Here is a 57,511-nt window from a genome sequence, read left to right as displayed (position 1 = left end):
AGGCCTGGCGAACGAGGGCACCTGGGGCTTCGTGTCCAAAGGTCGCACGAGGGCGTAGTGTCGAATTAGGAGATTTCGGGATGGGTCGTTCGGGTCCGGGGATTGAATATCAGGGCTGTGCAGCGCGAGGGCGGGTACGGCTACAGGTCCGGGTTGGGGTTCTCCGGGCACCCTTGGAATCGAGGCCGCATGGCCAGCAACGACGCAGTACCCACTACGGAACAATTGCAGGACCTCCTGCTTGAAAGTCCGGGCTTCACCGAATTTCTCCTGGGCTTGGCCACCATCTCAGCGTCCTTGTTGGATGGCCGGGAATCTCTCTTGTGCGCCATCACCGTCGAGCGGGACGCCGGCCCCTCAACGGTGGCCAGCAGCACCGCTGCGGCGCAGCGCTTGGACGAGAAGCAATACGCGTTCGACGACGGCCCTTGCCTCACTGCCTTGCGTCACCAACAGCGCGTGCTGATCGACGATCTGCAGGCCGACGACCGCTGGGGGCATTACGCCCTCCAAGTGGCGGGCGAAGGTATTCGGTCGGTCCTGGCGGTACCGATCCAGGCGGACTCTTCGTCCCGCGCGGCTTTGAATTGCTACGCCTATGCGCCAGGTACTTTTACCCAGGCCATAGTCTCCCGCGTGCAGGAGCATGCCGACAATATTTCGAAGACGCTAAGGCTGGCCCTGAGGCTCCATGTCCCCGAGCCTTACCCGGAGCACCTGCGATCTGCACTGCAATCGCGATCAGTGGTGGACGCGGCGCTGTCCTTGATCATGCTCCAGAACCGTTGTGGACGGGACCGCGCCATGGAGCTGCTTCAGCTCGCTGCGCGGAACAGCAGTCGGCGTCTTCATGACATCGCCACCGACATCCTCAACGCATCAGTCCGGCGGGACTGGACTTCCCCCGGTGTACCCCGTGAATCATCGTGAGGGCCGGGCAGGGGACTTCCCGAGTGGGCGTCTGCGCAACGGAGAATCGCCGCCAAGTGGTATCTCGAAGGCGTTGGCAATGCAGGAATTGGACACCAACAAGATGGCAGACTCATGACCAACTCAGAGCCGCGGCCAACCCGCAATGCCTTGGATGGACTGGCCGCTCACCCGAACCAGGACCTTGGCATTACCCTCCAGGAACTTGTCTTGGAAAGCGTCGACCTTGACGATTTTCTTGAAAACTTGGCAACCTTGGCAGCGATTACCCTCTCTTCTTCCTCGAACGCCGTTTCATGCGGTGTCACCGTCATCACCAGGAAAAAGGGCATCACCAGCGCCAGCAGCGATGAAAGAGTGGGCGCCCTCGATGAACTGCAGATTGATTTCGGTGACGGGCCTTGCCTCACGGCCCTTCGGCACAATTCAGTAGTTCTGGTAGTCGATAGCCGCCACGAAAGCCGTTGGAGCGACTACATGGAGGCTGTTTGGCGGAACGGTATTGGATCCATCTTGGCAGTCCCCCTTGACCTGGCCGGTGAGGCAGACGCCGTCGTGAACCTCTACTCGACCACTCCGCACGGGTTTTCCGGACCGGACATCACGGCGGCAGATGAATTCGGCAGGAGGGCAGCAAAGTCCGTGCGCCTGGCTTTGAGGATCTCGCAGTTGCGTAGCACCCGGGACGACCTGACGGCGGCGATACAGTCCCGCTCGACGATCGACACCGCCGTCGGAATTGTCATGGCGCAGAACCGATGCGGTCGCGACGCGGCCTTCAAGGTCCTGACCCGGGCGTCGAACAGTCGAAACGTTAAACTCCGTGAAATAGCCGCGAACGTCATTGCCTCCGTTTCGGGTGAGGCGGATCCGGCACCCTACTTCGACGAATAGCCAAAGGGTGGGGAATGGTGCGGACTAAGCTAGGAACAGCGCACTAACTGCCGTTATGGATTCTCTTTCACAGGAGCGCTTGCGGCTCGATGCACTCGACCTAGATGAATGAGGACTATGGCGCGGAAACTACCGCTGGATGAACTGTCAACCGTTATCGCGCGAATCCAGGGCCTGCTGCTGACGGAAGAGAAGGTGGACCGCGCCGTGCGGTTGCTTGCCCGTGCCATCAAGGACTCCGTGTCCGGGGCAACTGGTGCAGGAGTTTCCATTCTGGATTCGAGGGGCAGGCGGACCAGCAGCGCGTCCACGGACGAAGTTGTCACCCGTGCGGATGCCCTCCAATATGACTTGGGCCAGGGTCCGTGCCTGACAGCCTGGGCCATGGAGGAAACGGTGATTGTCCGGGACGTCGTAACGGACCCGCGCTGGCCGGACTGGACTGACGTCGTGAGGGACATGCCCATCCGTTCCGTGGTCAGCACTCCTTTGATCGCCGAGCAAGAATGCATTGGCGCATTGAAGATCTACTCGGACCGCGCCGACGCTTTCGGCGACGAAGCCGCCCGGGTGCTGGAACTATTCGCCGCGCCGGCTGCCACGCTCCTCGCGAATATCCAGGCCAGCGAAGCACCACACCGCATCAGTGAAGCCTTGGCAGAGTCCCTCCATAGCCGCGACCTCGTCAACCGGGCCTGCGGCATCTTGATGCAGCGCCACTCTTTGACCGTTGACATGGCCCTTGCGGAACTGATGCGCCGGGCCCGGCGGCAGAACAGCACGCTGGGCCAGATCAGTGCCGATATCGTCGCCGGGATTCCGGCAGCCCTGGAATAAGGCCGGCCCCATGGGCTTCGATCCGCACGAACCACAACAGCAGCGCATGTTGGCCGCTGCCCTGAAGTCAGCCCGCGTCAACGTCGGCGAACTCTGGCTCAAGTACTTCAGCCTGGGCGGCGAAGTTGGCGAATACGAGGTGGAAGCCTACCTCCAAGGCCTCCTTTCCCTGCCCGTCCTCCAGCGCGACCTCCTGGCCATGGCCGCCAACGAACTCATCGACAAATTCCCCCAAGGCCACGCGCCCTACTCCGACGAGCTCGGTAGCCCGGATGGCGAGTCCCCCAGGAAGGAACCCGGATCCGGATCGCAGCAGCGGCCGGAGTCTGAGGACTAGGCGCGGCTTGCGTCGCTGGTTGAGGTGCACGACGGCGGCAGGCACCTGTGCGGTGACGTTCCGGTCATGCGTGGTTCAGTCGCGGAGCACGACGCCCGGGGAGCGCAAGGATTCGAGTGCAATACCGTTAGGTATGCTTCATGGTCGGAGCTCTCGCTGACGCTTGCAATAGTACTTTTGGGTATGGCCATCATTTCCATCAGCCATGTTCGCGAGTTGCTTGGCTCACTGTGGATCGGATACCCGGCAATAGTATTTGCATTTAGCTATCTTGGCGCCTCGACAATTCACCGTCACCGGTCGGGAAAAGCCAGTCAAAGCCGCTACCTTTGGGGCTGCCGTTAGCGCAACTCCTGAATCATTAGCTGCTTTCTCGTAATTAGAGATGGTTGAGTGGCTTTTCCCGCCCTCGTACGGCGCGGAATTCGGTGGCGAAGCGCGCACTCTGGCGTTGGAGACCAGCTGTTCGGGAGCCCAGTCACACTGAAGCACGCGGCCCCGGTGACCGGCAGCTACACGGAGGCTTCATTGGGAAGTTGAAAGGGACGACGGCGTGCTCCGCCACACGGTGAGGCCTGCACCGATGAACACGGAGATGGCCGCCTTCGAACACTGAGATTGGCCCTTTTCACACTGATTTTTGGCCAAATGACACTGAGATTCAGCACATCGCACACGGAGAGGCCCTCGCGCGGGCTTATTTTGCTGTTGATGAAATCTCTAACTCTCTCCGCGGCCACAATGCTCCTGATCGTTGCCATCATTTCATTCATCAACAATCAGGCCGCTTGGGTGCTATCTCTGGCGGCGGCGGGGGCGAGTCCTGCGACGCGGTTCGACTACAGGAAGCAAGCAAAGTGACCGCCGAGAACGAGAGTGTGATCCATTGCGAAGCCCATGGTTCGGCAACGACACATTTGTCGCTCGCTCCGGCCCACGTGACAACCTCGAATGCGTCATCACTTATCACCGATGATTATCCCCAGTCCTCGTCGGAAGAGGTGATGCCAAGGCTCGACATCAATTTCCAGTACGACCAATTACTGTAGCTTCTAAAGAAAGACAGTGAACGTGAAAGAAGTAAATTGTTCTATCATTCGAAGAAACCAGAGCAGCACGAGTCGGCGAAGGATTACTTTTGTTGCTTTGGCTATGGGACTTCTGCTTATCGGAATCACTCCGATGGCCGTCGCGGGTCCACTGGGCGATACAGTGGAAGGGTCAGGTAGCTCGAACAATCTCACTTCCACGGACGAAGCCAGAATCCGGGCATCTTTCAATGAATTCGACGTAAGCTCAGCTCAGCAGGAAAAGTTGATCAAGAAGTTACGGGCCGGGCAGCCTCTCGACGCGTTTACAGGTGTCGCACCTGTCCTTATCGAGGATCGGTCAACTCGCACCAAAGCGATGATTATCGAGCGGTTTGCTGATGGTTCGTTCAAGGCACAGAGCGTGGAAAGGCCCGTGGAAGCGGCCTCCGCATCTGTCACGCTTAGCGCCGTAATTACGAACTGCAACTACGCGGGCGGTAGCGGCCATGCCGTTTACAGCGGGTGCAGCATTGCGGCTAACTGGAGCGGAATAATCAACGTTGCGTTTGTTGCCACGTATCAACATGTCAACGGCGGGCCCAGCAGCATCCTCTCCGTCGGAAACTCCACTCAGAATTGCGCGGGCGTGAGTTGCTCGTCCCCAACAGTGTGGATTGGCCGAGGAACTTCCATCGGAACCACACCGGCATGGGCCCAAGCGCAATCCAGGGTCCAGGCAGCATGGGGATCATGGGAAGTATGGGTACAGCTTCAGGTGCGCCCATACACAGCAACAGTGTCACAATCATAGTCATGGCCCTATCCATGGTGCTGAACTCAACTGACCCGGTTAACCCAGAGGTCAACTCGTGGGCTACCCCTGTTTTTGGCATCGTCTATGTGGTGTTGGTTGTCGTCGCGCTTGCAGCGCTTATCGCCTCAAAGGGGATTCCCGCTCCAGTCAAAGTGGCCGTTGGCGTCGCGATCTTCGTATTGCCGTTTGTAGGCTCAGTTGCCTGGATTATCTACTCACAAGTGCGGCACAGAGGGCTCGGAAGGACGTACAAAGGATCGTAGATGCCTTGTTTGAGCGGTAAGTGCAAGTAAGACCTTGGACCTGCCGCTCGTTTTTCCTCAATCTTCAAGCGGGGCGTTCATAGCGTTCAAGGTTGTCATACGCTTTTTGGTCGACTCCGCTGGGTGGAATAACGAGAGGGATTCACCGCTCCAGGCCAGCTGGGTTCTATCGCTGGCGGGGTGGGGGCAGCACCCGCAACTTGGGTTGCCCCCAGGAAAGCAACCGAAGTGATTTCGCGCACGAGGAGCCGTGAAATGATCACTGCAGAACAAGCCCGTCGCGTGATGCTCCACGGTTGGAGCGGCTTGCTGACGCTCGCAATAATCCTGGGCGTGGCCATGATTTTCATTAGCCCCCTTCGCGAGTTGCTTGGACCGCTGTGGACCGGATACCCGGCGATAGCGTTTGGGTACATCTTCCTTGGTGTCCCGGCGATTCACCGTTACCGGTTAAGAAAAGCCGGTGAAGGCCGATCTCTCTAGGGCTATCGGTAGCGCAGAGCCAGAGTCATTGGCTGGCTATTCCCAACCCCATGCTGGCCAGGAGGATCGCGCCGATCTCGGTCGAATTCGTGGCATCGTCCAGGAATAGGGAAAGCCGATCGTGATGGTGAGCATTAAGACGGGTCGGCGAACCGCCGGTCCGATCCCAACGCTTCCCTTCGGCCGGCCAGGGCGGCACCGTCAGGACGCTTTTGGTACTTAGGAGTCGGACGTCGTCGGGGAGGACGGCGGCGTCCCGCGACCGCCAGACACATCCGGCGCTGTCCAACTGAACGGTCAGCTCGCCGGGACGCTTAGCGTATTGGCAACGCGGAGCTGCCCGCGTTCGATCAGCCAAGTGATGGATTCCAGCACAGCTTGTTCGGGCTCGTAGCGGGGAGCGTAGCCCAGGAGGGACGTGGCCTTCTCGATCGTGAAGCAGTGGCTGCGGTAGAGGTGGCCCCAGCTCGACTCTGCGTACTCCGGTGTGGTCGATTCGCGGAAGTGCTCCCACGTGACCGTCTCCAACGTCGCGGACTGGCCGAACCAAGCGGCAGCGATGTCGGCGTATCCGCGGACGGTGAGCGCAGTGGGGGCGACGATGTTGAAGTCCTCGCCGGCAGCCGCGTCGCGGTTCTGGATCGCTTTCTCGAACGCCTGCGCGACGTCGTCCGCGTGGACGTGGTGCATCAATTCGGCGCCGCTTCCGGGGACTTGCAGCGGCTGTCCGGCAGAGAGGGTGTACCAGACGGCGGGGTCGAGGTTTCCGAGCGGGCCGATCGGCTGCCAACCGGGCCCGACGATATGGCCAGGGTGCACGGACGTGGTGACCAGGCCGCCGTCGTCGGTCTCCTCTTTCAGCATCCGCGCGATCCGGTCCTTCTGGATTCCGTACTCCCCGAACGGGGCGGCCGCCGATCCGGAACCCTCGGCGATCGGCAGCTTGAGGCTCTGGCCATACCGCCACACCGAGCCGCAGTGCAGCAGGTGCCCGGCCTCCCCGCGGAGCCGGTTGACGAGCAAGCTCGCCGATTCGAACGTGAAACAGACCAGATCGACGACGACGTCGGCCTGCAGTGCCGCGACCCTGTCACCGAATGTGCCGTCCCGGTCCTCTTGCTGCCGGTCGGCGACGACCTGGCGCACCTGCTCCCACTCCGGCGCGTCGCCATAGCTTTTGTGGGTGCCACGGCTGATGTTGATGACTTCATGGCCGGCGCGCACCAGCCGGGGCACGAGGAAGGATCCGATGTGACCGCTGCCGCCGATGACGATAATCTTCATTGCTCTCCAGTGCTTCGTGATGATTTAGCTGTGAGTGTTTGGTTCTGGGCGGGTGTTTGGTTCCGGTTGGGGTGACCGGACGACGGCGGCGCTAGCCGTTGGGCGGCGACCTGGTCGTTGGTGGCGGCCCAGCTGGCGAGGAGTGCGAACTTCTCCGCAGATTCGCTACCCTCCTCGACGCTATAGATCCCGATCCACAACCCCTTCTCCCCCGGCATCTCAAACACGTCGTAGGTAACGTCAACGACCCCCACCACGGGGTGCCTGAACAGCTTCCGGCCGGTGCGGTGCTCGTGCACGTCCCGCTCAGCCCAGTTCGAACGGAACTCCGGGCTGCGGGTGGAGAGCTCCCCGATCAGGGCGGTCAGCTCGGCGTTCAGCGGATCGCGTCCTGCTTCCATGCGGAGCATTGCTGCTGTCATCTGCCTGGCCAGCGGCCAGTCCACGTAATAGTCCTTCGCCCGGGGGTCCAGGAAGATAAACCTCGCGAGGTTGGGACTGTCGGATTCGAACTGCGGCGAGTACAGCGCCCGCCCCATGAGGTTCGAGGCGACGAGGTCATGTTGGCGGTTCCACACCACGGCCGGAACACTCATGCTGTCCAAAATCCGCTGCACCGATTCGCGCACTACCGGCTTCTTCTGCGCGGTCCTGGCGGCGGTGGGCGCCGTGGCGGTGCGTGCGAGTCCAAAAAGATATTCCCGTTCGAGCTCGTTGAGCTGCAAGGCATTGGCGAGGGCATTCAGTACATGCTCTGACACCCCGCGGAGGTTCCCCCGCTCCAGGCGGGTGTAGTAATCGAGGCTAACCCCTGCAAGCATGGCCACCTCTGAGCGTCGGAGGCCGGGTACGCGGCGCTGCCCGCCGAAGTCCTGCAGATCGGTCTGGGCCGGCGTGATGTTGGCACGGCGGGACATCAGAAACGCCCGCACTTCATCTTTCGAACTCATACCTTCCACGGTAGGGCTTGGACCGGCGACAGTGGGAGGCCCTGCCAGGGCCCCTTTTGAGCCTGGGTGAGGGGTACCAAGGGGGCCTCTCAGTGTGCGCTTCGACTCCGATACCGTGAATTCGCCCCTCCCCCATCCCCGGCACGCCTCGGGCGTTGCCTTCTGTGTTCCCCTAGAAAGTGGTGCCTCAAAGCATGTCATCAACGGATCTCAAAGCGGCCGGGTTGAAAAGCGCCGTGCCTTCACGCGGCGGGCTGCCTCCGGTGGTGTTCGTGCTCACCGCCGGAACATTCCTGATGCAGACAACCGAGTTCTTCATCGCCGGCCTGCTGCCCGAACTCGCCAGCGACCTCCGGGTCAGTGTTCCCCACGCGGGCCTCCTCATCACCATCTTCGCCGTCGGGATGATCATCGGATCGCCGGCGATGATCATCCTGACCCTGCGCCTCCAGCGCCGGCTCACCCTGATGCTCTCGCTCCTGCTGTTCGCGGCCGGCCATGTCCTGGTCGCCGTCAGCCCGAGCTTCGAAGTCATCTTCGCGGCCCGATTTGTCACAGCCTGTGCCACGGGCGCGTTCTGGTCCGTCGCCGTCGTGGTGGCGACCCGAGCGGCAGGACCGGCGGCCGGATCGCGCGCGCTCGGCGTCGTCATGGGTGGAGGAAGCCTGGCGACGGTGGTTGGCGTCCCGCTCGGGGCGTTCGCTGGGCAGACCGCCGGCTGGCGGGCTCCGTTCTGGGCCTTGGCCATCCTCGCGGCGGCTGCCGCGGTATTTATCGTCCGCTTCGTCCCGCACGAAGAGCCCGCCGGGGCGACTCCGTCCCTGCGTTCGGAGTTCGCGGCGCTCCGGTCCGGACGTTTGTGGCTGGCCCTGGCCTCCTGTGCCTTGATCATGGGAGGCGTCCTGGCGACCTACAGCTATATCGCGCCCCTGCTGACGGACCGTGCCGGCGTCCCGGCTGCGATGCTACCGTGGGTGCTGTGCTGCTTCGGCGTAGGTGCGCTCCTCGGCAACTACACGGGAGGCAGGCTCGGCGACCACCGGCCGTACGCCACCACCATCACGGCTGCCGTCGCGGCCACGCTCTTCCTGCTCGCGTTGTGCGTGTTTTCAGAGCAGGCCCTGCCAGTCGTCATACTGATCACCCTGGCAGGCTTTGCGGGGTTCGTGGTGAATCCCGTGGCGTTCGCGCTTGCGGTCAGGTTCGCCGGGAAGGCCCCGACGCTTGCGTCCGCGCTGACCACAGCCTCGTTCAACTTCGGGATTGCGGCCGGCTCATGGGCGGCAGGCCTCGCCCTCAGCTCCGTGGCAGGCGAAACCGGGCCACCGGCAGTCGGAGCGGCGATCGCGTCATTGACCATCGTTTCGCTCGGGGTGCTGGCGGCCAGCCAGCGCCGAGCATCGCGGTCGACCGGGAACCCTGGCGAGGAGCCGACCGAGGAAACCCGCGAGTGCGTTGGCTCGTCGCTGTAAACCTGGAACCGTTCAGAAGGTGGACGTGTGGACCTCAATGAGGCCGCTCGCTGCAATTTCCCGGAGTTTGTAGATCCCACGGACTACGCCGTCCTTGTCGTGGAAGGTGCCAGACACCGCGAGCTCCGTGCCGAACTCGTCAACCAGCCTGACCCTGCAGCTGCCTCCGTTGTCAGTGAACACTTCAAAGTGTCCGGCCATCAGAACAATCCTCCCCGATGGTGTGCGGGAAGACGCTGGGCCAGTCCGCGAATTCCGGAACCGGGGCTGTGGCTGAGTACTGGATGTTTTCCCGGTTCGTTGCGCCGCTCCAGTTCGGCCGTCACGAGAGCCAGCAGCGCCTGGGCAGGTTCGGACAGGTGGTGGGTTGCGGCGGGATTGCCTAGTTCATCGCAGTGCAGAAGCACTCGGCGGATGCGTTCCAATTCGCGCGAGGGCACAAGCGGCCATCTCCGAAACAGTTGTTGGACCGCACTTTGCCTGGAGAGGGAACCACCCGGGCCATGAAGGTGGGTATGTGTGGGTCGGATCGGTACCATGGCTGACTCCTCGGACGACGTCGGGGAAGCCAGCTGCTTGACTAAATCCAGCATATAGAAAGTGAGATGCGTCATGCCAATGAATTCCGCTAGATGACGGATGGGGACTCCCCCTGGAAGGAACCCAGACGGGGACACAGGAACCTCTCGTTCCCCGCAAGAAGCGAGCAGGTTCGTCGGGCGGGTCAGTAAGTCCTGCACGGGGACCTCAGGCGCTCGACGAACCGACACGGGTTGTGGCGGACGACGGTGACCGCGACATCCACCTCCCTATGCTCGGCCGCCAGGCATCCGGCTTCACGGGCATTGGAAGAGGCCGACGACGGAGAGCTCACCTTCACCTACGACCTCCCCGAACGCCTGGCAACAGTCGAGCCCGGGTTCGGCCAGGGCATGAGGCGCGAGCTCGACGCCTGCATTGCCGCCGCCGCGATCGAAAGCCGCGAGCCCGCGCTCGTCGATGAAATGATCGAGTAGCTGCTACTCCTAAGGCGCCCGTCTTCGGAGCACAATGAGCCAAGTAATGGATCCGGCAACCACCAGGATGCTCCCCAGCCAGAGGGCGTCCTGCAGTGGTGGGGTGGCCTCTGTCAGATTGGCAGCGTCAATCTCAAATGTCCGCACTGTCCACATCACGGATACGACGGAAAAGACTACAAGACCAAGCGCACCAATGATGATGGGGGCTGTTCGGTTACTCATTTCGTCCTTACTTCCGTACTACCAATTGCATCGGTACCTGATGAAGTCGACCGGGTTGGTCACAACTCGGCGCCAACCCTCCAGATCCCAAGTATTAGCTTGCTGTAGCAATCACTTCATTCCAGCAATTGGGTGGCACAAGGGCCACCCAGTTCGCCGTAAAAAGGCTATGGCCGGATTCGCCATCTAAGTGGTGAGACAACGAATGCAGCTAGCATCGTCACCGCTCGAATGGCGCGTTTCTATCGCTGCCGGTCGAAAGCTCCGCCCGCACCCAGAAGGTACGCCACAGTCAGCATTTCCGGTCTCACGACCACCGGAAGCAACCAGCTGATACTTGCCTTCATCAGCTGCTCCGACGGTCCCAGCAGCGGAGGGATCGCATCCATACGATCAGTCAGCTGCGCCGGCCCGTCCTGGACGCTCCGCCAGCGCACCAATGCCCAGGCCGGCACAGACAAAATATGGCAGGCAGGCGCACCTGGCCCGCTCACCAACGCCACCATTACGGCAACTCAAAACTCGGGCTCGTGGCCATCAGCCATGACCCTGGTGGCGTTCAAAAATACCGACACAGCCCAAGGCGCCACAACTGGAGCCAGCGCCGCCACGGGAGCGCCGAGCGCCAGCCTCACCACCACCCGCGCTGGCTCATGGGTTTGCGAGTTGGAACTGACTGGAACGCTCCGCTGGCCCGAACCGTCGAGGCGGCCCAGACCCTGGTTGACCAATACTTTCCCCCCGGCCAGCGAAACCTATTGGCTGCAGCGCCAAACCGGCCCAACAACCACCAGCGGCACCGTAGTGACCATCAACGGCACCTCCCCCCACTGATCGCTGGGATCTGGCTCTCATCGAAATGCTGGCCGCCCCATAGACTCTCGAGATTTGCCAATGACGGCTTGAGTATTTCCGTTCGAGAAAGCTCGTCTCGGTGGGCAAACAAGGAGTTGACTGGCGTTCTCGAGGATCTCGCCTAAAATGTCCGACCCCGATCCTAACGTGAGCACAGCAGGCTGCCGAGAGTAAGAGCAGGGGTAATTTCAATGCTTTCGCACTCGCGGCCCTGCATTGTCTCCGAATCGCTTAACCCGAAGGACCGCGCCGCGGCGTCGGACAAGGACGCCCAGATCAGCACGTTGCAATCAGCAGCCGCCGGTGTGAGGAGCCTGCAGCAACAGTTGCCTGACGAGGAGAAGACCTTAGCTGGCAAAGAAGCGGACCTGGCCTCCCGTGAACAGAAACTCAGCGATGCGACGAAGCAGGTTGCGGCAAGCCAGATCAAGAGCGGCCTTCAGGTTGTTGGTGGGGACGTGCAGCCCGGCACCTACATAACATCGGGTCCTGACGGAACCAACTCGGTCGGCTGCTACTACGCCTGGAAAACAGGCACCGGCAGCGACGCCAGCATTAAAGACAACAACATCGTCAAGGGTACGGCCACGGTAACCCTCGCGAATGGCGAGGTATTCGAATCGACGAGTTGCACCGCTTGGACAAAGATCGGATAGAACGGCAGTGGAGTGCGGGTCCGTTCTTCGGGTTCCCCAGTCCTCGTCGTGGAGTGCCATCACCAAAAGATAGGGGCTGCAGAACCTCGTCAAGACATTTGCCGGGAGAAATACTTCACGTAGGTGAATGCCAATGCCATCAGGTCCTTCACCCTTCTTAGGCGCGTTTTTTGATCAGTCGGATGCCATTACATTCGCACGCGATCTGGCTTACGGAACCAGTTGCCTGCTCGTCAAGGAATCTTTCCTACTCGCCTCCGTTTCAGCAGATTCATTTGCCGAAGAATTGATGGCCACGACCTGATGCCTGCTCTCGCAGTGAACAGAAGGATGTGGCGGAGTTGGTGCCTTCCCGCCGTCATGTCAGGATTGCAAAATGACGTCTTATAACCGGCGCGGCCATTACCGCCGCGGTCCCAACGGGCAGCGAGTTTGGGTATCCAGCCATACCGTCTCACGGTCGAGTGGACAGGGGTATTCGCTCGGAATCACCAGCTCCATCTCACCTCCCGCTCAAAGGACCATTTATCCGGCAGGCTTTATCCCGACTACTCGCCTGCCCCGATCCATCGGCTTGGTAAGGCCAAATGCGGTGTGCGCGGTTTGCGGGGCCCACGTCTATTTTTATGCGAACGAATTTGGCAGTCGCGTCTATTTCGACGAAATGGGTCCGCCTTGGCCCAAACATCCATGCACGGATAGTGGTCAACCCCTGAGTGCAAACGGAACACGAAGAAACACATCTAAGGCTCCGGTCCTCTACCCGGACGACGTGGGTCGGCGCAAGCTAGCGGACTCGCCTTCGGGCACCGCGAGCAGAGCATTCACGGTGGAGGGTTCCTGGCTAAATGAACGTGGCACGCTGCTGCATCTTCAGCGGGTTTACCGGAAAGCAACGGCGGAGGCGTGGATAACGCCTAAGGGAATTTCGCTAGAGGTTGGCCAGCTCGTCTTCGTAGACGGTGGCTATTTGTCGTACCTGGATCCTCAAACGGTCGACGTCGTCCGGGTCGAAGTCTCCTTCCAGCCCCCAACGCGCAAGGAGTCATTTTTCAAGCGTCTCCGCGCAAGATTGGATCGCTAAATGAATAAGTCCATTGAATGAGTGGGACCCGCACGCTTGCACGTGCGGGACCCACTCATTTGCGGGCCGTGGCCAAGAGCACCAGCTCCGCGCGCAGCTCAAGTCGCTCAGTATTGACGCCGTACTGGAGCCCCTCATTCAACCGCGCGGTGACACCGGCGGTCAGACGCTTGCCTCCGAAGGTCCTAATGGTTTCCCGATGCAGCTCATCCACTGCAATGCCGCCGGAAACCCGCACAATCTCGACCATCGCGTTCCGGATCTCCACCACGCTGACATGCTCGGGCTTCCTAGCTACGGCAGAACCGTTCGGCCTGAAGTAGTCCCACGTGTCCCGGTCGATTGATGCGTCCCATATGAAACCGTCCGAATCGCGGGAGTGTTGCGATACGTCCAAGACATCCAGCACGGAATTCGCCCGCGGCCCGCTCACTTTATTAAGCTCGAATGCCGCGCAGACCAGTTTTGCGAGCCGCTCGTGATGGATCGGCCCTTCTGCCTCGACCACGGTACGGATGGCGTCACGCACGGCAGCGATCGAACGGCGGGAGTGCAGTGTGTCCAACACTTCCACACCTCCCAATCGCCGGACGGCCCAAGGCTCATAGCTGGGAGGGGAGGACACTGCCACGACGTTGGCCGGGCGAGAATCTGCTCGAACGGCTTCCAGCAGGGCTCCGTGGTCTTTCTCGGAATTGCCCTTGCCGGCAACCAGGATGTAGTCCTGTGCAGGACCGGAAGGCTCGGCAGCCCGGCGCCCAGGGCGCGCCTGCTCGGGAGTCTCGCGCTCGGGAGCAGCGAGAGACTCGGATTGGGACGTAGCGGAATCAGAGTCCGCCTGCTTGAAAGCCTGCTCAAGCTTGTCCAGCACGTCGTTCCGGTCCTTGATCCACGCCGGCAGCCAGACCCTCTGGACTGACGGCCAGCGCATCATGCGGGTGAGGACGTCCCCCGGTAGGCCGTCTCTGTCCCCCGCTGTGCGGCGGGCCGCCCAAGCGGGGCTGTCAAGAAGGATGGCCATTGCCGGGCGGTCCGGGGACTCCTGGGGCGCGACGCTGATGTCGACTTTGAAGTCGGACAATCCAATGTCCGTAGCGACAACAAACCCGCGCTCCCGCAGCGCGTCGGCAACTTCCTCGCGATGTAAATCCACCCCAATGGCGCGGCGACCATCATATGGGAGTGCACCGGTGCCTTGTTCGGCAAGGTCCAGGTATGAACGCAAATGCTTGATCCCGACAGAGCTCGTCTCTTCGGCCCGCAGCTCTGAAGGGCTGAAACTCGAGAACACGATCACCTGCTGTCGAGCACGGGTCACGGCCACGTTGAGGCGCCGCTCACCACCAGCTCGGTTCAGAGGGCCAAAGTTCAGAGGCAAGTACCCTTTATCGTTCTTGCTGAAGCCTGTGGAGAAGAGGATGACATCCCGCTCGTCGCCCTGAACGTTTTCAAGGTTCTTCACGAACAAACCTTCAGCGTCCTCGTCCAACGCCTTCATGATCCGGGGATCGTCTGTGTCGCGAAGCAAGCCTTCTATAAGCGCCCGCTGCTGCAAGTTAAACGTCACCACACCGACCGATGGTGCGCCGACGGAATCCACGTCGAAGCGCCGCCGAACCTCCGCCACTACGGCCCTGGCCTCGATGGGGTTGGTGCGAAGCACCTTGGACGGCCCAGACCTGTGGAACTGTCCGTCCACCCGGACGAAGTTGACGCCGTGGCCGCGTAGCCCCGGATCCGGCGCCCCGTGCGATGGCCCAGGAAAGGACGAGAGCTTGCTGTCGTAGTACTGCTGGTTGCTGAACGCGATGAGGGACTCGTCCTGGCTCCTGTAATGCCAGGACAGCCACTGTCGGGGTACCCGTGCCTCCACGCACTCGGAAAGGATGGATTCCATATCCTCCACGGCCGTGATGTCGTTCTCGACCTCATCCACGGAATCGCTAGAGGATTCGGCAAAGGAGGTCGGGGGCATCTGCTTGCTGTCCCCCACGACCACCACGGAGGCACCCCGGCCCATGGCACCAACAGCGTCCGCCACACGTATTTGCGAGGCTTCGTCGAACACCACAATGTCGAACAGATCTGCCTTTGCGGGAAAGAACCGTGCCACGGAGTCGGGGCTGACCAGGGTACACGGCATGATTTGTGTGACGAGATCGGCGTAGTTTTCCATGAGCTTGCGGACGGTCATCCCGCCGCGCTGCCGCGTCAGCTGACGTTGCAACTCCCCCATCCGGCCAGAGTTCGACGACGACGACACCCGCCTTCCGGTAACGACCATGGCAGCAAGGTTACGTTTCAGTAGCTCGCGAACGGCTGCCGCTCGCGAGGTGAACCGCTCGATGTTGCGTTCGTGGGCGTGGGAATCAAAGTCCTGCAGGCCGGTGGCGAGACTGCGTTCTTCGAGGGAGCTCTCGGCGAGCCCGCGTTCAAAGGCAGCTGCTGCGTCGTCTGCGTCCAGAAGACCGTCGAGAATCATAGTGCGTGCCCCGTGCAGTCCGACGGACCGGAGCGGTTCAATGTGCTCTAAGAGCTCAACCCAGCGCTGCAGCGGGGCCGAACCGTCGGCATCCAAGCGCCGGGTCGCGCGAGTGTCCGTCCAGACTTGCAGAAAGCCGACGTCTCCCACCCAGCTCTTGAGCTCCGACTCCGCGACGGCGGGGATCTTCGTGAAGGCCTCCCACGCCTGCCCTAGCTCATACAGCCAGCCGACAATGTTTTCGTGCACGGGCGGTCCGTCGTTGAGGAACGTGCGCAGTGCCCTCTTGAACAGGAGATCGCCCTTCCCGTTGTTCGGGACTACTGCCTCCGCCGCCCAGCGCAGCCAACCCAATCGGTGGTTCAACGCTGCCTGCCCGGCTTCTGTTAGCGGGTTCCACGAGTGGGGCACGGAGACGCCAGGCACGGTCTGCGCTTCGTTTTGGAGTCCCCGGATTTGCTGCTGCGCACGAACCAGGTTCTCCAGCAGCGGGACCAGCTCCTTGTGACGAATCCCTGCGCCTGGGTGCACAACGCTGTCCAGTTCAGCCGCGACCGCCAGTAGTCGCTTTTTCCGTCCGAAGAAGCCGGTCGCAGCGGCCTGCACCGCGCGTGCCAGGATGTCCTGCAGTGGGAGGTTCATAGCCTCCGGCGCTACCTGCTCGAGACCCGGGTGATTGACTGCGGCGAACGCGGCCACCAGCTGTTCCAGATGGCCGGCACCGCTAGACCAGTTCCCGGACCGAACGACGTCGAGCGTTTCCAGCGGAACGCTCCTGTCTTTCAAAAGCGCGGCGATGGTCGAGACGTCGGACGGCTGCCCAGCGGAGAAGACAACTAGCGGCAATCCCTCAACGGAGCGGACGGCGTCGAGCGCCGCGTCGAGACGCCTCCCGATGGTCAGCAGCTGGTCCGTCTGCTCCGGTCCGGCAACAGCCGCGACAAACCGCCACGGATGGTCCTTACCCGGGCGGGCTCGGTCGGTGTACTCAGGCAGCTCACGCAGAACACTCCGGACCGGCTCCAGAGTGGAATCGTTCGCTGAGGAAGTGAAGTCTGTACCAAGCGCAATCGCTGGATCGTCGGGCTGGTAAGTGAGCGCCTTGGTGCGGGCGCTGTAAAGGGAGAGATGCGCGCCGTTTTCCTCATGCAGGTTGCTGGCATAACGAATGAGGCCCCGGCGGGCGGCGGTCAGGTCCGTTGAGGCGGTTTCGAGTTGTTGGGCGTCCGAATCCAGTCGAAGTTCCAGGGCCTTTTTTATCTGAGCACGGACCACGGCAGGCTTGCTGCCTTTGTCGTGGAGGTCCAGAGAGAACGGCCCCATTCCTACCTCGTCAAGGCGCTTCTGCACGACCTCGAGTGCGGCTCTTTTTTCGGCAACGAACAACACTCGCTTTCCTTCGACGATCGCGCGCGTGAGCAGGTTCGTGATGGTCTGGGATTTCCCCGTCCCTGGAGGTCCTTCCAGGACGAAGGTCTGCCCGGACACCGCCGACGCGACTGCTTGAAGCTGTGATGAGTCAGCCGGAATCGGGCATTGCGCAGCAAGTGCGTCGAGATCGACGTCGTCACTCACGGTCACTGCGTCCTGGAACAGTTCCGTGGGGGTGCTGATGAGGTGGTGCACCAGCTGGTTCTTGGCGAACTGTTCCCAGTTTTCGTCAAGATCCTTCCAGAGCCGGAACTTGGCGAACTGGAGCATGGACAGGTCCACGGTATTCTCCACCCGGAAGGCGAGCCCCTTGGCCGAGACTGCCTCGCGGACCGCATTGAAAGCTGCGTCGAGATCCATTCCTGAGCCATCCTCAACCGGCTCGGACAACCCAGGAATCCGCAGCCCGTGCGTCAAAGCAAGCTTCTCAAGCAGGCAGTAGTTTGGAGTGGACTGGCCAGCTTCGTCCAAGGTCACGCGGTAGAGCCCCTGCTTCCCTGCAGAAGTCAGATTGACCGGTACAAGGACCAACGGCGAACGGAGGGTACGGCCGTCGAGTTCCCACATAAGGCTCCCGAGAGCCAGGTAAAGGTTGTTGGCGCCGGTTTCTTCGAGCTGCGTCTTAGCTTTGTAGGCCAGACCGCGCATCTTGGTGCTGTAAGCATCTTCGCTGACCTCTGCGAACACTGCCTTCTTGGAACTGAGCAATGCGATGAGCTCATCGTGGGGCAGATCACGGCCAAAGCGGATACCGCGCTCTTGGTGGACCGCGCTGATCTGAGTGGAAGGGAGCAGGCTGATCGGCGTGCCGTTGTTGATAAGGTCCTCAAACGAGCCGATCCACGAGCTCGGTACGGCAAGTGGGAAGCGTGCGGTGTCGGTGAAGTTGATCAGACGGTTCCGCAGGCTTAGGTCGAGCAGCGCATTTTTCCACTGAGTAACACGAGGCGGGATTTCGGTTCCATGGCTGGCGGTACGGACGACCTTGCCATGCTTCTCGGGGAGTGCTGGCGCCACCTTCGTTTCGGGAACGTAAGTGGTCACTACCGGAGTCCCGGTCTCAGACATAGTCCGGGCGGGCAGCGGATAGATACCGTCAAGCCGAGCGCGGCGGATGTCCGTTACAGCATGAATCTCGTCGTTGCCCGATTCGATGTATTTGGCTATGGGCGCGTTCCGCAACACGGCAAGAGTGATGGGCTGGCTGCCCGTGAGCAGTGTGGTCTCGATCAGGCCGATGTAACCACGCTGGACGAGGCTGACGAGTTGAGGAACGTCGTCGGAAGCGGCTGTGGGCAGCACACCTTCTTCCCGCCAATATCCCAAAAACGCGTGGCCTTCCACAATCCAAAGCAGTGGTCTGATGTTGCAGAATTCCAGTGCGGCGGCCATGACAATCGCAGTATCAAGACAGGTACCGAGCCGGTCCTCGAGTACCTGTGCGGGCGTACGAACCTGCTGGCCTTGAAGGCCCCAGCTAGCCGGGGGCATGCTATATCGAATGTTCCGGTTGCTAGCAGCTTGGGAGAGTGCGAAGACGATTTCGTCGACGCGATCGGCGCCTTCCGTATAGCCGCCAAGGCTGCTATTGCCAGTGGCAGCGGAGAGGAGGTCGGCTGCCTCGGAGACAAGCTTGCCGACTGCGGGGTGGTGCGGCTGAACGTAAGCCGCCAAGAATTCGTATGAGACCAGCCCGTTGCCTGCGATCCAGAGTTGTGCCGGAAGGAGGTCGATGCGGACCTCCGCCTTGCCGATCTCTGGGGCGTCGGCTCCCGCGCCGGATCTAACGGTCACGATGACTCTGCCGGATTGCTTGTCTGAGAGCTCGTACATGGTGTTGGCCGAAACCGGCACGTCCACGTCGTCCAGGATGACGCTCTGGCCAGCGGCAAGATCAACGTATTGTTGGAAGTCCTCAGAGATCCTCCCCGCAGTGGACAGCACCTCGATCTGGACCACCGCGCCCCGGACTTCGACGCCTGGATTGGTGATCTTGATCTGCCGGACGAACTTGAAACCGTTGTGGGCCATTGCGTAGCTCAGCGCGTCAGCGGCAGTTATTTCCACAAGGATCTGGTGCTGATTGAGAGGTGTTTCGGCAAGCTCACTGGGCGGTGATTCGTGGAGTTCGACCGCCTCGCCTCCAAGTGCGGTGGCTTCGGAGCCGTTTCCGACGGCACCCGTTTCCCTGGTCTTGTATTCCTCAAGTAGCGTGGCGACAGATTGCTCAGCATCGTCGAGTTTCAAGCACTTAGCCAACCGACCCGCTGTGTCCAAGGCACGGTAAGTGTCTGCGTTGCCGAAGGCCTCGTTGTGGGCCCAGAGGTTACGCGTTTGCCGAAGTTCGGACGTGTAGCTGCGGGCGTCGTGCCCCAGGTTGAAGGGGTAACCGAGCGAGCCGAGAGACTCGGTCATAACGCGCAGTTGAACACTCAGATCCGTGGGGGCGTAGGTTTTCGGGGCTTTACCGGCGCTGGCATCTTTGTACTCAAGAAGTTTGGTCCACGAGATTCCTGGTGCCAAGGTATTCAGATGGTCACTGATGTAGGAGCCAAGTCCGGCCGCCAAAGTGTCCAGAGCACGGCCGACGTACTCGCGGTTCGAAAGCCCCATTGTGTTCCCCAATCTTCGGCAACTCGGCCGACCGTTGACTCAGCTCAGAGTAGTGCCTTGCGCAGGAACTCCCCAAGACACGTTTCCACGCGCTCTCCATCGCGAAGCGAGGCCAGCTCTGCTGCTCATCTGTGAGGCGATGCTATACGGAGGCAATGATGATGCCGTCTGCCGCAGCGCAAGACGTGCACACGCAACACTATGGTGCGCGTCAGCCAATAATTTATGGGGAGAAAATGAGAGCGATTACCGAGTCGGGAGCCACTGTCTTTCTGAATAAGGATGGCACCTAGAGTCCGCTGGAAACAGGGGATAGATCATCCGCGGAAGGCTTTAGGAAGTCAGCATGGGGTTCTTCCCTCAGCCAAGTGAAGGCTTGTGAGGGCATTGAACCTAATCATGAGACGGACGATTATTTGGCATTCGGTGTACAGCTCGGACAGTTCACGTGCCTCGCAGTTTACATCTTCGTGGGGGACCGACTCGTCCGAGGAAAATATCGAATCCGGGACGAATACCAGAACCGAAATCACTATTTGACCTCATACGACGAACTAAAAGAATCCGTCACCAAAAAGTACGACTCCCCTGTGGACGACAAGACTTACTGGCTGAACGACATGTACCAGAACGACTTCTCGGGACGGGGTATGGCTGTCGCCTGTGGTCACCTCAGAAAATTCGCAAAGTGGGAAACCCAGGAATCCACGGTCACGGTTGCTGTTCACGGAGAGAATTTCGACGTGACCGTAGCAATGGAGTACTCAGGGAAGGCCTTTGCAGGCCTAGAAGACGCCATCACTGAGTCCGCACTCTTGGAAAACCTCTGGACCTAGACTTAGGCCCATCGTCATGACGGAGCCCCGGGCACTAGCTGGTTAAGGCTCCGCGACCGTACGTCGTGGCAGAATTGAAGCCACGCGCGTTCGAGGACGAAGCATTGTGAACGACAGCGCTTTGACACTTTTCCCAGCCCGCCAAAGCTTCAGATGGACTCGCAGCCCAGGTGCGTCAGATGCGAGATGCCTTCGCCGCAGCCGGTATCAACCCAATGGAAGACCGGACACCAACCATCTAAGACTGCACCGTCCGCCCGATCACGACGATAAAGGAACCTTTGGCAAAAGATGCACTCCTCGTGCTCCGGTGTACTTAGGAGAGAAGCCTCCCGTCTATGCCCGCCTCCGCGTCTACATGGAAGGACCCAGAAGAGGCCTGGACTCAGCCAGCCTGCCGGAACCGCTCAAACGCGCGTTCGAGAAGATCCGCTCTTGGCCTCTCAGCTTTCGCACTCGGTACTGAGACTCGTTTCCCGTGCATCTCCTGGAGTCCGTGCCGAAGCATCGGACCGTCTATTTCATGCATGAGTCCGGATTGTATCTGAACGACGAGGTCCGGCCGAATCCCCAGGATTCCGAAATCGAACGCCGCATGATGAATCTTGCAAAGAGCCATCCCGTTGACGACGCTCGCCACACCGTCCTCGTCGCTGTCGGGAATGATATGAGCCGCGTCCAGCAGCTGGCCATGCTGCAGGCTGCACACTGCGCATCGCCCCTCATAGGCGCGCATTACTGTTCCTCGAAAGACTGCTTGAAAGAGTCTGTGCCTCGTCTCCACCTTGAGGTAACGGCGGAGGAATTGTTCCGCGGCACTTTCGTCCACCGCTGCGTTAACTGACGGGTCTGCGTCCAGAATGAATTGCCTATTTGCTTCCTCTTCACCCACCACGAAAACCGGAAAGACTGGCTTGAAGACACCTTTTCCGACACCGAAAAACCAGATCAACGGAACGCCGAGCTGCATCGCCGATCTCAGCGCGCGATTTGTCGCCTCATCCCTTTCGATCCCGTTCCACTTATACCTCAGTAGCCCGTCACTCTCGTGAATTAAGTCGTCGTAGGGCCGAACAACACCAGGGGGACGGTACGTCGTTGTTATGGAAAGCGCCGATCTCAAACTCGCAGGTTTCCAAATTCCCTTCACCCTGTCTTTGAGCGGAATGCGCTGTCCCTCAAAACTAAAACTCTGGATTTCAGAGTAGGTAAGGTTTCCTGAGCCGTTGAACGTCCTGCTCGTAAGCCATGCAAAAGCGGCAGCGCGAAGTCTGTCGTCGAAGTCATCCAGGATCTCGGCCGCGTCAGTAATCATGAGCCCAGGGTATTTGCTCGCATCCTTCGGTGTAAACCACGGGCTGGTCCCCACGCATCAGACGATGCAAGCCTTCGGTCCGCATCTTATCTAGTTTCCATGCCGCTTACCCCGTGCCCACAGCGGCGCTAATCGCACCTGCCCAACACGTCTGTCCCCTCTGCTTTAATGTGTTCCACGAGCCAAAGGGGAATCATGACCGCACAGTTGCAGGACACAGATCAGAACGCTTTTCAGGCCGAAAAAGCATTGGAGCAGGACTATTTTGACGCGGCCAGGCAGGCCTACGACAAGAGCCTCGACGAAGCTGGGTCCTCGACCGTTAGCGGTAACGTCCATGAGCGCTCCAGCCAGCGCGCGGCGCTCCTGAATCGCAGAAGACTCGAGCCCTCTGAGGCAGTAGCGACGGCTCGTATGGATCTAGAGGATGGCGAGACTATCTACATCGGAAGCGTGGCCATTCGTGACGAAAACTACGACCTCCTAGTCGCTCCTTGGCAGTCGCAAATCGGAGAGATCTTCTATGAGGCCACTCACGAGGAGCCGCACGGGGTTGCACGCAAGAGAATCTTCAGCACAACGTTCAACCGAATCGACACGTTTAACGATGTGATTTTCCAAGAGCTCTCCGACGATTTTCTGGCGGAGACTTTTGTCGGCGAGCAGGATCCTTTGCTAGAGGACCTCGGGCGGGGCCGCGGCGAATACATGAGGGACATTGTACGGACCATCACAGCCGCTCAAAACAGCATCATCCGGGCTCCAAAAGACCAGCTTCTCGTCATTCAGGGCGGCCCGGGCACAGGGAAGACTGCGGTAGCGCTTCACCGCGTTTCGTGGATCCTTTACAACTTTCAGGACGAAGTGCAGCCGCGGGACGTATTGGTTATCGGGCCCAACCCAACTTTCACCAAGTACATCAGGCGTGTACTGCCGACGCTCGGAGACGTCGACGTTGTTCAGCAGTCGCTTGCACAGTTGCTCGCCGGCGACTTTGGACCGAGAGGCATCGACAATCCTGATGTGGCCCGGAAGAAGGGCTCTGCAAAGATGGAGTCCATCGTCAGAAGCGGGCTGAGCGGACGAGCGCGTGTTCCAGCAGATGGCCTTGAAGTGAGGCGCACCGATACCTCTCTGACAGTTGCTATTTCGAAAGAGGAGATTGAATACATCCTGGCAGGGATCACAACAGGCCAATATAACCGCCGTCGCGCTCAGTTCAGAGCTGCCTTGCAAACACTCGTGGCGGGCAAGATTGATTTCGGAAGAAGGGACTCTGCGCTCCTCATTGAACGAACGTCGCTGGATGAGCAATCCGAGAGAGTCTATCCGTCGCTCTCCCCCCAACAATTTGTGCGGGAGTTGTACGGCTCGAAGGAGAGGCTCGTTCGAGCAGGCGCCACAGAGACTGAAGTCGAGCTACTCTACCGGGCACCCGCCGCCAAAATCGGGGACGAGCCGTGGACGATGGCGGACTTGGGCGTCATCGATTGTGCGGCCGATGCACTTAGCGGCGCGGTCAACAGGTATCGCCACGTTGTCCTGGATGAAGCGCAGGACCTATCGTATATGCAGCTCCGAGCGGTCCGCAGACGTAGTCAGAACGGGTCCATGACTGTAGTTGGGGACATCGCACAGGCGACTTCGGCATATTCACGCAAAGACTGGAACCAAGTTCTCACGACCCTCGGCACCGAAAACCACTTCACCCAATCCGAGCTGACAATCGGGTATCGGGTGCCAGCACCCGTCCTTGCCGTCGCAGCCAGAGTCCTCGCCACGGCTGCGCCTGGGTTGACTGCGCCGGTGGCATTTCCTCGGCAGATCGAAGAAGATCCACGCTGGCATGTTGTAGACGCTGACGAGTTGATGGACGCGGTCGTGACGTCGGTGAAGGAATACAGTTCACGCGGCTTGTTTGTAGGTGTGGTTGTCGCTGAACCGCAGATGGAACCCGTTTGCGATGCCTTCCGCGCCCTGGGAATCAGATTCAGCGAGTCTGCCGACGGAGGACTGTCGCAAGGCATCAATCTTGTTTCCCCTGAGGAATCAAAAGGACTGGAATTTGATGCCGTCGTAGTCGTAGAGCCTGCTTCGATACTCCAGTTGGCGCAAGGCGACAAGCTTCTATACGTAGCTCTGACGCGCACTGTCCATCATCTCGATGTCGTGCTGCGAGCCGATCGAATTCCGGAGATGCTCGCGGACTTCGTTGTCCCTTGCGCTAATGAAGCCACTGATCGGAACGGCGCCGTCGACGACGAGAACCCTAACCTCGTAGCCGAGGAGTTCGAAACAACGGACGAGGGCTCGGGGAACGATCCTGATGCACCTGCGGTAGCGGTCACAACTCAATTCGACGACCTTCCGGGCTTACCGCTTGCCGTTCCTCGCACGAAGGGCGAGCTAGCGCCAATGCTTGAGCGCATGGCTCAAGGCATTGCTCAGGAGTTCTTCGAAGTCTTAAGAGAGGTGGGCCCCAATGTGCAGCAGCGGGTCGTCGATATCCTTTGGGACAAGATGGAGGCCGACGGTTCAGAGAGTTAGTTGGTCTGGGTGTTAGGAAGGTGTGGCCCGATGTATCCCACAATGATCTTTCCGGCAACCGCTGTTGCGTCCAAGTAGTGCAGGCGTGGGGACACGAGACCGTGTTTAGCGATTCGGAAATGGGCCCCCATGAAGGCCGTACCGGTGGGGTCAATCTTGGTGGGCACCACCAGCGTTCGCGGGGCTGCGAAACTCGGGTTGTTCTTGACGGACTCACTCTCATCGCGGGCATGACGCGCTGGCAGGTAGGTGTGGCCGCCTGGCGGAGGGCTTTCCAGATACGCCTGCACCCCTGGAATTTCCGCGCCTTCGGCTTTGAAGCGCGCGTAATCGTTCAATGCCACTAGGATGCTCCAGGTCATTCCGCACCAGCGGCCCACCGCATCATGATCATCAAGACCGGCAGTGATGTCCTTATCCCCCGTATAGATCACATATGGGAGTTCGGCGAAGGACTCGACTAGGCTGTTGAAGTTTTCCGGTACGGAAAGCTCGGCTTGTGTCAGGTCGTCCAGTTCGGCCCAATCGACGTCACCACCCGCCTTGGCCAGCATGCCCCGCAACTTCAACTCCGCATCCTGAGCGCTGCGAGTCCGCGCAGATTGCGCTTCGAGTTGCTCCCAGGTGTCCCACGCGTCGAGTTCCAGGTCGTCAATGAGATGACGGAGCCTGGCCTGTTCAACTGCCGCGGCGTCGAGGGCAGCAGATTTTTGGTCAATCTTGGCAAGAAGTCGTGTACTCAAGGCTTCTGCTGAAAGTCCGGCCTCCAGCAAACCTCGGATGGTCTCGACACCGGCAAGAGAGGACTCGCCACCTCCGTATTCTTCAACAAGCCCACGAAGAGCCAAGTACGTCTCGGCCTGTTCGCCCACTGCATCGCCCGACGCCTTAGTTCCGGCAAATTTCTCGCTCGGCGACGGCGCGGGAAAATCTATCATGGGCGTGTTAGCACGCGAATTGGGCACCCCTGGTTCCCCTTCGAGAAGCAGAGCAGTCCCTTCCACTTCCTCGGAAGGCTTCGCGGCGATGCCTTCAGAGGCACTGTTGTGGGTAGTCGGCACCATCCGCAGCTCGAGTTCATCGAACCGACGGTCTAGCTGGCGAACACTATCGTCCAATAGCGCCGTCTGGGCTACCTCGCGAGCTTTGTAGCTCATCGTCTTGCGGAGACGGCCCACGTTCTGCGAGGCGATTGACTCGGATGTCAGAAACCGGTGCCGGGCCGAATCTTGCGGGTCATTGATATCCAGATCCGGGAGGTAAGTCCTCAGCATGCCCGGCCTCACCCCGAACTCCATGCCAACTCGCTGGTTGAACATTGTTGTTGCGACTGGATCGAGTACGTACGCCGATGCTTGCCCCGTAGTCTGCTTGAGGATATTTCCGACGAACTCCGTCCATTGCTTCATGGGCAGGTCAGCGCTGCTTCCGGCAATGAAGGACAGAGTCCTCCGGCCGTTTCGGCCGAGGAGCTGAATGAGTTGATCCACCTGTTGTGCTCGAACTACTACTGGCCGATTTGTCAGCTTGACGCCGCGATCCGAACAGGCGTAATCCTCGATCAACGACCGGACCAGCCTGGGCGCCCCAGCCCATTCCTGTCCCTCAACGTCCATCCAAAACCAGGGACGTCCTTCAATTGGCTGCCTGACTGTGATGGTGGAGACCCATTCGCCCATGGGCGATTGTTCCGTGAGGATGAGGCGATGCGTGTCAGCAAAGTCTGCGGAGTCGGGGGCAATCCACTTCACCTTGGCATGATTTGCGACCTCGACTTCTTGGTTGGCTGCGACCGAATCGGAGTCCAGGCCCTTCTCTCGGAACCAATCGAAGGTCTTCTCCAGGACGCCTTGAAGGACATCGGCATCTGACCCTGGGTTGATGCTGAAAAGTGTCCTATAGCTCAGCATGATTTGTGTCCTTTCACCCGTCGATGCAGTGAACCACGTTTGTCGGTGTCCTGGAAAATCGCCACGCGGTCAGGCGTGTGCAAGAAGAGAGCGATCTCCCCCTTCCGCTGCCCGACCTCCGATATCATCGTCCTAGAAAAGGGTCTCGGCAAGGAGCGTGCATTTGGTCCCCGATATTGTCCTGAAGTTTGAGCCGTCAACGGTCGGTCATCTCGGATCAAACATGTATTCCCACTTGCCCAATGCGATTGCCGAGCTGATTGCCAACGCCTACGACGCCGATGCAAAAATAGTCATCGTTCAAGTTGGAGCAGACGACTTAGGTGATTTCGTTTCCGTAATTGACGACGGCCATGGCATGTCATTGGAAGACTTGGCCTCCAAGTACCTTCGTATTGGGCGGAACCGAAGGAACGAGCTAGACACGGGGATGTCGGAGAGCGGGCAACGCAAAGTTTCCGGGAAAAAAGGAATCGGAAAGCTTGCGCTCTTTGGAGTCGGCCATCTCGTCGAAGTCGCCACAAGCCGGCAGGGGTCCAGTTCGCTTCGTAAAGTCTCGCTCGACTACGAGAAGATGCTCGCCTCGGAAGGAGAATACCGACCGGACGTAGATTCCAGCTCGACAGACTCGCAGCAGCATGGAACTCAGATCACCATTCGCAGGCTCGTGCGCAGCTCCCCGATCCGTCCAGACGCACTAGGAAGGAGCCTAGCGCGCCTCTTCGACTACGGGGACAGCAACTTCAGGCTCTTCGTCGAGAACAAGCGAGGAGAAAAAGTCGAGGTCACGAAAGAAGCAAGACTTGATGGGATCTCATCCGAGTTTCAATGGAATCTCGAAGAACCGAGGACGAAGGAAATCATTGGGGACGTACCTTGGTCGTTCATTACAACGCACCAAATTAAAGGGCGGATTGTCTCGGCCACCTCGCCCCTCGACGGGACGAACCGCGGAGTCGCGCTTTATGCAAGTGGCAGACTTATTAATGAGCCAGAATTCTTCGGGGCGTCCGAGTCCAGTCATGCTTTTTCCTACCTCACGGGATTCATCGATGCGTCGTACCTCGACGACATCAAGCCTGACGTCATCGCAACCGATCGACGGGCGATCAACTGGGAGGCCGAGGAACCTTTCGAACTGAAAAGCGTCCTCGCTGAAATTCTCCAGAAGGTCGCTGGGGATTGGAGAAAGTCAAGACGATATAGCCAGAAGGAACGCGCAGAGAAACGCAGCAGCACCGATTTTGAGGGCTGGACGTCCACACTCCGCGGCCCTGAGTCCGCCGCGCTCGAGTCATTGTTGGATACCGTCACGGAACCGGAATCCCGACTTTCCAATGATGCCCAGGACAAAATAATAGACGGACTCCGATCCATAGCCCCCGAGTATGCTGATCTTCACTGGCGCCACATGCATGAATCAATCAAGGACGCCGCGCTTCCGGAGTATCGTGCCGAGCGATACATTGACGCCGTCGACGAAGCAATTAAACGCTACATTTCAGAAGTGCACTTGAGGCTTGGGCGCGAGATCTCGGAAGCCTCAGCGCTGATGGAGCAAGCGTTTAGCGAAAACGCCAATGGCCTGTCTGTCTTCGCTAGATACAAAGAGATCACTGGATCAAGAATCACCGACAGTACTGTTAGAAATGTCCAGAGGGGACAGCGTCTGCTCAGCGGCGGCGTTGTCGCCGGTATACGAAATCTGCTGGATCACCAGGAAAAACGCTGGTTGCTCGAGCACGGAGCCTTTACAAACCAAGACTGTCTCGACATCCTGAGCACCATCTCCCACTTATTACGCAGGCTGGAGGGCGCTACAGGTCTGAGTCCCACGCCTCAGCGATGAGCTGGCCCAGGTACGCCGCCAGCTGCACCGGCACAGCGTTGCCAATTTGTCGCGCGATGGCGGTCTTCGATCCAATCCATTTGTAGTCGTCCGGAAAACCTTGGAGCCGCGCGGCTTCGAAATGCGTAATTGCCCGGTGGACATCGGGATCAGGGTGGAGATACCGGCCCTTCTCGGGTTTGAAGAATTCCGTTCGAATCGTCACTGACGGTTTCTCCCAATGGAGGCGTCCCATCACGTCGCCCGAGCCACTCTTGTGTTTACGCCAGCAGTCCGCCAATAGTTCATCGGGGATATTGAACCGGTTGCCGCCGGCGGGGATCTTCGCGAAGCGCTTCAGGGACAAATCTGTGTAGTTACGGGTCACGTGTAGCTCAGGCGTTGTGAACGGACCAGGCATCGTCACACCTCCGACATCTGTCCTCGTATCTGGGAAGTCCCGCACGTCGGTCATCCGCGGTATGACCTTCTGGTTTGGCGATCCCGAAAATGCGTCCTCGACGCTGCGGTGTTTTCCCTTGAATGGTCCGACGGCCGGCACTGGGATCTCCGGAAGTCCCCGACGTCGCCCAATCACGATGGTTCGCGTGCGAGCTTGGTAGGCTCCAAAATCCGCGGCGTTCAGCAAGAGTGGCTGAAGCTCGTAATCTTGCAAGGGTCCACCAGGGGAGGCCCACGACTCAAACTCGGCGAACTGATGTGAAGTGAGGAACTGCCGGACGTTTTCGACAACGAAAAATTTCGGTTGTGCCCTGATTATGGTCTCGGCGTATTTCCGCCAGAGGAAGTTCCTCTCATCCAGCACGTCCTGCTTGCCAAGTGCTGAGAATCCTTGGCAAGGCGGCCCCCCGATGATCACGTCGGCCTGCGGCACGAGACCTTCATCCAGCCACTCCTCGATCCCCCCTGCATAGACTCTTGCCGCTTTGTGGTTATGCGAAAAAGTGGCCGCAGCATACCTGTCGAGCTCGACGGCGACGACAGTTTCGTACCGCCCTGTGGACTTGAACCCTTGCGTCATTCCGCCCGCGCCGGCGAAGAGGTCGATGAGGCGTAGACGTTGTGGCATGAGCACTAGCTTAGCCGGCCTCTAAGACACTTTTGGTCAGAACGGCTGGCGCGCCGGCCCCAGCCCCACCTGATCCTCAAGCCTTCGGTTCACCCCGCGTGCCCGATTCAGTCCAGCTAGCAAGCGGAGGATACATTTGGCTGTGGAACCCGGATGCCGCGGGTCCGGCAGCACAACACGAATGGACTATGCACGCATGCACGCGGAAAAGCGCAAACTCATCGAGGTCTCAATGCCTCTCGAGGTCATCAACCGGGAGTCGGCGCGGGAAAAGTCGATCCGTCACGGGCACCCGTCCACGCTTCACCTGTGGTGGTCCCGGAAGCCGCTGGCAACTGCTCGGGCCGTGCTCTTCGCACAGCTTGTAGACGATCCGTCCTCCCGTCCGGACGAATTTCCTACTGAAGAGGCCCAGTCCATCGAGCGTGCACGGCTCCACGGCATCATTGAACAGCTCGTCGTGTGGGAAAATTCGAACGACCCGGCACTCCTGCGAGAAGCCCATGAAGAGATCATGAAGTCCTCCGGCCCGAGTGGACCCCCGGCTATTCTCGATCCTTTCGCTGGCGGGGGTTCGATCCCCTTAGAGGCTCAGAGGCTCGGACTCGAAACTCATGCATCGGATCTCAACCCCGTAGCCGGTCTCATTAATAGGGCTCTCATAGAGATCGCTCCGAGGTTCGCTGATTCGCGACCAATCTTCCCCGGCCTCTCTGAGAAGCAGCTGATTGCTTGGGCTGGCGCCGAGGGGCTTGCCGCGGACGTACGTGCTTACGGCGAATGGATCAGGGACGCGGCGCGAGACATTAATGGTCAGATGTACCCCGCTGTGACGGTCAACGGCGGACAGACCGCGACCGTCATCGCGTGGAAGTGGGCTCGGACTGTGACATGCCCTAACCCTGCCTGCGGTATCGCCATGCCGCTAGTTAGTTCCTGGTGGCTGAGTAAGAGGCCCGGCAGACAAACTGGCATCGTCCCGACCGTCTCCAACAACAAAGTCAGCTATGCAGTCTCGACTGACCCTGCGATGGTTCCGTCCACAGGAACGGTCGGGCGATCTGGAGCGATCTGCGTCGGGTGTAATTCAGCGGTGAGCCTGGCAGACATTCGCCAGGCAAGTCGCACTATCGGCCTTCGCAGTCAGCTCATCGCGGTGATTGTGGAAGCACCTGGCGGGAGAAGCTATCTGGCGCCGACGGCTGAGCAGGAAACGGCCGCCCATGTTGCGAAGCCCGACGACTTTCCGGATGGGGATTTGTTCGACTGGCCGGGACGAATCAATGTGTATCGATACGGAATGACGAAATTTTCCGACCTCTTCACCAACCGGCAGCTGGTGGCTCTGACGACATTCAGTCAATTAGTCGGCCGTGCTCGGGACAAAGTCTTCCTGGACGCACTGGCAGCCGGGATGCCCGAAGGAAACCGCCTCGAAGCTGGCGGCACGGGGGCGGCCGCATATGCGGATGGAGTGGCCACTTACCTCGCCCTGGCGGTCAGCCGAACATCTGACTACCTCTCCAATCTATGCGGCTGGCACAATGGGCGGGAGACAATCCGAAATGTCTTCGGTCTGCAGGCGATACCCATGGTTTGGGACTATGCCGAGGTCAACCCGTATTCCGGCTCAACGGGAAACTTCAGAGGCCAGCTTGAGTGGGTCGCGAAGGTCATAGGTCGCTTGCCAACCTCGAGGGCGGGAATTGTGACGGCGGTCAGTGCCGACGACCGCCCGTATCTAAACTTCGTCGTTTCCACAGACCCGCCGTACTACGACAATATTTGTTACTCAGACTTATCGGACTTCTTTTATGTGTGGCAGCGGGCGTCGCTGAAAAACATTCACAGCGAGCTATTTCGAACGGTTCAAGTCCCCAAGGCTGATGAACTCGTGGCAAACCCTTACAGGCAGGGAGGAAAGGAAGGCGCTGCCGAATTCTTTGAATCCGGCTTTGAACGGGTGTTCCAACGCATGCGGCAGGGCGCCAACCCTTATTTCCCTATTACTGTCTACTACGCCTTCAAACAGTCAGAATCCAGCACCAACGGCGAGTCTTCTACGGGATGGGCAACGATCTTGGAAGGTATCGTCCGCGCCGGATGGTCCATTACCGCGACATGGCCCTTGCGGACTGAGCTCATGAATCGGCAAACGGGGCAGGGTGCGAACGCCTTGGCGTCATCGATCGTTTTGGCTTGCCGGCCCCGCAGCCAGTCAGCCCCGACGATAGACCGAGGGGGGTTCTTGTCGGTTCTTCATTCCGAGCTACCGTCCAAACTCCGTGAACTGCAACAGGCAGCGGTTGCTCCTGTGGACCTTGCTCAGTCGACCATAGGACCTGGAATGGCAGTGTTCACTCGCTATTCCAAAGTCACGGAAGCAGACGGGTCGGCGATGCGTGTCCGGACAGCGCTGGAGCTCATCAATCAGGTCTTGGCGGAAGTGCTCAATGAGTTTGAAGGCGACTTCGATTCGGACACCCGTTGGGCGCTCAAGTGGTTCGACCAGAATGGATTCGATGCGGGATTATTTGGCGATGCCGAGAACCAGGCAACAGCATTGAATACCTCCATTCCGGGAATGGAGCGCGGCGGAATCCTCACCAGCCGTGCAGGCAAGGTGCAGCTCTTTGCCCCGACCAAACTCCCGGATGACTACGATCCCCGACGCGACCAGCGTCTCAGTGTCTGGGAGGCTGCGCTTCACACGGCTCGTGTCCTGGAAGCCAAGGGCATCGAGGATGCTGGCCAGCTGATCGCCAGTCTTAAACAGGCACCCGGTCCGCGGATCGATTTGGACGCCGTGAAGGAACTCGCGTACCTCCTGTACTCGATCGCTGAACGGAAGAACTGGTCCACCATTGGCCAAACTTTCAACAACCTGGCAACGGCGTGGCCCGATATCCTGCGGGCCTCCGAATCTGGCGTGTCCACCATACAGACCGGGTTCGACTTCGAATCCCTCGACGACGAATTCTAGAAAGGTACCGGGGGCGACATGGCCATGAGCAATCTCGACCGAATCGGCAAGGCACTCGACATTTTGGCGCAGGGCCTGGAGCCCTTCGTCGCCGAAGCGCTCGCGTCCAAAGTGCCGCCAGGCAAGGATTGGACGATCATTCTCGCTGCCAAGGATTCACAAAATGGGGCGGCAAAACAGTACAACCGACTTGATCCCAATGATCAGCTCCGAGCACTCACTGAAAAGTTGATTCCGGGCTGGTTTCCCTTTGACGGCAAACTGTCCCGAGCAGAGCAGAACTTAGCTGGCGAGGCCCGGGATATCCGCAATAACTGGGCGCACCGAACACCAGTCAATTTCGACGACGCCTACCGCGCACTGGATACTCTCGAACGACTCTTGCGAGTGGTCGGGTATCCTGTTGGTGCCGATCAGATCCGGGCGTCCCGCGAGGACCTCCGCAACAGCAACTTCCAAAAGGACGTCAAGAAAGCAACAACCTCTGGTGTACTCACGGAGACGGGGTCTTCGTCCATCAAAGCATGGCGTGATGTCGTCAAACCGCACGCGGATGTCATCACCGGGACTTTTAACGCCAGTGAGTTTGCGGCTGACCTCCACATGGTGGCGCAAGGTGTCGGGTCCGAGGAATACGTCGATCCTGTGCAGTTCTTCCGCCGCACCTACCTGACCGAAGGCCTCAAAGATCTCCTCGAGAAAGCCGTCCGCCGGATTAACGGCGATCTCAACGCTCCCCCCGTGATCAACCTGCAGACTAACTTTGGCGGCGGCAAAACCCACTCGATGCTCGCCCTGTGGCACATCATGTCGGGCCACGAACTCGGCGAGTACCCACAGGAAATTCAAGAGCTCCTAAGTGGCACCGACCTCCAGGCGCTCGGAACGTGTAGGCGCGCAGTTCTCGTGGGAAATCACCTTGCTGTGACACCGGGGAAGGACGCCGCCAAGGCCGACGGCACCGTCGTCAAGACATTGTGGGGCGAACTCGCCTGGCAGCTCGGTGGTCGAGAGGGCTACGACATCGTCGAGGAATCAGACGTCTCCGGCACCAATCCAGGCTCAAGCCTTAGGACGCTGCTTAGCCGCTACTCGCCGTCCCTTATTCTCATAGACGAATGGGTAGCATATGCCCGACAGCTGTACGCGCGGGATGGCTTGCCAGCCGGCACCTTTGACACGCAGTTCACTTTCGCACAGACGCTCACGGAAGCTGCGAAATCAGTTCCCGGCGTCATGCTGGTGGTCTCGATTCCAGCGTCCGACCACACCTCGGAAGGCAAACAGGATTCCTCTTCCGACCTCGAAGTCGGCGGCGCCAACGGCAAAGCTGCACTCGAGCGCCTGCAGAACGTGGTCCGTCGGGTGGCAGATCAGTGGCGGCCGGCAACGTCCCGCGAGTCGTTCGAGATCGTGCGCCGGCGCCTATTTGAAGCTCCATCTGGTGACGCTTCCGTCGACATCTCATCAACAGCCCGACAGTTCGCCGAGTTCTATAAGAGTCATCGCGATGAGTTCCCGATAGAAACGATGGATCGCGAATACGAGCGCCGGATCGCCGAAGCTTATCCTATCCACCCGGAGCTCTTCGAGCGCCTCTACCGCGACTGGTCCACTCTGGAGAGGTTCCAGCGAACCCGTGGCGTTCTCCGGCTCATGAGCACAGTTGTTCACGAGCTATGGATGGCTGGCGACCAAAGCCCTTTGATCATGCCGGGCAGCGTCCCGCTCGACACCGACGGGGTCCTCACGGAGATCACGCAGTACCTCGACGACCAGTGGAAGCCAATCATCGACGCCGACGTCGACGGTTCATCAGCTACCCCGGCCCGGATAGATGCGTCGAGGCCGGCCTTCCAGCAACGACTTCTGTCTCGACGCTTGGCCCGAACGATCTTCCTGGGATCCGCCCCAACGCTGCGCAGCGCCCACAAGGGAATCGAGCGTCAGCACGTTGCCCTTGGCGTGGCGATCCCTGGAGACGTCGTAGGCAATTTCGGCAGCGCACTCCAGCTCATGTCCGAGCAGGCCACATACTTCTACTCCGAGTCCAGCCGGTACTGGTTTGATGTCCAGGCGTCCGTAAGCCGCAAGGCAAAGGATATCGCCGAGCGCCTGCACAAAGAAGACGTCTGGCAGGAGGTTGTGGACCGTCTCAACAAAGTCGAGGGGCGCGCGACTTCCGCGTTCGCCGGAACGGTGGTGGCGCCGTCGTCGTCCGCGGACGTGGCCGATGCGGAAGGCGTTCGGCTCGTCCTCCTTCACCCTAAGCACCGGCACCGAAGCAAAGCGGAGACGAGCGATGCACTGGCGTTCGCTCACGACGTGTATGAACATCGCGGATCCGCGAACCGGCAACACCGCAACACGGTTGTGTTCCTGGCCCCCGACGACAACGAGTACGCGTCGCTGGACACGGCGGTCCGGGACTTCATCGCGTGGCGCGACATCAACGGTCAAATCGATGACCTCGGCCTGACGCGCCAACAAGAAACCCAGGTCAAGGCACGGCTCGCGGAAAGCCGAAAGGCCGTGGACCTTCGGCTGTCCGGCACGTACCTGTGGGCCCTCGCACCCGAGATCCATGAGGGCCACGCGGTCCAGTGGTCGAAACAGAAGATCGGCAGCGGTATTGGGTCGCTCACGGAGCGGACGGGTGCGGCGCTAATCCGCTATGATGCATTGCGCGTAGTCAACGCCCCGGCCGCGATCAAGCAGGCCCTGGATGGGCGTTTGAGGGCACGCTGGAACGCTGGACGCATCGCCGTAGGCGAGTTGTGGGGGTACTACACACAGTACGCCTACCTGCGGCGTATCCGCGATCGCTCAGTCCTGGAAACAGGTGTGCGTGCCGTCCTGGATTTGCCCACGTGGAGCACCGAGGGTTTCGCTCTGGCCGAAGGGTACGACGAGGTTTCAGGGGACTTCCTCGGGCTGGCACTTCCGATGACCAATGACGCGTTTGGGACAATCACCGACTCGACCCTGTTGGTTGACCCCCGGCTAGCTGAGAAGCAGCGGGAGCGAGAGACGGCTAGGGCATACACAGCTATAGACGAACCAGCCGACACCTTGTCCGAAGCGTCTGCAGGCAAGGAAGGTGCGGGGGCGAGGCTGCCGTGGGAGCAGGTGGAACCGACCAGACGTGAGCGCGCCAAGAACGTACGGTTCACCGGCACGTTTTACGCCCGCGCCGAAGTGCTCAGGGCGGACCTCCAGAAGGTCTACGACGAAGTGTTAAGTCATCTTGCCACGGTGCCCGACGCCGACATCGAGGTCTCAGTCGAGGTCATCGCCAACAGCGCTGCGGGATTTGATGCCGATATTGTACGTGTGGTCCGCGAAAATGCCACACAGCTCAAGTTCGAGTCAGCTAGGTTCGAGGACGAGTCATGACAAGTGTGGATCTCTTCGGCGGCGAGGAGGCAGTAGAGCAGGTCACACTCCCCATTGATTCCAAAGCAATGGAGGGTCTGGGAAAGCACCACACACTTAGCTCCGCCGTCGCCGACCTCATCGACAACAGCATCAGCGCTGAAGCCAATGCGGTGTTGGTTCGGTTCCTGCAGAGTCACGGGACCATCATTGGCGTGCAAATTGTCGACAACGGAAAAGGGATGACTCCGCAGGGGCTACACGACGGGATGACGGTAGGACGCCGCCGAGACTACCGACCGGACGAGCTCGGTCACTTCGGCATGGGTCTCAAAGCAAGTTCGCTCAGCCAAGCAAATGTGCTCAGCGTGTGGACCAGGGCTGCGAATAACGATGCCACCGGCATGCGGATGACGAAAGACTCAATGATGAATGGCGCGCGGTGCGACATCCTGAGCAAATCCTCCGCTCTGGCGCACCTTTATGCGTCCGACTATGGCTTCGATCTAACGACGGGCACAGTTGTGCAGTGGTCCGACGTGCATGGCATGTCCGCGGCCGATAATCTCGCTGATCAGACCCGTTGGTTTGAAAATGCTTTGGTGGCGTTGAAGCTGGAGCTGTCCGTGATTTTCCACCGTCTTCTAGAGACGGGTGCTGTGGACATCTACATTGACGTATTTGACGCGGACAGCTCAACGCCCGGCCTGAGTTCCAGGCTTGAACCAACGGACCCGTTCGACTACCGGCAAAGCGGGCACGACGACTACCCTATGAAGCTGAAAGGGCATGTTGGCGATCAGGAGTTCACGCTCGAGTGCCATATTCTGCCGGCTGGCGGAGCGTCCCCCTCAGCACGCCTGTTGGGCAAGGACAGGGAGCATCATCAGGGAATATTCGTGTACCGTCGTGACCGGCTTCAGCATCTCGGCGGATGGCCGAAACTCCTGCCCAACGAGAAGGCGCTGCAGCTGGCGCGGGTGATTTTCGACGTCGGTTCCGGCATCGACGAGCATGTCAAGATCAATCCAGAAAAGACCGGGGTGCAGTTCACCCCTGCACTTACAACTGCGATCGACAGAGCGATCAGCAGTTCGGGGGTAACCTTTCGAAAGTACCTGGACACCGCAAGAGGCGCCTTCAAAGAGTCCAACCGACGTACAAGAGAACATCGACGCTTCGCACCCATGGGACGTGGCTTCTCGGATGCCAGCCGGACGATGATTGCATCCAACGAAAAGATGCTGCGGCCCAATTCGGACCCCATCCAAATAAGTTGGAAAGCCCTCAGTATGGGTCTTTATGAAATTGATCTAGAGGGTCGAGTAATTTATCTGAATCAGAATTATCGAGAAATCATTAATGGTGGCGCGAAAGGTGCAACAAACGACGCGCAGCTGATCAAAACTCTTCTTTTCTTGCTTTTGGAAGAAGAGTTTCTCAAATCACACCTCCAAAAAAATAGACAACAAGATCATTTCCGGATATCTCTGGCACTCGAGCACGCGCTGCGGGACGATGTTAGTCGAGTCTCCGCCGTCCACGAAGAGAGTAATGATGAGTAACCTCCAGCACCGATTCTTTGACCCTGATTCACTGGAACGCCTGTTTGCGGAGCGCGAAATTTCCAGACATCGCGTCATCGACTCTCCGCGATGCGAAATCACCATAGACCCAATCCACGAAGAGATAGCACTGACGGCCCCCGCGGAGGGAGCCGAACCGGACGTCAGCAAATTCAGCAGAATCTCTTTTGCCGTTCTGGGCGATGGTCCGGCCAGCGAATTTGAGGTGCGGGTAGATGCCACCGACGCCCACTTCGAGGCTTACAACATTCTGACTGCGATAATCGATGAGCTGTTCGCCGGTTCCAGCTTTGCGCGGGCAACAACGGAAGCACTTGGAAACTACAAGGCTTTACTACGCGGCAAAAGCGGCTTGAGCGCAGAACAGCAGCACGGGCTGTACGGCGAGCTGCTCCTCATGCGCCAGCTCATCTCCCTGGTTGGCGAAGCCAACGCTGTCGACGCATGGTTGGGACCTGCGAGCGAACAGCACGACTTCGTCTTCAGCGCATTCGACGCCGAATGTAAGACGACCACCAGCGAGAAGCGGATCCACGTGATCGGATCCGCTTCCCAGCTCGAAAAGAACCCGGGCAGAGACTTGTGGCTAATTTCCGTTCAGATCACTAGGGCGGGGCTGGATTCCGGTGAGTCTTTGAACGAACTGGTAACCGAAGTCGCCCAGTCTTTGGACACTGAAACCGAACGGTTTTGGGGGTATCTAAGAGGTCTGGGCTGGCGCCGCGAGGACGCCGACTTGTATTCACAGCGGTTTATGCTGCGGAGCCCCATCCAGACCTACATTGTGACCGATGATTTCCCTGCAATTACGACCACTGCGCTGAAGTCCGTTGTGCCGCACTTCGAGACTGTCAGTGATGTGTCCTATCGTGTGGATGTCAGCAGCCGCGAGCCGGCCGCTGCACCGACTCCTCTCAATCAAGCAATTTCCATCGACCAACTGGTCTAATCACGAAGGGACGGGTCCTGTGGGGGAAACGTTGTCATCATCCACTGTTCGAGAAGCCATCATTTCCCAGTTGAAAGTCATGGGTGCGGACCGCCCGAAAGCATTGTTGGTTCGTGTGAACAACGAGCTCAAGATTGAAGATCTGCCGAATATGGCTGAGGAAGAGTTGATCTCAGCAATCACTGCGGAGAACGTCAACGACTCCATCCGAATGGAGTTCCAACTCGCTTTGGCTCGGTGGGACGCCACGTCCCAGGGCGAGTGGTTCGAAGGTTCGGAGCCTGCGACCATCGGACGACGCGATCGGGTCCTCACCCTTCTCGGCTTCAGTGATGATGCCAAAGACGTGGTGAACGGCCAGTGGCCGGCGCGCTCGGACGAAGGAGACATTGTCATCGCCACTGAGGCTGACCCTTGGTACACAGAAGAGCGAGCCAAGCAGCATTCGTTCTACTGGCCGGCCTACCGCGGTGTTCTCGCCAATAAGGGGTGGCCAGCCGAGGCGATAGCAGATCTGGACGTCAGCACGCGTGAAGTCGTCAGTCGGCTCAGTGACCCCACGAACGAAGTCCAGTACCAGTCCAAGGGATTGGTCGTTGGCTATGTCCAGAGTGGCAAGACAGCACAATTTGCCGGGACGATTGCAAAGTCTATTGACTCGGGGTATCGGCTCATCATCGTCCTTGCCGGAACCTTGGATCTGCTGCGAACTCAGACGCAGCGACGACTCGACATGGAACTCGTGGGCAAAGAGAACATCATCGGCGGCATGGACGTCAACGATAGAGACCACCGCAAAGAAATCGATTATCTCGATGATACGGATTGGGATAATTTTCTTTCCCACGGCGTTCAACCCTCAGATGCTGGCTTCGTCGACATAGTGCGATTGTCAGGTTATGCAGACGACTATAAGCGCCTCAAGAAGGGACTGAATGCACTCGAATTTCGTACCGGACTTCGAGACAAGACCAAACCGCTTTACCACCCAGACAACCTCTATAAGGCAGATGCCAAAATCGTCGTTGTAAAGAAGAATACGACGGTTCTCAAAAAGCTCGTTTCGGATCTCAAATCGTTGAAAATCAGCCTTGCCGAAATTCCGACACTCATCATTGATGACGAATCAGACCAGGCATCGATCAGCACAAAACGTCCGACAGCTGCAGAGAAAAAAGAACGCACGGCTGTAAACCTCGAGATCACAAACTTGCTCAGCGCACTAAAGCGCGCCCAATACGTTGGCTATACCGCCACACCCTTCGCCAACGTATTCGTCGACCCAGATGACTCGGCCGACATATTTCCAAATGACTTCATCATCGCTCTAAAGCGACCCGCGGGATACATGGGGGCAAAGGATTTTCATGATCTCGGAGTTGAGTTCGAGAATGGCTCAAAATCATTTGGAAACTCCAATGAGGCGGCTTTTGTCCGATCCGTTCAAGGCGACGAGCCCGACTCGGTGGAGGAGTCGCTGCGAAGCGCTCTCGACGCCTACCTACTGTCTGGTGCCATCAAGCTTTACCGCGCGGAAAAATCGTCACACTCATTCCGACATCACACCATGCTTGTCCACGAGTCGGTGAAAATGATTGAGCACCGGGACACAGCCGATATCCTGCGGGAGCTGTGGGCCCAAGGCGGCTACTCATCGTCGGGCCTCCCCCGTCTAGAGGAGTTGTGGGCTGCGGACTACCTTCCCGTTAGTGAAGCCCGAGCCGAAGACATGAGTTTGATTCCGGCGTCATTCGACGAACTTCGACCATTCATTGGGAAGGCACTCGACAAGATCAACTCCAGCCAAAACCCTGTGCTCGTTGTTAACGGAGACAAGGATCTGCAAGCGCATCAAGAAGCCTTAAATTTTGATAGAGGTTCTGTTTGGCGCATTCTCGTGGGTGGGACAAAGTTGAGCCGTGGATTCACGGTTGAGGGCCTCACAGTTTCCTACTATCGGCGAAAGACACTAGCTGCAGATACTCTGATGCAGATGGGACGATGGTTCGGGTTTCGTAGCGGATACAAAGACTTGGTTCGACTGTATATTGGGCGTGCGGAGCTCAGCGGCCAGAAGTATTTTGACCTCTACGAAGCCTTCGAATCCATAGTCATTGACGAGGAGCTCTTCCGGGAAGAGCTTGCTCGCTATGCAGAATTGGACGACGATGGAAAGCCCCAGGTTCGTCCAAGAGATGTGCCGCCACTTGTGACCCAGCACCTCCAATGGCTCGCCCCGACTGCCGCCAACAAGCGATACAACGCGGTGGTAGTCGAGCGGGGCGACGGCGGGCGTCTCAAGGACCTCAACGCATTGCCTGCGCAGAAGGACACGATCAACAGACACAACTTCCAAGCATCCAAGCTTCTGATTGAAGCCACAGACAAGGAAGCCACCTTCGTTACGGACTCGGGTTCGACTTACTCAGCCAAGTACGGAATCGTTTCAGCCGACGATTTCGTTCAGGTCCTTCAGAACACTACTTTCGACGAGAGCTTCGATATTGAACCTCAGCTTCAATTTCTCAAGAAGGCGAGCGCCGACGGGCGAATCAAAGATTGGGTTGTGATTGCTCCCGACCTTACTGAAGGAACACAAATAACCGTTGATGGAATGCCGCTCAGTGTGCTCAAGCGGAAACGCCGTAAGGAGCGGCAATGGGCGTTCTCCGGCAGCTCTCGGAGGCAGCGCGTTGCCGTCGAGGCCATCGCGGACCCACGTCAAAAGGAGGGTGTGACTGAGCTGGTAGACGCACTCCGCACTCAAACGCGCGGAGCGATCCTTCTGACGATTGCCCACGATCCGCGAGGCAAGCAGTCTGTGAGTAGTCCATCAACTCTTTCCGGCGAGGTCGATCCCGCCATCATCGCAGTGATGATCTCTTACGCGGCACCGTACGATTCGGCGCCGAAGGGAAAGATCGGGTTCACAGTGCGTAGCCAGAAGAAAGCTAATGCAGCGATCCTGTCCGCTGGGGACGAGGGCTACAACCTCAGCGACCACGAAGCCAGGCTCGCCGCCGAATGAGGATGGGGCGTGGGGCACCGATCGGCGCCCCACGCCCCCGTCAAATCTAGAGCTTGTCGATCCAGGTGTCGTCCTCGCGATCGTCCCAAGCAGAGCCCCCAGTCGATTTCGCGACCGGCCGGGAAAGCGATTTGACCACCCGACGTGCTTCGCTAGCCGTTAGCGCTCGGATGTTTTCAATGGAACGCATCAAACAACCTCGATAAACTGTCGGCGTTTGAGTATGTCAACCTGATTCAGGGCCACAGAGACGCCCCGAACCAAGACCATCCAGGACGTTTTAGAGGGAAGCAGTCGACAGTGCTTATCATGTGCGTTCCAATTGTTCGGGGAAACACATACGCTCAGCCCATGATGCCGACCCCGGATCCCAGGCAACCCGCCCGTGCTCAGTTTGCCAACGTCATGAGAGTAATGATTTTCATATGCTGGGGAATCCTGGCCGTTGGCTTTGTCGTCGTTGCATCTGCAGGCCACATGGGCCCCCCGTCCCTGCTCACCTTCTCCGGCGCCCTCGTCTGCTTCGCAGGCGTTTTCTTCATTTTCTTTCGAAGCCTGCCCAAATGGGTTGACGATGGTGCCGGACTCGCCGGCAAGGGACTGGCCCTCCTCTTTGCGCTCCTCGGCGCCACCTTCCTACTGATCGTGCTGTCCGTATTTCTGCGATAGAGCACGCCCAACCAGCAGGAGATCCTTTTATCGTCCGGTTTGTTGGGCGATGGTGTGGGCGAGGCGGTAGGAGTCGGTTCCGGTTTCAATGATGGTGCCGTTGAAGGTCAGGCGGTCCACGATCGCGGCGCACAGGCGCGGGTCGCTGAAGGTCTTGGTCCACCCGGAGAAAGACTCGTTGGACGCGATCGCAATGGAGTTCTTCTCTTCGCGTTCGGTGAGGACCTGGAAGAGGAGTTCGGCCCCGCGGCGGTCCAGTTCCATATAGCCCAGTTCGTCAATACACAGGAGATCAACGCGCCCGTAGCGGGCGATGGTCTTGGCCAGAACTTTCTCGTCGGCGGCTTCGACGAGTTCGTTCACGAGCCGGGTCGCGAGGGTGTATTTGACCCGGTAGCCCTGTTCCGCTGCCGCGGTTCCGAGCCCGATGAGCAGGTGGGATTTACCCGTTCCGGAGTCCCCGATCAGGCACAGGGGTGCGCCTTTGCGGATCCAGTCCCCGGTCGCGAGGGTGTGGATCGTGGCGGGATTGATGTTCGGGTTCGCGTCGAAATCGAAGTCCCCCAGCCACTTGTCCCGTGGAAAGTTCGCGGCTTTGACCCGGCGGATGGAGGAGCGCCGGTCCCGGTCATCGCACTCCGCCAACAGTAGTTCGGCCAGGAAACCCTGGTAGGAGAGCTGTTCCTTCCCGGCGACGGTGAGAGCCTCGTCCAGGACCGCCCGGACGGTGGGCAGTCGCAGTCTGCGGCAGGCCTGGTCCACGGCGGCGACCGCGGCCTGTTCAGTCAGGCCGCGCCGCCGGCGCAGGGTCGGGGTGATGGTGGCGGCCGGTGCGGTGGGACTCATGAGATGTTTTCCTTCGACTCGGTTCCTGCAGGGTGTTCGGCGCGTTTGGCCAGCAGCTCGTCATAGGCGCTGACCGACGGCAGCGGACGGGTATCACGGGGCAGCCCGGCGATGACCGCTGCGGGGTCCATCAGCCGGCGCTGGGTCAGGCTGACAACTCGTTGCACTTTCACTTCAGCATGAGCACCACGATGACGGTCCGAACCGGACCCACCCTCGGCGGCGAAACCGGCCGCGTGTCTGCGGGCTTCGACCGCGACGACGTCGGCGCTGACCGCACCCACGCCCAACGCCGCGGTAATCCCTGCCTCGATGTCTACCGCGTCCATCGAACGATGGAGCAGCAGGACGTCGATCAGTTCACGGGTCCCCTCGGCGTCGCCGTTGACCCGGCGCGAGGCAGACCAGAAAGCTTCATGGGCGCTGGTGAACGCCCCGGACTCCCGCGCCCTGGCCAAAGCGGTGGAACCAGGCAAAGCGCCGGGCTTGGTCTTGAGGACCTCCAGGTAATGGTCCAGCTGGACCGACTGCGCGCCCTTGGCAACGATCCGCTGATGCCTGGCCGCCACCGCGCGGCCGTCGAACACCACAAGCTCCGATGCCCGCAGGGACACCCTGACTCTTCTACCGATGAACCGTGCCGGGACCGAGTACTTCACCATCCGCACCGTGATCATCGAGGACCGGTCCACTCTCGGGTTCAGCAACAGACCGGGATCGAACTCATCGGCAGGCAACGGTGCCAGGAACGGGCGCTCGGCGGCGAAGTCCTGACCGATGGTGCGGATCCGGTCATTGATCCGCCGCTGATCGTCTTGGACCTCCCAATCCCGGATCCGGTCGTTGAGCTCCTCGAGGGACTTCACGACGGGCATCGGGGACAGCCGGTTGCGGCGGAACCAGCCCACTTCCCCTTCGACCCCGCCTTTCTCGTGAGCCCCGGCAATCCCTGGCTGGCAATAAAAAGAATCAAAACCATAGAACGAGCGGAACAACACCCACCGGTCGTTCTCGATGCGGTTCCGGCCCTGCCCGAACACCACGGCCCGGACGGCACTGGTGAGGTTGTCATAGCGGATGTGTTTGACCGGCACGCCGCCGATCTCGTTGAACGCCTCGACATGGCCTTCAAGAAATGCTTCCTGAGCCTGCGTGGGGTAAATCCGGTGGATGGCCTTGCCGGAATGGGACAACCGGAAGATGAACATGTGGCACTTCGTCTTCATCCCGTTCAACACGATCCAGACCTCGCCGAAGTCCACTTCCGCCTCCGCGCCCGGGGCGTGTTCTTGCGGGACGAACACCTCAACCCGGCGGCCGGCCTCGACATCGATCTGCGCCCGGCGGACCCGGACATAATCCCGCACCGTCGAATACGACAGCTCCTCCGCACCGTGCTCCTCAATGAGCCGGGCAAGAATCCTCCGGGCAGTATGGCGTTGCTTCCGCGGCGCCGTCGTGTCCTCAACCAACATCGCATCAATCGCCGGTTTGAACGGATCCAGCCGGGGCGACGACCTCTCGGGCGTCTTCCGCGCCGGAGGGACGGGATCCGACAATGCCTGCCGGACCGTGTCCCTACTAACCTGATACCTCTTTGCCAGACCACGGATCGATAACCCCTCAACACGGGCATCTCTGCGGATCCTGGCAAACAACTCCAAGCGCACCCTCATCCGGACCTCCAAACGTTGCTTTCAACAGATGAAAGCAACACTGAGGGTGGTCCTGATTCAGACCGTCACAACCAACCGGCGAGTCGTGGAGTGGTCCTGATTCAAGCCGTCATACCGGTCCTGAATCAAACTGTCATATTCAGCGTTCCTCCGTGCTGTTCTTTCCCGCCGAAGAAAAAGCTGCCCGAATTGCTTCGACTTGGTCATTGGTGTCAGTGATGGTCGAAAACTGAGCCGTTTCGTGGGTGGAATAGTGAGCCACGTTGACGTGGTTATTCTGCCGTATTTTCCGGTCTTGTCGAGGGCAGTGAGTCGGTCCGTGTGTGTTTGAGCCTGTAGCTTGAGCCTTTGAGGGTGAGGACCTCGGCGTGGTGGACGATGCAGCTGAGCCCTCACCTTGGAGGTCCCCCGAGGTGCGCTTCCACTCCGCCGTTTTTGCACAAGCTCCTGAGGCCTTTCTAGGGAAGGATGGCTCCGAAGACTTGTCCGATCATTGGAGTCATCCTGCGCGAATGCGCGTTGTAGCGCTCAAGCAGATTGACAGGTCCTTGTGGAAGGAGAATCGTCCCGTCCGGGTTCAGAAACGCCACAGGTTTGGCATCGCGCGTCAAATGCCAGGCTCCGGCAGTTTTTGGATCGGCGGACACAAAGTCCCACGTTGCTTTGTCGCCGACCGTCACGGCCATGACGTGCGCCATTGCTCGATACATAACAGTACGCTCCGTCGACACCGCCGCGTGCTTCTTGACGGGCAGCCCCAATTTTGTTTCAAGGTCTTCGACAAACTTCCGCTTGTCATCGGTCGCAAACATCTCCGCAGAGTCAGCAATCTCCGTGTTTCCCACGTGAACGGTGGCATGTCGCGAAATGTTGATTGTTTGTCCAGAGGCACTCACGAGCTGCAAGCCTTCGTCCCCTTCAGGGCTGTGGAGTACGTAGTGAGGATGGCGGCGAGCAAGCTCACTTGCAATCCAGAAAGCTGCGGCGTTTGTGTGTCGATCCGAGAGTCCCTGGCGTACCGGCCTCGTTGGTGCTGGGCCACTAGTTGTTGGAACTCGACGAATGGGATTACTCAGCTTGCAGTGACCCAAGAGATGAGCTTCATGGGAGCCCGAATACCAAAGCCCTGTCAGCAGAGACCTCTTGAAAGCGCCAAGGACGCCCACGGGCGGTGCTATCACTGTGACTTCAAGTCTTGGGTCGGCGAGCTCATCCACAAGCTCGTCACCGGCACACCGCAATTTCGTATGCCACCCTGCCATCGCATCAAGCACAGGAACAGCTTTTCGACGGTCGGTAACGTCGACGTATACAGAAGCGCGATTGTCTTCGCGTCCTTGTTGCCTGCACATCTGCCACTCCAAATGGACCTGCACATGTAGTCCCCCGCAGCCCGAGAACGCAAGAGCGCTTTCTCGTTCTCCAAAGATGCCGCTGATCTTGTGCCCAGAAGTTCGTGGTTGAAAGCCGAGACACTCGTGTGAATGCGGGATCCAGTCCATTTGCGGATGCGAGAAATACATGAGCGCATTGGACCCCCAGACCCGCGCCAACAACGACAACTCTGGTGTTGTTTCGGGCATACCCATCAGGATCCAGCGAGCCACGCCCAAGGCGGGATCCGACCATCCAAGGGGTCCCAGGGCAAGGTGTGCAAGAGGTGTCCAATAACGGGCTCTGTCCGACTGTTCGCTTTCGAATATTCCTGGTGACATAAGCCAGGCCGTGTCCCAACCGCCGAGAGTCTGGAACATGGGGCCGATCCCCCAAGTCCAAGGTGGGTGATCGCCGAGAAGTGCTTGGCCGTCGGCGTTCCATTGGCTTGATCCGGGTGTGCGGAGCTCGGGTGGTTGAATCCCTCTAACGTTGAAAACGGGTAAGTCAACAAACCGTTCGACGTCTCGCCAAGCTTTATCCAGCAGTCCGCTGCAAAAAAGCTCGGAGATCCCCTGGTCTGGTATCAGGGAGTCTTCACAGGCGAGATTTAGCAGCCCGACAGCAGCTCGAACACCGTAGGAATTGCCATGCGATCCATCCACAATGCTAGACATTTCGCGCAGTGCATCATTGAACGAAGTAAGACAAGCTCTGTTAACCGCTGACGGCAACATGAGTCCCGTCACCTTTAGCAGCTCTCTAAGGACCTCTCGAGCTTTTGTGACTTCGCGAGAGACCTCGATCTCTACTCGCATTCCGTACTGCCCGGCGTTCCAAATTTCGACGGCAGCGTTCACTTCATCGGTTCTGTGCTTTGCAGCCAAGGACAGCAATGCCGCAGCCTCCAAAGTCAGAAGGTCATCATCGAGAGACTTCAAAGGAATCCAAGTATCAAGGCACATAGATAGACCATATTCTGTGAATGTCACTCCTCATTGGATTCAACCGTCCTGATTGGGAGGTCTGCAGACGCTTCGATTCAGGAGCGCACCCACAACCGCGAAGGCCTTCCCCGCGTCCCGTCCGACATCTGCCCAGTCCCCTCAAGCTTCGGCTCCATGAACCGCCGGAACGTGTCCCGCATCAATGTCTCCCCCGCCACCGCTTCATGCAGCGTTCGCAAGTCACGCAGCGTGAACGGCTCATCCAACAATGCACCCGGATCCGGCATCTCCGCATAAGCGGCCCGCATCCATTCCACGGCCTTCGCCACGATGTCCGTATGACCGTATGGCAACCCAGCCACGACCCTAGGTTCGTCAGTCACCGAAGCCAGCCTGACGCCGTCGGACTTGAGCGCCTCCCCCAGGGCCGCCAACGGAACCACATCAACGTGCGCCACAGAGAGCACCCAGCCGCGGTCGTCCCGGGCGGGGTCGTCGAAAACGTGCAGCTGCCGCGGAACGCGGCCTGAGATACCGGCCTTCTCGCGGAGGCACCGCAGCACCGCGTCATTCAGCCGCTCGCGCTCGCGAAGGAAGGTGCCCGGCAGCGCCCACTCGCCTGCCCGGTCTCCCTGGTCCCGCCGGACAAGGAGCACACAAACACTGCCCTCCGCCACCGTCAGCACCGCCGCGTCCACCGCAACCGACGGCCGGGGGTAGTCGAGCAGGGAGAGTCCGGAGCTGTCTTTGGAATCCTTCACAGAACCATTTATCGCAGGGTTGCGCAAAAGAAGCAAGCGGCGCATACTGATTTCAGTTAGCGCAGATTTGCGATAAATCATCAGGAGGTTCCCATGAGGGTTCAACAGCTTCACGTCGGCGTCGGCAGCACGCTCGGCCCGCTGACCATCTTTCCCGTCTGGACGGCAGGCCCCGGACAGCTGGGCATCAGCACCGGCACCCATGCGGACATCGTCGTGACAGAACTCGCCAGCGGAGCCCAAGTGGGCAAGCTGACAGTCACCAACAACGGCCCCAGGCCCGCGCTTCTCCTGGAAGGTGAGCTGCTCGAGGGCGGCCAGCAGCACCGGACCTGCGCCCGCGACGTCGTCCTCGGAGCAGGCGAGACCCGCGACATCGACACCTACTGCGTGGAGGCCGGCCGCTGGCAAGCAGGCGAGACCAACCACCGCCGCCAGGGCCGGCGCGCTCCCCTGAACGTCAGGGCGGAGCTCGTTTCCCGCACGGAGGAACGCGGCGGCGCTGGCCGGCAGGACCGCATCTGGGAGCGGGTCCGTCGCTTCGACGCCGCCCGCGGCCCGTCGGCGACGAGTTCCCTGCTGGACCACCTCGACGCCCACCGTGCTAACCGGCGTTTCGACGTCGCCGATGCCCCGAACCCAATTGAAGGCCAACGCGGAGTGGTGATCGGGCTGGGACGTCAGCCACTTCTGCTTGAGGTCTTCGGCACGCACACACTGTTCCGCAGGCACTACCGCCAACTCGTTGAATCCGCCCTCCTGGACGTAGAACTGCTGCCGCTCAACCTCCTGTCTGCCGGGGCCATGCCGGGTCAGCGTGCTCGAGACTTCGCCGCGGCTGTGCAGGCCATGAGCTTCGGATCGTTCGACGACCGCCTGACTACTGTCGAGGTCCGGCAGCACGGTTCCCTGCGCAGCCGCAACGTCGGCGGGCGGACCGGAGCGCTGGAAGGCGCGGGCATCGCCGTCGCACTCCCCGACCGCCAGCCCGAACTGGCACACCTGACCGGATGGAACACCAAACACCGCCTGATGGAGATCGCATGATACTGAACCCATTGCAGAATGACCGCGCCGCCGGAGTCCTGGTCGCCATGGCCGCGGGAGACGCGCTCGGCGCAGGCTACGAATTCGGTGCTCCGCTTCCCGACGGCGCCGAGGTAACCATGAAAGGTGGCGGTCCATTCGGCTTCGCGCCGTCGGAGTGGACCGACGACACGTCCATGGCCATCCCGATCGCGCAGGCATTGCTCGAGTCTTCTTCCGCCGCGGGTTCGGGTTCGCCAGCCGTCCTGACCATGATTGTGAGGGCATGGGCCGCTTGGGCCACGGACGCAAAGGACGTGGGCGCACAGACCAGCTCGGTCATTGCGGCGGCGCGCCGGCTCGCTTCGGCGGCTGGCCGGGACAAGGTCCACGCCGCCGATTTCACTGCCGCGGCCGCGGACTTCCACTCCTGTACCGGCCGCAGCGCGGGCAACGGATCCCTCATGCGAACCGCGCCGTTGGCCCTCGCCTACCTGGACCGGGACCCGGCTTCCTTGATGGCTGAGGCGGCAGTGGTCAGCGCGCTGACCCATACCGATCCGGACGCACAGGAAGCCTGCGGGCTCTGGTGCGTCGCCATCCGAAAGGCCGTCCTGACCGGAGAGCTCGATGTCCGGGCTGGCCTCCCTCTTCTGCCTCCCGGGCGGGCGGCCGTCTGGCTCAAGCGCATCGAAAGGGCCGAACGGTCTCGACCGCGGGACTTCGAACACAACGGCTGGGTGGTGGAAGCACTCCAGGGAGCCTGGAGCGCCATCCACCTTGCTGGCCTGTCGACGTCGGGTCCGGCGCATCTGCGGGCGTCTTTGGAGGAGGCCGTCCGTGGCGGGCGCGACACGGACACCGTGGCCGCAATCGCCGGCGGCCTTTTGGGAGCTGCGCACGGTTACACCGCGGTGCCCTTCGAATGGCGGCGGAGCCTGCACGGCTGGCCAGGGTTGCACGCCCGCGACCTCATGACCCTCGGCATGGAGCTCGCCCGCGGCGACGGTCGCCGCGATCACGTCTGGCCCCGCGCCGCGCATCAGGACTACAGCATGTGGGGCCGCACCGATGTGCTGGTCAAGCACCCGCACGACGACGGCGTGTGGCTGGGTGGGGTTAGATCCCTTGCGCGGGTTGCGGAGCTCGGAATCGATGCCGTTGTGTCCCTGTGCAGGCTGGGCGTGGAGGACGTGCCGGATGTCCCGTCCTGTGATCAAGCGACCTTCTGGGTCGTGGATTCTGCGGAGGCCGGCGACAACGGCCAACCGGGTTTCGTGCTGAGAGAGGCCTCTGCCGCCGTCGAACTCTTCCGGTCCGAAGGCAAAACGGTGCTGCTGCATTGCGTGCGGGCAGAGTCTCGGACCCCGACGGTGGCGGCTCTTTATGGGGCGACGGTCGCCGGCATCGATCCGCTACGAGCGCTGGAGGACATCCGGCGCGTGTTGCCGGCGGCCCAGCCGAACCGGTTGTTTCTGAAGTTGCTTGTCAAAACCAACGCCGGGGCACCCACCGCGGCAACTAATCCTACCTAGCAGTTGCGAAATATTGTCCGAACCTACTGATAAGAATGTGACCATGACAACTACTCCTGAACTCAGTCGGGAGCAGCGCGACACCGCGATGGTGGAACGCTACTCAGACGGCGAGACCCTGGACTCTATCGGCCAGAGCTTCGGTATCACCCGCGAGCGGGTCCGGCAGATCATTTCGAAGGTCGGTGGCACGAACGCCGAGCAGTCGCGGCGGAACCGAATTGCGGCGAAGGAAGCTTCAGTGAGGGCCGCCCATCAAGAGTTTCTTCTGATTTACGGCGAAACTGCCCGGCAGATGGCCAAGCGTGGAGTAACCCGGCCGGACGCCGTGATGAAGCTACAGGCCCTGTACCCGGCAATCGACGTCGATCTTGCCGAGGAGGCTTTGAAAGCATCCACGATTGTTTTCGACAAGTACCAAGCCGAGGACATCTTCTCGAAGGAGGCGCTCGCCGCCGGGGTCTGGTATCTGCTCGGCGCAGAGTTGGGCCTTGCCCCGGCTCCCGAATGGGCGGCGGTTAACCTCGACCTGTCACTCATAAGGGAACTTCGGGCAGCGCTCGAATCTGCCGAGGCCACCCCAAGTGACGTTGCCACGATCCTCGGTGTCGTTGGTGCTGCCCAGAGGCGCCTTACCGAGCAGCCAGAGGCTAGCATTACGGGCAAACGCTATGACGAGCTCCGGGACGAACTCGTGATTGCGCTTGGTCTGGTTTCAAGGCAGGGTGCATTTCCTTGGCCTCCCACGCGTCAGACCGTCATGAAGCGGTTCGGTGGATGGAACGAAGCGCTCGAGGCTATGGGCATCGGGACCACCAAGCAAGGGCGCACCAAGGGACTGCTGAAGTTCACTCGGGAAGAATACGACGACGCCGTTCGGGACTTCTGTTTCACGTCCACTCTCGCCGGAACTAAGGCAACATACGCAGCCTACGACGAATGGGTCAAGCAGGAAGTTGCCGCGGGCCGGCCGAGGCCAGTGGGAGCTTCGGTGCGAAACATCTACGGAACGTGGACGGATGCTCTCCGCGCTGTTCAAGATTAGGTGGCCAAGTTGGAGGAAATAGAGTCTTCGCTTGATGAGGTACCTGCTGATCCGCGCAAAACAACCGGGCAAGCCGTGCGATCATTTTTGGCCGGTGATCCCTTGCTGACAATTGCTTCTGCGGCGAACCTAAGAAGCTACAAGACTCTGGATCTCCTTAGTTCTCGCGTCGCCGATCGTGCCGAAGCAGAGCGGACAAGGTCCTTGAGGATGCGCTGTAACTCGACCTCCAAGGCTTTGCTGAATGAAGAGCGACTCATTGGCAGGCTCAAGAACTCCGGAATAGCTCCCTCCGAGATCCCTATTGTTTTGGTCGCGCTCGGAAAACAACTCGACATCGACATCGCCGTGGCGCTGCTCCGAAAACCAGGAATGCTTGCGGATGCATCGCTGAGGCACGATCTGGATGCCCCTCCGGCAAAAGTCACGTTCAGCGGTGCTGAGTACCGTGAAGCGGCAGCGGCATTCATGAACGACTACCACCACTTTGGGTCGCCAAAAGATGTGGCAAGCTACGACAGCTGGGTAATTGCCGAAACCTGGGCTCGCCGTGAGCGACCGTCTGTCATCGCAATCCGAAGGTACTTTGGGGCTTGGGAGTCCGTGATCGGTGCCGTTCAGCCTCCGGAAATCGAGGGCGAGTTCGATGGCATTGTCAGGGCTCTCAAAGACGCTCACGTCGTTCAGGAACGTTGGGCAAGAGCAGGCGAACAAGTAAGCGAAGTTCTTGCAAACATGCAATGGAATTCGTTCCTGAGCATTGACTACGGTGACAACGCCGACGGACCGAACCGACCCTACGCCCAGGCCAGCCTGAGCGCGGACGGTGTTTGGTGCGAAATTGTGTCGGCGGAGTTTCTGCCAGGAGAACAATGGCCCATCGACGCCGACTACCTCCTTCGAAATGGCTGGTCGCCGCCGGACGAGAATGTTCCAAATTGGTACTTGCAAGCAGTTCCGCCTCTTGAGGCAGGACACCAAATACTTGAAGGCCTGAGATACGGCAGGCAGTGCGATGATGCCGAGAAGATCCGTTTGGCATAAGCGGGGGATTATTTTCGCGGGGAATCCGGGCTTGACGAGACGCGTTCGTGTCGCTTCAGCGAGGAAGCCGTCCGCTGGCTAACGTTTGGATCAGCGAAAGACAGGAAGGACGGTCAGTCAGGGTGGGAGCAGCTATGACGTGCATACCGGAGGAACCGGAATTCGGCGACGGTCAGCTGGCCGAGAAAGCTGTCTGGGACGCCCTGCGGAAGAGTCTCCCCGACGACGCAGTCCTGGCCCACTCGGTCCAGGTGCGCGACGGCCGGGCAGAGCACGAGATCGACATGCTCGTCCTCTGGCCTAATGTCGGGATAGCGGCCATCGAGGTCAAAGGTGGACAGGTCACCATTGCCAATGGGCAGTGGTATCAGTCCGATCGAAACGGAAAACACAAGATCCAGAGTCCCGTCGCGCAGTCGCAGAGCTCCCTGCACGCCTTCAAGAACTGGCTCGAGAAACAACTTGGTTCACGGCTGAGCAGCCGCTGCGCATACATGGTGAGCCTGCCCTACACGGGCGTACCCCACGACTGGGCTATGGCTGGCTGCGCCCGCTCGCTCATCCTTGACCAGACCGACAACCAGTCCCCCGCCGAACTGGTGCGGCGGGCAATAGAGAACGAAGGTGGCGGGGCCTCCCCATTGGCCCCGGCCTTCCTGGAACGCATCGTCCGTCAGCTGAGCGGAGACTTGGACACCGTCGTCGGGACCTCCCGCAATCCCAAAGAGGATGAAGACGCGCAAGACCACCTCACCGAACGTCAGGCAGTGTTGCTCCAAGCAACACGATCACTCCCTCGGATCCGGTTTACCGGTGGTGCGGGCAGCGGGAAGACCTGGCTGGCAGTGGAGAAGGCCCGCCTGCTCAGCAAACAGGGCAAGCGCGTCGGTCTCTTCTGCTACAACAAGGGCCTCGGACAATACCTGCAGGACCGGGTTTCCACTTGGCGTCAAGCCAAGCCCGTCTTCACCGGCGAATTCCACGAATACGTGCGCGGGCTTGGCGTTCCTGACGGTTCCGGGCAGGCCTACTTCGACGAGGAGATGCCGCGGCTCCTCAAAGAACTCGCGGCCGGGCTGGAGCAGCACGAGCGGCTGGACGCCGTCGTCGTCGATGAAGCGCAAGACTTTGCCCCGCTGTGGTGGGAAGCGCTGCTGGCCTGTACTAAGGACCCCGACGGCGGTGAGGTCTTCGCGTTCATGGATGACCGCCAGGACGTCTACCGCAGGTGGGGAGGCGCGACGGCGGACCTGACTCATGGGCCCACGGCAAGTTTTGTGCCCATCCACATTGATGACAACCTCCGAAACACCCGAAAGATCGCCGAAACCTTCAAGCCCTTCGCCGGAGAGCACTTCACGCCTCGCGGCAGCACGGGCTTACCCGTCAGGCTAGTGGATTGCCCCACAAACGAGGCTCTCGACGTCGCCGGAGACTGCGTAGACTCGCTCATCGCCGAGGGGTGGACCAACAACCAAATCGCGCTCCTCACCACCAAAGAGCGTCATCCGGTGCATCTCGACTTCTACGAACGCGGGGCCACCGAAGACTACTGGCGCGAATTCCACGCAGGGGAAGCTGAATTCTATGGTCATGTGCTCGGCTTCAAAGGGCTGGAACGATCCGTTGTGGTCTTATGCGTCAACGGCTTCAAGGACATGGACCGGGCGGCCGAGCAGCTCTATGTGGGATTGTCCCGGGCACGGAGCCTGCTCGTCGTGGTGGGTGACTTGGCGCTACTGGAAGAGGCGGGCGGCCGGGAGCTGAAGCTTGCCTTAACACGGGCCGAGAGCTGGGTACCCGGGTGAGCGACTCAGACCCGTTAACCGCAGTTCGGTGCACCGGAGGCGACCAAGAATAGGCGCAGGGCGTCTTTCTGGCTGCGCGTCATTAGCCAATTCGAGCGTTGCGAATCCTCAGATTTGAATCAAAGTAGGCGCAAATCGCAGGTGCCAGCGTATGATTCATTTTGCAATTGGCTAACCCTTGGCTTAGTCTTCAACCCTCAGGTGAATGCTGAGGATTCTTGTTGTTTGAAATGAACAGAAACGCGGGCGTTTGTGAAATGGCGCATGGAGGCACACCGTGAATAAACCACAGTCGCATGGTTCGCCTGAGGATGACCTCAGGCAGAGCGATGACCCTTCGATCCCCAACGATGGTCTCCTCCAAGATACCGATCCGTCCGGGCGTGCAGAAGCTTCAACCATAGGAACAGATCCGCCCACGAAGGTTTGTCCAAAATGCAGCGTTCAAACCACGACCTTTGGCAGCTTTTGCCCGAATTGCGGTTCTGGCTATGATGCTCAACGCCGTTTTGCGAAAATCAACAAACGTGCGGTATTCATTGTCGCGGCCGTCCTGATCATGGTGGCTAGCGGGATCGGAATCGCTTTAACCCTTCAGCACTCAAATCAGGTGAACGCGGAACAGGCCGCCGCAACAGCATCCGCTGAAGCCTCGAAAAAGCGTGATGCTGATGATGCTCAGGCATCAGCATCAGCGGCGGCCGCAAAACAAGCCGCTGATGCGTCTGAGCGTAAGCGGCGGCAGTCAATAGTCACGGCCTTGGAGGATTCCGTCCTAAAGGATGCACAGTCGCGCGTCACTGAGGGAATTCTCACTGGGCCTATTACTCTTGCCTCGTGCACTCCGCTGGGCGGTGGCTCATCGGATGACCTGACGGCAATCACGGGGACGTTCCAATGCATTGCCGTCAACAAAACCAATGCAGACGGGTCCTCGTCCGGCTATCGTTTCTCCGCAACCGTCAACTGGAACGCCTCCAGCTATTCTTGGCATCTGGGGAGCTAACCGTTAGCCGATCTCACCACGGCCGAGGCCGCGCTCGGTGACATGGCAGGCCCATTTTTGGGACGGAATCCCGATATCGGTACTCGTAGCAACGACCGCCTTCAGCGGCGCGACCACAGCAACGAGGGGACCGCAGCGGGGCGCCGCGGACGTGGGCATTTCGGATCGCACCGCTGCCATCTATTCGACGCATTCGTGGATCTTGAGAGCGATGCGGCCCATCTGCTGAAGGAGTGAGGCAGGGTCTTGATCAAGGTCGACGGCATGGCATTGGATACTGGCGTTATGGCCAATGATTTCGTGGACATGCGGTTCTTCCTCGCCTTTGGCGTAGATGAGGTGTCCCGTGCGAAGCGCGAACCGGACGCAGTAGGCGAGCATCTGGTAAATGTCCGCATTGGGATAAGTGGAATTTTTGGGTGCTTTGTATTTAGCGTCGATGACCGCGTTTACACGCGCCCCGTCCTTCCAAATGAGATCAGGCCGTAAGTTGATGTTGCCGCCAATATCAAGGCACTCGCCTTTGACTTGGGCTTCGACAGATCCTCCTATTTCTCTAAGGCTGTCTCCCAGAGCCGTGGTCACGAAGTCTTCGAAGATCTGCCACATGTCGAACAGGAATGCTGTGGCGACGATTTCTCCTGGACGCTGTTCCAAAGATGTGTTTCGAAGGATGAGCTGTGCCAAGATGACGGCGTCCCGATATCGGGCGTTTAGTCGGGTGAAATGCACGGTAGGCAAGCCGATGCCATGGGGCAAAGTGCTAACTCCGTCCAGGCTTTGCGTCAGTTTTTTGAGAACCGTGCGGTGCTTTCGAGCCAGCGACGGCATTCGCAGAAGTCTTTGCGCAGCGCCTAACAGCATCTTGTTTTCAGCGATGTCGATAGTGAACTCATCGAAAACGACTTGCGCTGGTAGGACCAGTCCGCCGCGCCGGCCAACTTGCGCAGCCACATCGAGCCTTCCCCGGAATATGTGAAGCGACTCGTCAATGGTTTCGTACCCTTGCAGTAGCCCCTGTCCAATTGCCTTTCCGGTTTGACGAATGAAAGCCTCAGCCACGGTGTTGAGCAATTCATCGTCCAGGTCGATAGTGACGTCGTGTCGTTTCCAGAAATCCCGTTCCGCCGAGAAGCCCATCAGGAAAAAGAGCCGTGGAATCGAGACCTTTGGCCGGATGTCGATCTGGTAGTCTCCGACGCGGACGACGCCGACTTTCCGGATATTTGACACTATCCACTCACCGGCCCCAGCTGGAGTCGTGGTGGCGACCTCGAATTTGCACAGTGCAGCAGCGACATCGGTCGGAAGCTGGATCGTGAGGGGAACCGCTCCCTCGGCGAGGTGTACCCGCTTCATTCTTCGTTGATCGCTTCATCCGGATTCTCAGGCGCAGGTGCTGGAGCTAACCCTGCCCGAAGTGTGGCCAGGCTATAAACCTGCTCGACATGTAAGCCCTCACCGTAATGGTGTTCGGCGAGAAGAGGCAGAATCTCATATTCCCAGATCTCTTCAATCTGACCTGGGAGGAACTCCTTGTTCTTGGGCATGAGGTAACTGGGACCGATCTGGAAGTCCGAGTCGCCGATTCTGCGGTTGACGGCATCGAGGAGGTCCGCCGCTTCGTTGCCCAACCCATGGTGGGCGAGCCACTTGCGCAAAACCGATTGGGCTGGCTCTCGCTGCGGGTGCAGCTCGACAAACGAAAAGCGCCGGCGCATCGCCGCATCAAAAAGAGCTATGGAACGGTCGCTGGTGTTCATGGTGCCGATGAGGAAAAGATTTGACGGCAGCGTGAAGGAGTCGTCATCGCTCTCGCTGTACTGCAACTTGATCGGAGTGTCACGGTATTCCAGCAAGAAATAGAGCTCCCCGAATATCTTTGCAAGGTTGCCCCGGTTGATTTCGTCGATGATGAGCACGTAGTTAAACTCGGGATTTTTGACCGCTTGGTCGACGATCCTCCGAAGCGGCCCGTCCTGGAGCTTGTAAGTCAGTGAGCCGTTGTCCGAGGTCACCGGACGATATCCCTGGAAGAAGTCTTCATAGGAGTAGCTGGGATGGAACTGGACAATTTCCGTGTACTTGGCGTCTCCCGCGACATGCTCGGCTAGTCGCATCGCGACATAGGTTTTTCCTGTGCCGGGAGGTCCATAGAGAATGATCTGCCCACGTCGTTCAAGCAGATTCAACTGCTTCTGCAGCCACCCTTCGTCGATGAAAAGTTCCTGCGCCAAGGCTTGGTTTGCAGGGATGAATTCGCGCCGTTCCCCCAACATTGGCGAAAGTACGTCCTCGTCGTTTGTCACCTCCGGGGACCTGATGGATTGATCTGCTGTTGGCGAGACATTCCATTCGTTCTTCAGCGCATCCGCATAGAAGCCCACCGGCTGCCCCGTTTTCTGCTGGAGCTTCAGCACGATAGCGAGCAAGTCGCGGTCGACGTCTCCAGTGGGTTCAGTGATTTCGCCCGTGAAAGCGGCATGGATCCGGGCCTTGTGGTCCTCGGAAACAATCGGTGTTATGTACTGCGGGTGGACAAGGTAAATCAGGGCATTCCTTTGAGTGCGAAAGCCGTGTCCAGGGAGCTCGTTGACGAATTGTCGCCACGCCCAGACATCAGCTAGAAGCAGTTCCTTTTCGGTTTCGGATTTGTCTAGCCAGGCGTCG

General features: G+C 59.5%; 39 protein-coding genes. 24 read left to right on the top strand and 15 right to left on the bottom strand.

The genetic code is table 11. The annotated features are described in order from the left end of the window. Positions 1-189 precede the first annotated feature (189 nt). The 6 genes from KNN17_RS16680 (at position 190) to KNN17_RS16655 (ending at position 5,589) form a co-directional block, all read left to right on the top strand. A complete protein-coding gene (locus KNN17_RS16680; protein ID WP_241710079.1) occupies positions 190-930 on the top strand; it encodes a GAF and ANTAR domain-containing protein in 741 nt (246 codons plus the stop codon). Positions 931-1,044: 114 nt separating this feature from the next. Next, positions 1,045-1,824 (top strand): GAF and ANTAR domain-containing protein, encoded by a 780-nt coding sequence (locus KNN17_RS16675; RefSeq protein WP_241710078.1) that lies wholly within the window; start codon positions 1,045-1,047, stop codon positions 1,822-1,824. Positions 1,825-1,941: 117 nt separating this feature from the next. Further along, positions 1,942-2,661 carry a GAF and ANTAR domain-containing protein gene (locus KNN17_RS16670; RefSeq protein WP_241710077.1) on the top strand — a complete coding sequence of 240 codons (720 nt, stop codon included), beginning with the start codon at positions 1,942-1,944 and terminating at the stop codon, positions 2,659-2,661. A gap of 10 nt (positions 2,662-2,671) precedes the next feature. Further along, complete coding sequence (locus KNN17_RS16665; RefSeq protein ID WP_241710076.1) at positions 2,672-2,998, top strand: hypothetical protein; 327 nt, start codon at positions 2,672-2,674, stop codon at positions 2,996-2,998. 857 nt (positions 2,999-3,855) lie between these two features. After that, the gene (locus KNN17_RS16660; RefSeq protein ID WP_241710075.1) at positions 3,856-4,047 is read left to right on the top strand and encodes a hypothetical protein; all 192 of its coding nucleotides are present in this window, start codon (positions 3,856-3,858) and stop codon (positions 4,045-4,047) included. Between the two features lie 1,314 nt (positions 4,048-5,361). Further along, positions 5,362-5,589 carry a hypothetical protein gene (locus KNN17_RS16655; RefSeq protein ID WP_241710074.1) on the top strand — a complete coding sequence of 76 codons (228 nt, stop codon included), beginning with the start codon at positions 5,362-5,364 and terminating at the stop codon, positions 5,587-5,589. Positions 5,590-5,886: 297 nt separating this feature from the next. Here the strand turns inward: KNN17_RS16655 and KNN17_RS16650 are convergent, their stop codons facing one another. Together KNN17_RS16650 and KNN17_RS16645 are read right to left on the bottom strand one after the other, a co-directional pair. Continuing rightward, on the bottom strand, positions 5,887-6,873 hold the full coding sequence (locus tag KNN17_RS16650; RefSeq protein WP_241710073.1) for an NAD-dependent epimerase/dehydratase family protein: 987 nt from the start codon (positions 6,871-6,873) through the stop codon (positions 5,887-5,889). Then, complete coding sequence (locus KNN17_RS16645) at positions 6,870-7,823, bottom strand: helix-turn-helix transcriptional regulator (RefSeq protein ID WP_241710072.1); 954 nt, start codon at positions 7,821-7,823, stop codon at positions 6,870-6,872. Before KNN17_RS16645 ends, KNN17_RS16650 begins: the two co-directional genes overlap by 4 nt. A 194-nt stretch (positions 7,824-8,017) precedes the next feature. On the opposite strand from KNN17_RS16645, the gene KNN17_RS16640 reads away from it, so the two are divergent. Further along, a complete protein-coding gene (locus KNN17_RS16640; protein ID WP_241710071.1) occupies positions 8,018-9,295 on the top strand; it encodes an MFS transporter in 1,278 nt (425 codons plus the stop codon). Positions 9,296-9,307: 12 nt separating this feature from the next. Here KNN17_RS16640 and KNN17_RS16635 read toward each other — a convergent pair whose 3' ends face one another. Both KNN17_RS16635 and KNN17_RS16630 read right to left on the bottom strand, forming a co-directional pair. After that, positions 9,308-9,496: a YegP family protein gene (locus KNN17_RS16635; protein ID WP_241710070.1), complete on the bottom strand. Its 189-nt coding sequence runs from the start codon at positions 9,494-9,496 to the stop codon at positions 9,308-9,310. After that, positions 9,496-9,735: a hypothetical protein gene (locus tag KNN17_RS16630; RefSeq protein WP_241710069.1), complete on the bottom strand. Its 240-nt coding sequence runs from the start codon at positions 9,733-9,735 to the stop codon at positions 9,496-9,498. The genes KNN17_RS16635 and KNN17_RS16630 overlap by 1 nt, the downstream gene beginning before the upstream one ends. 348 nt (positions 9,736-10,083) lie before the next feature. On the opposite strand from KNN17_RS16630, the gene KNN17_RS16625 reads away from it, so the two are divergent. Beyond that, positions 10,084-10,311, top strand: a complete 228-nt coding sequence (locus KNN17_RS16625; RefSeq protein ID WP_241710068.1) for a hypothetical protein — start codon at positions 10,084-10,086, stop codon at positions 10,309-10,311. A gap of 9 nt (positions 10,312-10,320) precedes the next feature. Here the strand turns inward: KNN17_RS16625 and KNN17_RS16620 are convergent, their stop codons facing one another. After that, positions 10,321-10,536, bottom strand: coding sequence for a hypothetical protein (locus tag KNN17_RS16620; protein ID WP_241710067.1), 216 nt, complete (start codon positions 10,534-10,536; stop codon positions 10,321-10,323). Positions 10,537-11,582: 1,046 nt separating this feature from the next. Here KNN17_RS16620 and KNN17_RS16615 point away from each other — a divergent pair. Then, on the top strand, positions 11,583-12,047 hold the full coding sequence (locus tag KNN17_RS16615; RefSeq protein ID WP_241710066.1) for a hypothetical protein: 465 nt from the start codon (positions 11,583-11,585) through the stop codon (positions 12,045-12,047). A gap of 1,139 nt (positions 12,048-13,186) precedes the next feature. Here KNN17_RS16615 and KNN17_RS16610 read toward each other — a convergent pair. Beyond that, entirely contained in the window at positions 13,187-19,657 is a 6,471-nt protein-coding gene (locus tag KNN17_RS16610) for a DUF3320 domain-containing protein (RefSeq protein ID WP_241710065.1), read from the bottom strand. A 416-nt stretch (positions 19,658-20,073) separates the two neighbouring features. Between KNN17_RS16610 and KNN17_RS16605 the strand changes: the two genes are divergently transcribed. Further along, a complete protein-coding gene (locus KNN17_RS16605; RefSeq protein WP_241710064.1) occupies positions 20,074-20,493 on the top strand; it encodes a hypothetical protein in 420 nt (139 codons plus the stop codon). A 385-nt stretch (positions 20,494-20,878) separates the two neighbouring features. On the opposite strand, the gene KNN17_RS16600 is transcribed toward KNN17_RS16605, so the two are convergent. Further along, positions 20,879-21,808, bottom strand: coding sequence for an HNH endonuclease (locus tag KNN17_RS16600; protein WP_241710063.1), 930 nt, complete (start codon positions 21,806-21,808; stop codon positions 20,879-20,881). A gap of 195 nt (positions 21,809-22,003) precedes the next feature. Here KNN17_RS16600 and KNN17_RS16595 point away from each other — a divergent pair, with 195 nt between their 5' ends. Next, positions 22,004-24,355 (top strand): HelD family protein, encoded by a 2,352-nt coding sequence (locus tag KNN17_RS16595; protein WP_241710062.1) that lies wholly within the window; start codon positions 22,004-22,006, stop codon positions 24,353-24,355. Here the strand turns inward: KNN17_RS16595 and KNN17_RS16590 are convergent. Further along, positions 24,352-26,265: a hypothetical protein gene (locus KNN17_RS16590; RefSeq protein WP_241710061.1), complete on the bottom strand. Its 1,914-nt coding sequence runs from the start codon at positions 26,263-26,265 to the stop codon at positions 24,352-24,354. The genes KNN17_RS16595 and KNN17_RS16590 overlap by 4 nt on opposite strands. A 163-nt stretch (positions 26,266-26,428) precedes the next feature. Between KNN17_RS16590 and KNN17_RS16585 the strand changes: the two genes are divergently transcribed. Then, the gene (locus tag KNN17_RS16585; protein ID WP_241710060.1) at positions 26,429-28,114 is read left to right on the top strand and encodes a TIGR02391 family protein; all 1,686 of its coding nucleotides are present in this window, start codon (positions 26,429-26,431) and stop codon (positions 28,112-28,114) included. Here KNN17_RS16585 and KNN17_RS16580 read toward each other — a convergent pair. Further along, on the bottom strand, positions 28,083-29,183 hold the full coding sequence (locus KNN17_RS16580; RefSeq protein WP_241710059.1) for a DNA cytosine methyltransferase: 1,101 nt from the start codon (positions 29,181-29,183) through the stop codon (positions 28,083-28,085). The genes KNN17_RS16585 and KNN17_RS16580 overlap by 32 nt on opposite strands. 181 nt (positions 29,184-29,364) lie before the next feature. Between KNN17_RS16580 and KNN17_RS16575 the strand changes: the two genes are divergently transcribed. From KNN17_RS16575 to KNN17_RS16550, 6 genes are all read left to right on the top strand, one after another. Beyond that, positions 29,365-32,166, top strand: coding sequence for a DUF1156 domain-containing protein (locus tag KNN17_RS16575; RefSeq protein WP_241710058.1), 2,802 nt, complete (start codon positions 29,365-29,367; stop codon positions 32,164-32,166). Between the two features lie 24 nt (positions 32,167-32,190). After that, the gene (locus tag KNN17_RS16570; protein WP_241710057.1) at positions 32,191-35,562 is read left to right on the top strand and encodes a DUF499 domain-containing protein; all 3,372 of its coding nucleotides are present in this window, start codon (positions 32,191-32,193) and stop codon (positions 35,560-35,562) included. Beyond that, complete coding sequence (locus KNN17_RS16565) at positions 35,559-37,106, top strand: ATP-binding protein (RefSeq protein WP_241710056.1); 1,548 nt, start codon at positions 35,559-35,561, stop codon at positions 37,104-37,106. The genes KNN17_RS16570 and KNN17_RS16565 overlap by 4 nt, the downstream gene beginning before the upstream one ends. After that, positions 37,099-38,076, top strand: coding sequence for a PD-(D/E)XK motif protein (locus KNN17_RS16560; protein WP_241710055.1), 978 nt, complete (start codon positions 37,099-37,101; stop codon positions 38,074-38,076). Before KNN17_RS16565 ends, KNN17_RS16560 begins: the two co-directional genes overlap by 8 nt. Before the next feature lie 31 nt (positions 38,077-38,107). Then, positions 38,108-41,104, top strand: coding sequence for a Z1 domain-containing protein (locus tag KNN17_RS16555; RefSeq protein WP_241710054.1), 2,997 nt, complete (start codon positions 38,108-38,110; stop codon positions 41,102-41,104). 414 nt (positions 41,105-41,518) lie between these two features. Next, positions 41,519-41,773 carry a hypothetical protein gene (locus KNN17_RS16550; protein ID WP_241710053.1) on the top strand — a complete coding sequence of 85 codons (255 nt, stop codon included), beginning with the start codon at positions 41,519-41,521 and terminating at the stop codon, positions 41,771-41,773. A 27-nt stretch (positions 41,774-41,800) separates the two neighbouring features. Here KNN17_RS16550 and istB read toward each other — a convergent pair whose 3' ends face one another. The 4 genes from istB to KNN17_RS16530 all read right to left on the bottom strand — a co-directional run bounded on the left by istB (position 41,801) and on the right by KNN17_RS16530 (position 47,377). Then, a complete protein-coding gene (gene istB / locus KNN17_RS16545) occupies positions 41,801-42,619 on the bottom strand; it encodes an IS21-like element helper ATPase IstB (protein WP_241710052.1) in 819 nt (272 codons plus the stop codon). Beyond that, positions 42,616-44,295 carry an IS21 family transposase gene (istA, locus tag KNN17_RS16540; protein WP_241710051.1) on the bottom strand — a complete coding sequence of 560 codons (1,680 nt, stop codon included), beginning with the start codon at positions 44,293-44,295 and terminating at the stop codon, positions 42,616-42,618. The genes istB and istA overlap by 4 nt, the downstream gene beginning before the upstream one ends. A 458-nt stretch (positions 44,296-44,753) precedes the next feature. Beyond that, complete coding sequence (locus KNN17_RS16535) at positions 44,754-46,634, bottom strand: TY-Chap2 family putative peptide chaperone (RefSeq protein ID WP_241710050.1); 1,881 nt, start codon at positions 46,632-46,634, stop codon at positions 44,754-44,756. Positions 46,635-46,711: 77 nt separating this feature from the next. Next, a complete protein-coding gene (locus tag KNN17_RS16530) occupies positions 46,712-47,377 on the bottom strand; it encodes an NUDIX hydrolase (RefSeq protein WP_241710049.1) in 666 nt (221 codons plus the stop codon). 93 nt (positions 47,378-47,470) lie between these two features. Between KNN17_RS16530 and KNN17_RS16525 the strand changes: the two genes are divergently transcribed. The 6 genes from KNN17_RS16525 to KNN17_RS16500 all read left to right on the top strand — a co-directional run bounded on the left by KNN17_RS16525 (position 47,471) and on the right by KNN17_RS16500 (position 54,841). Then, complete coding sequence (locus KNN17_RS16525; RefSeq protein WP_241710048.1) at positions 47,471-48,424, top strand: ARPP-1 family domain-containing protein; 954 nt, start codon at positions 47,471-47,473, stop codon at positions 48,422-48,424. After that, a complete protein-coding gene (locus tag KNN17_RS16520) occupies positions 48,421-49,938 on the top strand; it encodes an ADP-ribosylglycohydrolase family protein (protein ID WP_241710047.1) in 1,518 nt (505 codons plus the stop codon). The genes KNN17_RS16525 and KNN17_RS16520 overlap by 4 nt, the downstream gene beginning before the upstream one ends. A gap of 43 nt (positions 49,939-49,981) precedes the next feature. Then, positions 49,982-50,983, top strand: a complete 1,002-nt coding sequence (locus KNN17_RS16515; RefSeq protein ID WP_241710046.1) for a sigma factor-like helix-turn-helix DNA-binding protein — start codon at positions 49,982-49,984, stop codon at positions 50,981-50,983. A 9-nt stretch (positions 50,984-50,992) separates the two neighbouring features. Then, entirely contained in the window at positions 50,993-52,027 is a 1,035-nt protein-coding gene (locus tag KNN17_RS16510) for a TY-Chap domain-containing protein (protein WP_139359561.1), read from the top strand. Between the two features lie 134 nt (positions 52,028-52,161). Then, complete coding sequence (locus KNN17_RS16505; protein WP_241710045.1) at positions 52,162-53,835, top strand: nuclease-related domain-containing DEAD/DEAH box helicase; 1,674 nt, start codon at positions 52,162-52,164, stop codon at positions 53,833-53,835. 277 nt (positions 53,836-54,112) lie between these two features. Continuing rightward, entirely contained in the window at positions 54,113-54,841 is a 729-nt protein-coding gene (locus tag KNN17_RS16500; protein ID WP_241710044.1) for a zinc ribbon domain-containing protein, read from the top strand. Positions 54,842-55,021: 180 nt separating this feature from the next. On the opposite strand, the gene KNN17_RS16495 is transcribed toward KNN17_RS16500, so the two are convergent. Together KNN17_RS16495 and KNN17_RS16490 are read right to left on the bottom strand one after the other, a co-directional pair. After that, positions 55,022-56,200 (bottom strand): McrC family protein, encoded by a 1,179-nt coding sequence (locus tag KNN17_RS16495; RefSeq protein WP_241710043.1) that lies wholly within the window; start codon positions 56,198-56,200, stop codon positions 55,022-55,024. Beyond that, a partial coding sequence (locus KNN17_RS16490; RefSeq protein WP_241710042.1) for an AAA family ATPase occupies positions 56,197-57,511 on the bottom strand: 1,315 nt, incomplete at its 5' end. The genes KNN17_RS16490 and KNN17_RS16495, both read right to left, overlap by 4 nt.

The organism is Arthrobacter bambusae (assembly GCF_022606295.1).
GTDB lineage: Bacteria > Actinomycetota > Actinomycetes > Actinomycetales > Micrococcaceae > Arthrobacter > Arthrobacter bambusae_A.
This window is presented reverse-complemented; position numbering and strand designations above follow the sequence as displayed.

What these genes read in the sequence shown, in the direction of transcription:
- KNN17_RS16665 (WP_241710076.1), top strand. Translation starts at nt 2,672, where the DNA reads ATGGGCTTCGATCCGCACGAACCACAACAGCAGCGCATGTTGGCCGCT.
- KNN17_RS16520 (WP_241710047.1), top strand. Translation starts at nt 48,421, where the DNA reads ATGATACTGAACCCATTGCAGAATGACCGCGCCGCCGGAGTCCTGGTC.
- KNN17_RS16635 (WP_241710070.1), bottom strand. Translation starts at nt 9,496, where the DNA reads ATGGCCGGACACTTTGAAGTGTTCACTGACAACGGAGGCAGCTGCAGG.
- istA (WP_241710051.1), bottom strand. Translation starts at nt 44,295, where the DNA reads ATGAGGGTGCGCTTGGAGTTGTTTGCCAGGATCCGCAGAGATGCCCGT.
- KNN17_RS16595 (WP_241710062.1), top strand. Translation starts at nt 22,004, where the DNA reads ATGACCGCACAGTTGCAGGACACAGATCAGAACGCTTTTCAGGCCGAA.
- istB (WP_241710052.1), bottom strand. Translation starts at nt 42,619, where the DNA reads ATGAGTCCCACCGCACCGGCCGCCACCATCACCCCGACCCTGCGCCGG.
- KNN17_RS16535 (WP_241710050.1), bottom strand. Translation starts at nt 46,634, where the DNA reads ATGTGCCTTGATACTTGGATTCCTTTGAAGTCTCTCGATGATGACCTT.
- KNN17_RS16525 (WP_241710048.1), top strand. Translation starts at nt 47,471, where the DNA reads ATGAGGGTTCAACAGCTTCACGTCGGCGTCGGCAGCACGCTCGGCCCG.
- KNN17_RS16570 (WP_241710057.1), top strand. Translation starts at nt 32,191, where the DNA reads ATGAGCAATCTCGACCGAATCGGCAAGGCACTCGACATTTTGGCGCAG.
- KNN17_RS16495 (WP_241710043.1), bottom strand. Translation starts at nt 56,200, where the DNA reads ATGAAGCGGGTACACCTCGCCGAGGGAGCGGTTCCCCTCACGATCCAG.
- KNN17_RS16590 (WP_241710061.1), bottom strand. Translation starts at nt 26,265, where the DNA reads ATGCTGAGCTATAGGACACTTTTCAGCATCAACCCAGGGTCAGATGCC.
- KNN17_RS16655 (WP_241710074.1), top strand. Translation starts at nt 5,362, where the DNA reads ATGATCACTGCAGAACAAGCCCGTCGCGTGATGCTCCACGGTTGGAGC.
- KNN17_RS16505 (WP_241710045.1), top strand. Translation starts at nt 52,162, where the DNA reads ATGACGTGCATACCGGAGGAACCGGAATTCGGCGACGGTCAGCTGGCC.
- KNN17_RS16610 (WP_241710065.1), bottom strand. Translation starts at nt 19,657, where the DNA reads ATGGGGCTTTCGAACCGCGAGTACGTCGGCCGTGCTCTGGACACTTTG.
- KNN17_RS16645 (WP_241710072.1), bottom strand. Translation starts at nt 7,823, where the DNA reads ATGAGTTCGAAAGATGAAGTGCGGGCGTTTCTGATGTCCCGCCGTGCC.
- KNN17_RS16675 (WP_241710078.1), top strand. Translation starts at nt 1,045, where the DNA reads ATGACCAACTCAGAGCCGCGGCCAACCCGCAATGCCTTGGATGGACTG.
- KNN17_RS16575 (WP_241710058.1), top strand. Translation starts at nt 29,365, where the DNA reads ATGGACTATGCACGCATGCACGCGGAAAAGCGCAAACTCATCGAGGTC.
- KNN17_RS16620 (WP_241710067.1), bottom strand. Translation starts at nt 10,536, where the DNA reads ATGAGTAACCGAACAGCCCCCATCATCATTGGTGCGCTTGGTCTTGTA.
- KNN17_RS16650 (WP_241710073.1), bottom strand. Translation starts at nt 6,873, where the DNA reads ATGAAGATTATCGTCATCGGCGGCAGCGGTCACATCGGATCCTTCCTC.
- KNN17_RS16580 (WP_241710059.1), bottom strand. Translation starts at nt 29,183, where the DNA reads ATGCCACAACGTCTACGCCTCATCGACCTCTTCGCCGGCGCGGGCGGA.
- KNN17_RS16640 (WP_241710071.1), top strand. Translation starts at nt 8,018, where the DNA reads ATGTCATCAACGGATCTCAAAGCGGCCGGGTTGAAAAGCGCCGTGCCT.
- KNN17_RS16550 (WP_241710053.1), top strand. Translation starts at nt 41,519, where the DNA reads ATGATTTTCATATGCTGGGGAATCCTGGCCGTTGGCTTTGTCGTCGTT.
- KNN17_RS16670 (WP_241710077.1), top strand. Translation starts at nt 1,942, where the DNA reads ATGGCGCGGAAACTACCGCTGGATGAACTGTCAACCGTTATCGCGCGA.
- KNN17_RS16515 (WP_241710046.1), top strand. Translation starts at nt 49,982, where the DNA reads ATGACAACTACTCCTGAACTCAGTCGGGAGCAGCGCGACACCGCGATG.
- KNN17_RS16600 (WP_241710063.1), bottom strand. Translation starts at nt 21,808, where the DNA reads ATGATTACTGACGCGGCCGAGATCCTGGATGACTTCGACGACAGACTT.
- KNN17_RS16615 (WP_241710066.1), top strand. Translation starts at nt 11,583, where the DNA reads ATGCTTTCGCACTCGCGGCCCTGCATTGTCTCCGAATCGCTTAACCCG.
- KNN17_RS16680 (WP_241710079.1), top strand. Translation starts at nt 190, where the DNA reads ATGGCCAGCAACGACGCAGTACCCACTACGGAACAATTGCAGGACCTC.
- KNN17_RS16560 (WP_241710055.1), top strand. Translation starts at nt 37,099, where the DNA reads ATGAGTAACCTCCAGCACCGATTCTTTGACCCTGATTCACTGGAACGC.
- KNN17_RS16565 (WP_241710056.1), top strand. Translation starts at nt 35,559, where the DNA reads ATGACAAGTGTGGATCTCTTCGGCGGCGAGGAGGCAGTAGAGCAGGTC.